Here is a 57,671-nt window from a genome sequence, read left to right on the forward strand (position 1 = left end):
TTTTATTTTCTGCCGGCGGACATTGTCAGCCAAACGATCAACTTCGGCTTGCCCGCGCCGTTCGACATTCAGGTGGTTGGTCGTGACCAGGTTAAGAACCGCGAAGTGGCCGCGCGCTTGATTGACAAAATTCGCCGGATCCCCGGCGCGGTCGATGTGCGCATCCAGCAACCCGGCGACCGGCCCAAGCTCGATTTCGCGATCGATCGCACGAAGGCCTCCGAGATGGGACTGACGGAGAATGACGTGGCCAACTCGGTGTTGCTGAACCTCAGCGGCAGCAGCCAGGTAACGCCTTCCTACTGGGTGAATTTTGGCCTCGGGATCCAGTATGTATTGAACATCCGCGCCCCCGAGTACCGCATGGATTCACTAACCGATATCAACTCGATGCCGGTAAGCGCCAGTCAGCCCGGCGCCGGCAATGGCCAACTACTCTCGAATCTCGCCAGCTTCAAGCGCGGCGCGGGACCGCCAGTCGTCTCTCATTATGATGTGCGGCCTGTGCTCGATATCTTTGGCGGCGTCAGCGGTCGCGACCTGGGCGGGGTGTTGCGGGATATCCAGCCGTTGATCAAACAGGCGGAGAAAGAACTGCCGCGTGGCAGCCTCATCTTGCTGCGCGGTCAGGCGGAAACGATGCATTCCAGTTTCATCGGGCTGAGCATCGGCTTGGTGGGGGCCATTGCGCTCATTTATTTGCTGTTGGTCGTCAACTTCCAGAGTTGGCTCGACCCGTTCATCATCATCACAGCGCTGCCGGGCGCGCTTGCCGGTGTGGTCTGGGCCTTGCATATCACAATCACCACGGTCAGCGTTCCGGCTCTGATGGGCGCCATCATGAGCCTCGGCGTTGCCACGGCAAATTCCGTTCTCGTGGTTACTTTCGCGCGAAATCACCTGCGCGAAGGACATGACTCGCTGCAATCGGCCCTGGAGGCCGGGGTCGGCCGTCTGCGTCCGGTAATTATGACCGCTCTGGCCATGATCATCGGCATGCTTCCCATGGCCCTGGGCTTTGGGGAGGGCGGCGAACAGAATGCGCCCCTGGGTCGCGCGGTCATTGGCGGCCTGGTCGTCGCCACCTTTGCCACACTCTTTTTTGTGCCGGTTGTGTTCAGTCTGTTGCGCCGTCGTGCGACGACTTCGAACCAGGAGAAAGTCGATGCGGTGATCGCGTCACACGGCATTCTGCCAACTACAGTGCATACATGAGGAAACGTTGTTATGAACTCACTTGAGAACAGTCCAACACAATCCCCGGAAACCAGGGGACTTGCGTCGCCCATCGCGGCGCTTGGCCAGGAAGACGGGAAGCCGCCAGTCAAACTGCGCCGCATTGGCGTTGTCGTCGTGGCCTTGATCCTGGTCGGTTTCAGCATCGGGTTTATCCCACGCTGGTATCAACGTGCGGTTGTACGCGCCGAGACACTTGATCTGGCCACATCCACGGTTCGCGTCGTGTCGCCGACGCCCAGTGAATCTCCCGGCGGTCTTTTACTGCCAGCGGAAGTCAGACCGCTGGTGGAAGCACCGATCTTCGCGCGGGCCAATGGTTATCTCAAGCGCTGGCTGGTGGATATCGGCGCCCATGTCGATACCGGCCAGTTGATTGCCGAAATCGAGATACCGGAATTGGACCAACAACTCGAACAGGCCCGCGCCGAACTTGCGCAGACGGAGGCGGCTCTGGCGCTGGCCAAGACCACCGCTGAGCGTTGGGCCGATCTGCTCAAGACTGCCAGCGTTAGTGAACAGGAAAATGCGGAGAAGCAGGCGGACTTCAAGCTCAAGACCGCAACCGTCGAGGCCGCGCGCGCCAACGTTCATCGTCTGGAGCAACTCGTGTCCTTTGCGCGGGTCACGGCCCCGTTTGCGGGAACGATCACCGCGCGCAACACAGATGTGGGCGATCTCATCGTGGCGGGCAGCAGTAAGGAGCTTTTCCGACTGGCACAAACCGAGACGCTTCGCGTTTACGTGCGCGTGCCGCAGACAGCCGCTCATGGGATTGCTCCGGGGCAACCGGCGGATGTGCTGATTCCAGAAATGCCCGGTCGGGTCTTTCCGGCAAAGGTTGTCACCACCTCGGGAGCGATGGCGACGGATTCCCGCACGTTGCTGACCGAACTGGCAGTGGACAACTCCAAGAATGAAATCCTGCCGGGCAGCTACGCCCAGGTGCGTTTCCTCGATACGGCGCCCAGCGCAACGCTGACGTTGCCCTCAAATGCGTTGTTATTCCGCGCCCAAGGGTTGCAGGTCGGCGTTGTGGGAACGAACGGCAAGGTCGATCTGCGCAGCGTGCAAATCGGTCGCGACTTTGGCCAGAACGTTGAAGTGCTTTCCGGGGTCAACGCCAGCGACAAGGTCATCGTCAACCCTTCGGACTCGCTGGTTAGCGGCACGACCGTTCGCCTCGCGGAAGCGCCCAAGACGGTAGCAACCAAATGAAATTGGCCCGGCACAAAATCCTTGTGGTGATCGCGAGCGTGTTGGTGGCAGGCTGCGCGGCCGGCCCGGACTACAAACGCCCGGAAGCCATGGCCACCATGCCCGGCGCATACTCCGGCGCGACCAACGAATGGAAAATTGCCGAGCCGCAAGCCAGCCGGCCCAAAGGTAATTGGTGGGAGATGTTTGGGGACGCGGACCTGAACCGGTTGGAAATCAACGCCGCGGTTGCCAATCAGCAACTCAAGGCGGCGGTCGCGGCTTTCGACCAGGCGCGCGCGCTCACGGATGTGAGCCGGGCCGGATTGTTTCCGCACTTTGACTTCTCGCCATCCGCCACGCGGGAGGGCGATTCGTTGAACCGGCCCATCAATGGAAAGGCCGCGGGCAAGAGCCAGACATTCTCTTTCAATACGTTTACGGCGCCGATCGACCTCACGTACGAAGTGGACCTTTGGGGACGCGTGCGGCGCAGTGTTGAATCAGCAAGGTCCCAGGAACAGGCCAGCCTCGATGATTTGGAGACAATCAAGCTGGCGATCCAGGCCGAAGTGGCCACGGACTATTTTACGCTGCGCGCCCTCGACGCCCAGACCGCGTTGCTCCGATCGGATATTGAGGTTTTCCAACGATCGCTCGAATTGACGCAGAACCGTCGCGGTGGCGGCATCGCGAGCGACCTGGACGTCGCCCAGGCTGAAACGGTGCTCAAGACAACGCAGGCCGAACTCCCGGGGACCATGTTGCAGCGCGCGCAATTCCAACATGCTCTTGCGGTGTTGACCGGCCAACCAGCGTCCACGTTCGCCGTGGCAGAACGGCCGCTTGATACCGCGCCTCCCGACATTCCACCCGGGCTCCCGTCTGAGTTGCTCGAACGCCGGCCGGACATCTCCGCCGCCGAGCGGAGGATGGCCGCCGCAAACGCGAGCGTTGGCGTGGCCAGGGCCGCGTTCTTCCCCACGATCCTGTTCAACGGCTTGGGGGGTTTTGAAAGCCTGAATGCCGGGACCGTGTTTAATTGGCAGAGCCGTTTTTGGTCCGTCGGACCGTCACTGACGTTGCCGCTTTTCGAGGGTGGACGAAACGTGGCCAACCTTCGGGCGGCACGGGCGGCTTATGAACAGACCGTGGCCAATTACCGTCAAACTGTACTGGCAGCATTTGCCGACGTGGAAGATAATTTGGCCGCCCAGAATTTCTTGACCGTTCAAGGCAACGCGGAAATTGAGGCCCTGCGGGCAGCCCGTAAGCAACTCGAAATTGCCGACAACCGTTATCGCGCCGGTCTCGTCACCTATCTTGAGGTAGCGACAGCGCAAAACACCGCGTTGGGCATCGAGATCACCACCGTGCAATTGCGCGGCCAGCAACTCGTGGCGGCGGTGGCGCTGGTGAAATCGCTCGGCGGTGGCTGGCAGAATCCTTTCGCGGCGGCGCAAACTTCCCAACCGGCAGCTCCTTCACTCACCAGGAAAAGTGATTGAGGCCGTAGATCAGAGAAGCGCCCAGATAACCGGCGATGCTGACCAGAACAACGCCAATAATCAGAGTCAGGCGGAAGTAGCTGGACAGGCGTCCCGGATTTCTCCGGCGGTTTGACAATTCCAAAAGTACAGCCGTCAATACGGCCCAAACGGCGGTTGCAGTGCCGAACCAGCGATGCCACCACAGCACGGATGCCGAGACGCCGGCGTAGGTTGAAAATGGGGCGTCGCACCAACCCAGGGTTGCCGTGATTACCGCGGTCACCGCGCCAAGCATGACGCAAAATTGAACCGTCGTTCTCCACGAGTCTTTGCGGGTGAGTTTCCAGAGGAACTCGGCTGGTAACGCGATGATGAGCAGGGCGATGGGAAAATGCGTGGACGGCGGATGGAACTGCCCAATGTCGCGAAGGACGCGGCGTCCGATTGTCAACGGCGGGGCCTTCGTCGCATTCTCGTCGGGAAGATTGGCGGGCGCACCGACTTCGATCCAGGATTTAACAATATCTTTTTCCTCGGAGGTCAACGGCGGCCGTTTGGATTTGGGTGGCGGCATTTCGTCATGCAACACCGTCTGGTAAAGCTCCGATTGCCCGGGCATTCCGGGGACGACCATCTTGGGATTCGCGGCGACGCGGGCGAGGTCGAGGACGTAGCCGAATTTGCCCTTGGGCCGCGAGAGATCTGCGCCATGACACTCCGTGCACCTGGCTTTGAAAATTGCGTGAACGTGGTTGGCAAGAATCTGCGGGGTGGACGACGCCTGGATTGATACCGTCGATACGGCCTGGGTTGGTTCTTGTTCTGCCCCGGCGTCCTGTATGCCTAACGTCAACAAAACCAAGGCCAGAGTGAGCACCTTGGCGGCGAGGAAACTCACTTTACTGTCCCGATGGCAGCGGGCCTCCACGCTTGTGGCCTCCACCACCGCCTACGCCAAGTTCCTTGTGGCTTGAGTCCTCCAACTGCTTGATCTTGTCGATCTCCGCCTTGGTGGCATCCACCTTGCCGGCGGTAATGGCCTGCTTCAACAGGCCGATCTCCTTGATCAGGGCGTCCAGGTCCTTGTGAAACGTGTCGAGATACCTGGCTTGATCCGCAGCCGCCATCGTATCGGCCTTCGGCGGCGTGAGCGTCCGGGCCGTCTCCGCGTGTTTTTGCATCGTCCCCACGAGTTCCAAGGTGGATGTCTTCTGCGCCGGGTCGGCATATTGGCGGTTGATCAGGCGAAGGCTGCGATTGATCGCCTCCATTTCGTTGTGAAGTGGAGATTCTTTCCCCCCCTCCGCAAATGTACGGAGCGGCAAAAGAAGGGCAAACAGGAAAACGACAAAGGTACAACACTGGAGCATTTTTTTCATAATAATTACCCGTGACCGTTCAAATTAATGACCTAATCCGGGATTTGAATCAAGAACAGAAAATCCTGTTCGCACCTCGTCGCTTCCGATCACGGGGCTCTCACTTTGCGGAGTCGGCGTCGGCCGGTTTTGGGACGGCCACCGGCTCCTGGATCGTTATTTGCGACGGGTCGGTGACTGTCACTTGCGGCTTTCCGTGGGGGGCGGTGATGAAGCCGGTGACGCAGATGTTCTTTCCCATGAAGGTCGTTTCCGGAGGATCTTTGAATTTGGGCCGGGCGGATCCCGGTATCACGACCGCGCACGTCTGGTTGGGATAAGGGTGATCAAAATTCAAATAGGTGGGCTTGTCCTTCGCCGACTCGACGTACTTTGTGCTCGCGACCGCGCCGCAGATGGTGTTGGTTTCCTGGAGATGCTGCAAGGCATCTTCCCCCGTAAGGGTTTTCGCGACGTTGACGGCGGCGGACGCGGGCCATGGATTTAACACGTGACCGGCAAGGCCCACGAGGAGACCGAGGAGCAACTGGTGGAATCGTTTTCGCCTGTGACCTTCCATAGTGCGCACCATCCTTCCGTACGATTGCTGGAGAGCGTACCAGAATCCCTGACAGGTGCAACTGCTTGCCGACACTACTGTACCGTTGCGAGTTCGCCCTCATTGGCTTGGTGACGGCGAAGCTTGACGCGCCGGCGCAGGTGTTCGAAGAAGAGATAAACCACGGGAGTGGTGTATAGGGTGAGGACCTGCGAGAACAACAGGCCGCCCACGACGGCAATCCCCAGCGGTCGGCGCAATTCCGAGCCCGTCCCGAGCCCGATGGCGAGAGGAACCGCGCCGAGCAGCGCGGCCATCGTGGTCATCATGATCGGGCGGAAGCGGATGACGCAGGCTTTGTAGATCGCCTCTTCCGGGGTCAAACCTTCCACGCGCTCGGCTTCGAGGGCGAAGTCGATCATCATGATGGCATTTTTCTTCACGATGCCCATCAGTAGAATGATGCCGATAAAGGAAACCAGCGAAAGATCGACGCCAAAAATCATGAGAGCCAACACGGCCCCGACTCCTGCCGACGGGAGCGACAGGAGAATCGTGACGGGATGGATCAGGCTTTCGTACAGCATTCCCAACACGATATACACCGCAAGAAGCGCCGCGACGATCAGCAAGGGCATGGACGTCAACGTAGCCTGGAAGACCTGCGCGGTGCCCTGGAAGCTGCCTTGCACACTCGAGGGCATCCGCAGTTCCTGCGCGGCGCTTTGGATCAACTCGGCGGCCTTGCCAAGCGAGACGCCGGTGGCTAGGTTGAAGGAAATGGTGACTGCCGGGAATTGACCCTGGTGATTGACGGACAGGCTGGTATTGCTCGTCGTGAATTTCGCGACACTGGCCAGTGGCACCTGCTGGCCGGTGTCGGACTGCACATAGATCTTGCTCAACGACGCGGGATCCAACTGATACTCGGGAGAAACCTCAAGGATGACGTGGTGCTGATTGTACTGCTCGTAGATCGTCGCGACCTGCCGCTGCCCAAAGGCATCGTACAGAGTGTTGTCGATCACCTGGGGAGAAACGCCGAGGCGGGACGCCGCATCGCGATCAACGACGATGTTGGCTTGCAGCCCGCTCATTTGCTGGTCACTGCTGACATCCTTGAGGTCCTTGATCGTGCGGAGCTTGTCCACCAGTACCGTGGACCAGTGGTTGAGTTCGCCCAGGTCTCCCGACTGCAGGGCGTATTGGTATTGGGCCTTGCCGAGCCGACCGCCGACCCGGATATCCTGAATTGCCTGCAGGAAAAGCGTGATGCCGGGCACATCCGTCAATTTACGCCTGAGCCGGTTGATAACTTCGTCCACATGCACTTTTCTTCGCGAAAGCGGTTTGAGGGTGATGAACATGCGGCCGTTGTTCACGGTCGAATTGCCGGAGGCGGCCCCGATAAACGAACCCACCGTATCGACCGCCGGATCGGCGAGGACGATCTGGGCGACTTGAGCCTGAAGGTTGGCCATGGTGGCGAACGAGATGTCCTGGGCCGCCTCGGTCACGCCGATCATCACGCCAGTATCCTGTTGCGGGAAGAATCCCTTCGGCACAATGACGTAGAGCCAAATGGTGGCGATAATGGTTGCCAGCGCAACCAGCAACATGAAGCTCTGGTGGCGCAGGACCCATTTGAGCCCGTGCTCGTAGCCGGCCAATAGCCAATTGAATGTCCCTTCACACACTCGATACAACCGGCTTGGCGGCCCGTAGGCGGATTCCGGTTTTAGAAAACGGGAACACATCATCGGGGTAAGAGTGAGCGATATCACCCCGGACACCAGGATGGCGAGGCTGAGCGTAACCGCGAATTCATGAAACAAACGGCCGATCAATCCACCCATGAAGAGGAGGGGAATGAACACCGCCACGAGGGATGTGCTGATGGTGATCACCGTGAAGCCGATCTGCCGGGCGCCCTGAAGCGCCGCTTGCAGGGTGGTGTCGCCCTTCTCGATAAACCGAAAAACATTCTCGATGACAACGATGGCGTCATCGACGACAAAGCCAACCGAGATGGTAATGGCCATCAACGAAAGGTTGTCGACGCTGTAGTTCAGTAGATACATGACACCGAAGGTGCCGGCGAGCGCGAGCGGCACCGTCACGCTTGCGATAAATGTGGGCCAGAATCGGCGCAGAAAGAGAAAGATTACCATCACAACCAGGCTGATGCTAAGAACCAAAGAGAGTTCCACGTCGTTGACCGAAGCGCGAATGGTGGTGGTCCGGTCGCTGAGTATGGAGAGCTTCACGGTCGGCGGGATCCATCGCTCCAGTTGGGGGAGTTGCGCCTTGATTCGCTCCACGGTCTCGATGACGTTCGCACCCGCTTGCTTGGAAATGATGACCAACACAGCCCGCTTCGTGCCCGACCAGCCGCCCAACAGGTTGTTCTCGACGCCCTCCACCACTTTGCCCAGCGAACTGAGCTTGATGGGAACATTGTTCTTTTGACGTAGAATCAAGGGACGAAATTCACGGGCATCCACCAGTTGGTCGTTACTGACAATCGTATAAGACAGGCGTTCGCCATCGAAGCTGCCCTTGGGGAGATCGACCGCGACCTGTCCAAGAAAAGTGCGAATGTCTTCGAGACTGAGGCCGGTGGAAGCCAGCGCAGCGGGATTAACCTGAATACGCACGGCGGATTTTTCCGCGCCCGTGATGGTGACCTGGCTGACCCCCTCGACCTGGCTGAGTTTCTGGCCGATGATCGTGTCACCGTATTCGAAGACCTGCGGAGCCGGCAATGTATCGGAAGTCATCGCCAAGACCATGATTGGCGCGTCGGCCGGGTTCACCTTGCGATAGGTCGGTGGGTTGGGAAGGTCGAGGGGTAATTCGCTGGAAGCGGCGTTAATGGCGGCCTGTACGTCGCGGGCCGCGCCGTCGATATTGCGATTCAAATCGAACTGAATGGTCACCGAACAACCGCCAAGTGTGCTGATGGAGGTAATCTCCGAGACGCCGGAAATCTGGGCCAGGCGACGTTCCAGCGGAGCGGCGAGGGCGGAAGCGACCGTGGCCGGTTCCGCACCCGGCAACGATGCCGAGACCGAAATGATGGGATAGTCGACACGCGGGATTGCCGCGACCGGGAGAAAATGATAGGCCACGATTCCCATCAGGAAGAGTCCCGCGGCCAACAGGGATGTTCCCGCCGGACGATGAATGAAAGGTTCGGAAACGTTCATGACGCCGGGGGAGGCAGGACTCCGCTTTCCAGTTCACCCGCGCTCGACAAGCCGGCGGAAGCACGCCAGCGTCGGACCCATTTCTCGCACCGATCCATGTATAGATAGATCACCGGCGTCGTGTAGAGCGTGAGAAATTGTGACAAGAGCAAGCCGCCGACAATCGAGATGCCCATCGGACGGCGCAATTCCGAGCCGGTGCCGGTTTCCAGCGCCAGGGGCAACGCGCCGAGCAGCGCGGCCGCCGTGGTCATCATGATGGGTCGGAACCGCAACAGGCAGGCTTGATAGATCGATTTTTCCGGCGGCAATCCCTCTACGCGTTCGGCTTCGAGCGCAAAGTCGATCATCATGATCGCGTTCTTCTTGACGATACCGATCAGCAGGACGACCCCAATCAGGGCGATCATTGAAAAGTCGGTGCGGCAGATCAACAGCGCCAGCAGCGCTCCCACGCCGGCCGAGGGCAGGGTCGAGAGGATGGTGATCGGATGAATGTAGCTCTCATAGAGCACACCCAGGACGATGTAGATCACGACGACGGCGGCCAGAATCAGAAAGGGCTCGCTTTTCAGTGAGGTCCTGAATTCCGCGGCGCTACCGGAAAACCTCGTCATGACCGTTTCCGGCAGGGCGATTTCCTTTTCCGCGAGTTGAATGGCGTTAATCGCGGAACCCAGCGAGCTGCCTGGTCGCAGGTTGAAGGACAGCGTCACCGCTGGGAATTGACCCTCGTGAACGATCGCGAGCGCCGCGGTAGTCGTACGTACATGGGTAAAGGCGCTCAGCGGCACCATTTGGCCGGTGGAGGATTTGACGTAAATCTTGTCCAACGACGCGGGCGTAAGTTGGAAATGAGGTTCGGCCTCGAGAATGACGCGATACTGGTTGAGCTGGGTGAACATGATCGACACCTGCCGCTGTCCGAAGGCGTCGTAGAGCGTGTCGTCGATGGCCTGGGGCAGGACGTTCAGGCGCGCGGCGGTGCTCCGGTCAACATCGATGCTCAGTTGCAGGCCGCTGGCCTGCTGATCGGTGGCCAGATCGACCAGGTCCGGCAACGCGCGCAGCTTGTTGAGCAACTTCGTCGACCATTCGGAGAGTTCGGCTTCATCGGCATCCTCCAGCGTGTATTGGTACTGCGTGCGGCTGACACGGCTGTCGATCTGAACATCCTGCACGGCTTGCATGAAAAGCGCGACCCCCTCGACGTCTTTGGTTGCATCGCGCAAACGGTCGATGATCGCGCTGGCGCTGGCTTTGCGTTGGTCGCGCGGCTTGAGATTGATATAGAGATGGCCGGTATTGGCCGTGGCGTTGACCGTTCCCGCCCCCACGAACGAGGCCACGCTGACGACATCCGGATCCTTGCGCACGATCTCGGCGATGAGCCGCTGGCGCTCGACCATGGCCTTGAAGGAGATGGATTGCGCGGCGTCGGTCTCGCCAACGATCAAACCGGTGTCCTGTTGCGGCAACAGGCCCTTGGGAATAATCACGTACAGCCAGATCGTGATGACCAGGGTCGCGATGGCAACCATCAGGGTCAGTGGTTGGTGCTTGAACACCCACTTGAGGCCGCGTTCGTACCAATCGAGCATGCCCTGGAACATTCGCTCGGTCAGGCGATAGAAGAGACCCTGCTCTTTGCCTTTTTCCTGCTTCAACAGGCGACTGCACATCATGGGAGTAAGGGTCAGCGAGACAATGGCTGAAACCGCCACGGCCACGCTCAAGGTGATGGCGAATTCCCGGAAGAGACGGCCGACGATACCGGTCATGAACAGCAAGGGGATGAAGACGGCGATCAGCGAGATGCTCAGCGAAATGACCGTGAAACCGATTTGCTTGGCGCCCTTGAGCGCGGCCTCCAGCGGCGGGTCCCCGGCTTCGATAAAGCGGACGATGTTTTCGATCATCACGATCGCGTCGTCCACCACGAACCCGGTGGAGATGGTCAGCGCCATGAGCGAGAGGTTGTCGAGGCTGAAGCCAACCAGCTTCATGACGCCGAATGTGCCGATGATGGCCAATGGCAGCGCGACACTGGGGATGACGGTCGCCCAGAATTTTCGCAAGAAGATGAACATGACCATGACGACCAGGAACACCGTGAGAATCAGCGTGAACTGCACGTCGTGGACGGAGGCGCGGATGGTGGCGGTGCGGTCGGTCAAGATGGAGACTTTGATCGCGGGCGGAATGGACGCGCTGAGTCGGGGTAACAGGGCCTTTACACGATCGGCGGTTTCGATGATGTTGGCGCCCGGCTGGCGCTGGATATCCATGATGACCGACGGCGTGCTGCCCACCCAGCCGGCAAGGCGCACATTCTCCACGTTGTCGATCACTTCGCCAATGTCACCGAGCCGGACCGGGGAGCCATTCGTGTACGCCACGATCACGGGCCGATACTGTTCGGCGGAGAGGATCTGGTCGTTCGCGCCGATGGCATATGATTGACGCGGGCCGTCGAAGCTACCTTTTGGCGCGTTGATATTGTTCTGTGTAAGGGCGGTGCGCACGTCCTCCAGGCTCAGGCCGAGTGAAGCGATCGCCGCTGGATTGATGCGGACGCGAACGGCGGGCTTCTGGTTGCCTTCGATGGTGACCAACCCGACCCCGGTCACCTGGCTGAGTTTTTGGGCCAGCACGGTATCAGCGAGGTCGTTGACTTTTTCCAGGGGCAGCGTGTCGGAGGTGATCTGCAAGGTGAGAATCGGCGTGTCGGCCGGGTTGACCTTGCTGTAGGTGGGCGGGTTCGGCATGTTCTTAGGCAGAACACCGCTGGCGGCATTTATCGCGGCCTGGACATCCTGCGCAGCCGCGTCGATGTCGCGGTCGAGGTTGAATTGCAGGATGATGGTCGAGTTGCCGAAGGAACTCTGCGACGTCATCTGCGCCAGGCCGCTGATCTGGCCGAATTGGCGTTCCAGGGGAGTGGTGACTGACGAGGCCATCACGTCCGGGCTCGCGCCGGGGTACTGGGCCGTTACCTGGATAGTGGGAAAATCAACCGGGGGCAACGCCGAGATGGGCAGGAGGATGTATCCCAGCAATCCCATCAGCACCACGCCCGCCATCAGCAGCGACGTGGCAACCGGCCGATGGATGAAAGGTTCCGAAATGTTCACGGGGTCAGCCGTCAGGATGCGGGAGCAGCCGCTTTGGCCGCTGGAGCAGGCTTCACGTGCGAGCCGATCTGCAGTCGGTACTGGCCGTCGACGACAATGTTCTCGTTGGGTTTGAGCCCTTCGTCGATCAGCGCCTCGCCCTTTTCGATCTGCGCGACCTTCACCGCGCGGACTTCCACCGATTGATCGTCCTTAATCACGAACACGTACGAGCCGTCGGGTCCGCGCTGCACTGCGAAGGCCGGCACGACGAGACCGCCCTTGCGCGTGGTCAGCAGGAGGCGCGCGTTCACAAACTGGCCCGGCCAAAGTCGCAGGTCCTCATTGGCAAATGTGGCCTTGAGCCGGATGGTACCGGTGGTGGTGTCGATTTGATTGTCGATCACCGCCAGCTTGCCCTCGCCCAACTGTGTGGTGTTATCGCGGTCCACTGCCAGAACCGTGACCTCACTCGACGACATTTCCTTTTGAATATCGTTGAGCGATTGCTCCGGGAGCGTGAAGACCACGGAAATCGGGTGCAGTTGCGTAATGACCACGAGGCCATTCGCGTCGGTGGCATGGACGATGTTTCCCTGGTCAACCAGGCGAATGCCGGTGCGGCCATCGAGCGGGGAAGTGATCGTCGTGTAGTCGAGTTGAACCTTCGCGCTGTCGATGGCCGCCTGGTCAGCTTTGACGGTGGCCTCCAGTTGGGCAACAAGCGCCTTTTGAGTGTCGTACGCCTGCTGGGTGGCGATTTTTTGGGCGATCAGTTCGGCATCCCGTTGCAGATCCAACCGGGCGTTGGCCAATTGCGACTCATCCTGCGCCTTTTTGGCTTCGGTTTGCTCGAGCTGGGTCCGGAACGGATCCGGATCGATCTGCGCGAGCAGGTCACCCGCATGCACGTCCTGTCCCTCCACGAAAGCGACCTTCTGCAGTTGACCATCCACGCGGACATGGACGGTCACGGTATTGAAAGCCTGGACGGTGCCGAGTCCGTCCACATAGATCGGCACGTCTTTCTGGACAACCTTGCCCTCGACAACCGGTACCGCTGGCGGGCCGGAATGGGCGGCAGCGGCGGCCGCACTTTTTGCAGAAGCCGCGCGGTAATAACGCACCACCCAAAGGATGCCCAACACCAACAAAGCGCAAAGAATCCAAGTACCAAGATTCCTCCTTGAAGGGGTGTTCCCTTCAGGAGCCTGATACTGTTTGAGCGGTTTGTCAGCCGTAGGTGGGGCGGGCTGGTCTAAACGCTGTCGATCTTGAACCGGGTCGTGTTTCAGCATGGTTTTAGACAGGCGCAATCCGACGGACGTTCAGTTTAACACCAAATCCAGGCGACAGTTGTCAAAATATGTCATGGCCGGAGGATGTCAAATACTGCTCTTGACGATAGCAGCTTCAAGGAAAGCCCGCAACCAGACAGACGGGTGAGGGCGTCTTGATTTGATCGATCTTTCCGGTCCGGTGTTGGGCCGACGCTGCCTCAGTCCACGGTGGCGCTGCGGCCCGAGACGGGGCCGGTACCATTGATAACATGGGCGATACTGCCGTTGGAGCGTCCACCGAGCCGGAGGGCGATCATGTGGTGCATCTTGATAGCGGGGGCGGTCGGCGTTTCGATGGCATCGTCGGCAACCACCGGCCCTCCATGAAACACGCAATAGACGCCGAGTCCCCAAGCGTCGTGTGTCTTTACGTTGTCGGCGACTTTATACGACGCGTATCCGTTGGAATCTCCGTGTCGCCAGGCGTCCTGACTTGGCGGGTCGTAAGGCATCTCCGATTGGTAGAAATAGACGCACCCGCCATTGCCGTTCCAGAGCGTTTGGTACTGCTGGCAGTGCTCGACGAAGAGGCCGTAGAAGGTAACATTATCCCCGTTCACGACCAGCCCATTGGCGTTCTTGTTTGAATTCCAACCCACGCCCTGACCGTGGTCCGCGCGCCACAACCAGAAATTATCGCCGACGACGTCACGGGAATTGATCGTGACCATGCACGTGGCGGTCCCCAGCGCAGCGCCTCCCACCCGGCAAAAAATATCGTAGACAAATATCGGATCCGTCGCATGGGATTTGGAAGAGCCGGGCTCGCCAACTTGGAACAGAGTTGGCGAATTGGAGGCGCCAGCCTCAAACAGGATCCCCCCAACCTTCACGCCATCGACATCGGCAGTCGTCATCGCTGCGGTTCCCCGGTCCGGTACCAGAGTTGGGAAGCCCAGTCCGAGCACCACGGTGCCGGGTCGAGAGATCTGGAGGCTGCTTTCCAGGTGATAAATTCCGGGAGTGAGCAGCAGGTTCTGGCCCTTTTTCAGCGCGGCGTTGATCGTGGCGGCGGTGTCTGTTCCGGGGTGGGCCAGGTAAAAGCGATCTAACGGTAAGGGTTTTCCTGACGAGGGGTTACCCGACCAGGTGATGCCCCGCGCACCTTTGGCGGCGAGGTCTGGAACCATGACGAACCAGTGTCCGTTGTCGTCGATGAAGAGATACGGCTTCTCGCGGATGAGCGGCGTATTATCAATGACCGTATAGGGCGGGCTGGGCCACGCCCCGGCCGGTGGGTTGACCGTACCGACGAAAACCATGTTCCATGCGCCGCCGGTCCAACTGCCGAATGCGGTGTTTCTCGAAAGCCATTGCTGCTGGGTCCCGGAATTGGTGTGGCCGTCAATCTTCGAATCCGCGATGAACCCGCCGCTGGACCAACCGCCGTCCGACAAATTCAAATCGCCCTTGATATGGACGCGGCGGAGCGCGGTGCCCTGTGAGACAGCCCAGATATTGATCTTGTCGTCCTGGGTCGGGGTCACCGAGAGATTTTCCGCGCTGCGCCAGAAATTGCAGGTGGCATTGCCCCGCATCCAGTTCGCCTTCGAGCGTACTGCACCGGTAATGGCGACGTCGTCGGGAGATTTTCCCAAGCCGATGACCTGCGTGTAAAAACCGACCTGCACATCCAGGTCGTACTTGCCGGGCTTGAAGAGAAGCGCGTAGCGATCCGGCCCAAACTGGTTCCGTTCCTGAGTGCTGAACACCGCATCGAGCCGCCTCTGTATGGTTGCCGCGGTCATGGACGAATCGAAAACCAGGACATTCGGGCCGAAATCCGGAGCGGCCGGTTGTCCTGATTTGGAGGCATCGGACAGCGGAGCGGAAATGGACAAACCCTGGCCGGCGACAAGCAGGAGAGCGATTAGTGACACGAGTGACGTCGATCCCATGTGCCGTCACCATAGACGCGCGTTTTTTTCGACACAAGATTAAATCTTCGATTCGCTTATCCGCCTTCGCAACGACTTCGGCGCTTTGATAGGCGCGCAAATAGCAGCGTCAAGGAAAGCCCGCAACCAGACAGTCGGCGGGGGCGGTGTGCACGAATTGCGCGAAGCAGACACGAAGAACACGAAGCAAGATGGAAGGCAGAGACGGATACTGCATTGACGGGAGAGGTCTTTCAGCCTGGTTCAAGCGTCACTGCCTCCGCACGACGTGATTTCTTGGCCTCAGCTCTGACGCGTTGCGCCGCGATTGCACAGTATTTCCTGGAGAGATCAAGGTGAACGAAGTGGCGTCCGTATCGCTGGGCAACCGCGGCCACAGTGCCAGTGCCGCCGAAGGGATCGAGAATGACATTACCCCGGTAACTGTAGAATTTAATCAGCCGTTTGATTAGCTCCTCAGGAAATGGAGCGGGGTGGCCGTTTTTCGTTTCCTCGGGCGCCTTATGTCCCCGACGCGGTGGATAGAGACTCTTCAGGAAGGGTTGACGGTCACGGGTTTCGGGCTGGATTTGCCAGAATGCGTCGGAATATTTTATGAATTCCTCGCCCGTAATGTCCGCATCGGCTTTGTCGCCCTCCAACGTCCAGGAGCCTTTCGAGAACACGAGCACATATTCCCAACTTGGCACCACATGCGGGTTGCGCGGGCTTTTCCACGAACCCCACGCGGTGCGACGCCGCATCGTCTGCTTGTACCAGAGAATCTCCGTGCGCATGATGAAGCCGACATTCACCAGGTCACGGGTCATGTGGTAGTGGATCGGGCGAAAGTCCTTGATGCTGGTGGGCGCGATGTTGAGGGCAAAGCGGCCGCCCGGCACGAGGACGCGGTACAGTTCCCCCCAGTACGACGTGAGCCATTGCAAATACTGCTCGTAGGGCATCTTGTCGTTGTGTGAGTCATATTCGAGGCCAACATTGTAGGGCGGCGAGGTAATCGCTAGGTGGACGCTTTCATCCGGCACGGCGCGCAGGATTGGCAGGGAGTCGCCGCAGATGATCTGGTCCTTCCACCATTCGCCTTTGGTCGATGACGGCGGAAAGTTGAGAACGTGTGGCAATCGCTTCATGAGGTCGCGCTCAAGACCAACTGCGCGATGTTGTACCAGAACGAAGACGACCTGACAGTAAGAAAGTTTACGGCGAGAGAGTTGAGCGAGTGCAACGTGCGCCTGATGAACGTATATCGTAAATTGATAATTTTGCTGGACTCGGCACGTTGAAACGGGTATGGTCGGGGCATGCAGAAAAGTAGAAGGAAAAAGGCAGACGGAACAAGGTGGGTACCGATTTTCGACGGAGATCCGCCTTCGCGAGGACTTCCACCGTCGCGCTTCGTGCCATGGCGGACAAGTCGGCACGACACGCGGGGACCAATAATATATGTGTTTCTGCGAAACGAACCCACCGTTTTTGGAAGGCATATTTTTGTGTATCGCGTTAATTTACAAATACTTATATCGTTTGCAGGCCCGGTTTGCAGGTGGGTTCGTTTTGGAAAACGAACCCACCAGGGAGGGGTTTTAGGGGTGGTTTCGTTGAAAAGTGGGGTCGTTTTTGGGGAAACGATAGCGAGTATTACTGGAAACACGGCGGTCATGGACCACCGCTACAGAGAGACGCGAGAGCCGGAGTTTCGTCAGGGGTGTCGCTCTCACGTTCAGTCCGGGGTGGATTCGAGAGGGTGGGTGGGCGCAAGAATTCGTTTCACAAGCGGGTGGGTTCGGTTAAGATGTCGGCCTTCGCATGTTTACCGCACGCACATTACTTGCCGGCAGGTGGCCGATCCTGATTTTTGCGGCGTTGAGCGCTGCGCTGCCATTTCTGAACTGCAGCGTTTGGCTGCGTGTGGTGCTGACAGGCATTTCGGCGTTGCTCCTGGTGTTCACCATTTCATTTTTCCGCGATCCCCAGCGCGCGGCGCCGGCGGACCCGAAGGCCATTGTTTCGCCCGCGGACGGCACGATTGTGGAGATCCGGACAGTCCACGAACCGTATTTCCTGAACGGCGAGGCAACGATGGTGGCGATTTTCCTGTCGGTCTTCGACGTTCACGTGCAACGCGCGCCAATCGAGGGTGAAATCAAGTTTGTGAAATACAATAAGGGCAAGTTTCTGGATGCCCGCAACATCAATGCGTCGCTGGAGAACGAAAACCGCGTGATCGGCATCGTCGCGGCGGACGGGTTTCGTGTGACGGTGCGGCAAATCGCGGGGTTGATCGCGCGACGTATCGTGGGCTGGGCTGATCCCGGCACGAAACTGACGCGTGGGGAGCGGTTGGGGATGATCCGGTTTGGCTCGCGCGTGGAGTTGTTCCTGCCGCCGGGCGTGAAAGTCACGGCGCGGGTGGATGACTATGCGAAAGGCGGTGAGACGGTCCTTGCCAGAAGAAAATGACAAGTCCACGCGTCCGGAAGGGCGCCCGACGAAGCCCGTGCTTTCGCCGGAAAACGACGAGCGGGTGCAGATCTATTTCCTGCCCAACCTGCTGACCGCGGGCAACCTCGCCTGCGGGTTCTTCGCGCTGACGTGGATTTTCAAATACGAGCGTGCTCTCGGTTTCGAGCCGATCCTGATCGCCATTCGGTTGATCCTGGCGGCCTTCGCCTGCGACTTCCTCGACGGTCGACTGGCGCGGCTGGCGAAGAAGGAGTCGCACTTCGGACGCGAGTTCGATTCGTTGGCGGACATCGTGAGTTTCGGCGTCGCGCCGGCATTTTTGGTGTACCGCATTGTTCTCTATCAATTTGAAAGATCCGGCTGGCTGATTGCCGCGATCTACCTGGTGTGCGGCGGGATCCGGTTGGCGCGGTTCAATGTGCTGAGCATGCGGCCGGCGAGTCACAAAGGTCTCGAGTTTGTCGGGTTCCCCATTCCTTCCGCGGCCGCGGTGGTGGTGAGCGTGGCGATGTTCATGATGTGGCTGGTGGGCCATGAACATGAACTGGGGCCGTCGCGCTACGCCCTGGCCGGGTTGATGGTCCTGCTGTCAATCCTGATGGTCAGCAACGTGCGCTATCCGACCTTCAAATATATTGACTGGACGCCCGCGCGGTCGGTCGCGGCGTTTGCGGGCGCGGCGGTGGTGGGGTTGTTGCTGGTATCGGAGTTCGAGGTGACGTTGGCGGCGTTGTTCGTCAGCTACTTGTTGTACGGTCTCGTGCGACCCTGGGTGAGCAAACGCTGGCGACGCGAGATCGAATCGGACGAGTCGGAAGAAGGTGAGGACACCCTGGAGGGGTAAGCAACAGCACGTGGAAGACTTGTTTCAGTCCATCCTTGCCGGATTCGTCGCCGGATTTGTTGTTGCCGTGCCGGTGGGACCGGTGAATCTCACCGTCATCAACCAGGCACTGCGGCGCGGATTTGGTACCGCCTTCCTAGTTGGCGTCGGCGCGATGTGCGCCGAGACGGTGTATGCGTCGTTAATGCTCTGGGGACACTCTTCGATTCTCGACGCGCCGCGCGTCGTGCGCGTAATGCGCATCATTGCGGTCGTGGTCATCGCCGCCATGGGCATCCGCTACCTGCTTTTCAAATCCGAGCGAATGGGCGACAGCGCTGATCAAGCCCGGAAACTTGACGAACGCTGGCATCATCCACAGTCGTTTTTCCTCGGGTTCGCGCTGACGATTTCGAACCTGATGTTGGTTGTCGTCTGGGCGACAGTGATCACATTGCTCTTCGCGCATGAATGGGTCGTCCCGACACGGGCGAGCCGGATGCTCTGCGCGATGGGTGTACTCACTGGCGGATCGACGTGGTTCCTGCTGCTGGCTTTCTTCGTATCGCGCGCGCATCGTCGCGTAAAGGACCAAACCCTGACCGTGCTGGTGCGCTGCTGCGGGGTGTTGTTTCTCGGTTTTGCCGCGTGGCTGGCCTGGAAGCTTTTCCAGCACTGAAGGCTGCGACATTACTTCGCGAGTTTCCGCAACAAGTCCGGCAGTTTCCGCAACGCGATGATCTGGCGTTTGGTTTGCATGATCGGCTGCGCAGGCGAGCCGAATACAACCGAGCCCGGCGGCAAATCCTCGGAGACACCGCTTTGCGCGGCCACCACGGAGTTCGCGCCAATTTTGAGATGGTCGGCAATGCCGGCCTGGCCGGCCAGCGTGACGTTGTCGCCAATCTCCACGCTGCCCGCGACGCCCGCCTGCGAGATCACGAGGCAGTTCTGGCCGAGCGTGACGTTGTGCGCGATTTGCACAAGATTGTCGATCTTCGTCCAGCGCTTGATGATCGTGGAATCCATCGTCGCGCGGTCGATCGCCGCGTTTGCGCCAATCTCGACGTCGTCTTCGATGATCACGTTGCCGACCTGCGGTATCTTTAGCCGCTCGTTGCCGTCCTGCACATAGCCGAAACCGTCGCTGCCGATCACCGCGCCGGCGTGAATGGCGACGCGGTTGCCGATGCGGATGTCGTGGTAGATGGTGACATTGGGATGGAGCAGACAATCGTCGCCCAGTGAACTGCCTTCACCGATGACGCACTGCGCTTCAATGACCGTGCGGTTGCCCACCGTCACGTTGTCGCGCAGCACCGCGTACTCACCGATGAAAACGCCCCCACCGAGACGTACGTTGCGGCCGAGTTGCGCGGTTGGATGGATCTGTGCGGGGTACGGGCGCGGCGGACAAAAGATCGCCAGGGCCCGCGCAAACGCGGCGCGGGGATTCTTCACACGGATCAACGTCTTCCGCGAGGCGGGCGCGTCGAGCGGGGCGATGACGGCGGCGGCGGCACACCTTTCCGCGGCGGCACAATGCCTGGCACTTTCCGCGAATGTGACCTCGGTGACTTGCGCGCGCGGGATCGGGGCGATGCCGGTAAGTTGGATATTCGCGTCGCCTTCAACCTGACCGCCAATCTGCGCCGCGAGATCTTGAACGGTGATGGGCATTATGCTCAGGATAACAGAAGCCCCGGAGGATGGCAACGAATTGGCTTGGCGGCGGACAAAAAAGAATTCGAACTGACGGCTCCTACGGGTTCCAAATTACGTCCGTCCCTCGCCTACTCCACCAAACTTCTGACAGGCCCCAACCCAAACCGTTTGAGGTCGTCAAAGCCCAGTCCCAGAATCTGGACGTTGATGCTCCAGCCGCTGCCCGAACCTGAGCCGGCGTTCAAGAGTTGGACGATAACGAAATTCTGTACCGTGACATCGCCACCGCCACTGCTCCCTTGCTGGAAGTCACTGGTGACCGGCAATACGATAACCGTCTGGCCGCTGTTGTACATGTCCTGAAATGCGTTGGCTGTCTTATTCGGGATGCCTTGTACCGCCGGGACCGTCGAGCCTATGGAGCCGAAACAGCCGTTGGTGATGACAGGTTCTGGATCGTTTTTTGGTACCGGCCCGCACAGTTCCACAAGTCCCCAGTTTCCCGGATTCCACTGTTGCAGTGTGTTCGTGCCGCCGATGGGCTGGAGCGCGCTCGACGGGATTCCATAGGGTACGGAGTGCACCCCAATTTCGGCGATGGAATCAACAACCGGAGTCATCAATGGGAACCCGACGACCCTGCCGAAGTGGTTGGTTACGGTGCGCTGTGCCGGGACGTGTACTGCATTGAAGGGAGCAGTGTTTGCCGTAAAGTTCGTGCCATCCCACGAGCCGACCTCGATCGTACCGGTGTTGCTCGCTGTAATCTCGGCATGCGTGACACCATTGGTATTGGCGATTACTTCGGCTTCCGTGATCGCGTCCGAAGCGCTACCGCTGGGGGCAAGCTTCGCCACGCCGGCCAATGCTGCTGCGTCTGTGGCATCATGCGCTTTGTGTTTCTGGCTATAAACATTGGCAACATCAATGGAGAGGGCCGTAAACCCGAACAGAACGAAAATAAATAGTGTGACCAGCACCAGTGTGCTGCCGCGCTCGCTTCTTTCAAACCTCCCCTTAGAATATCGTTGTCTCCCAGTCATAAGCTCTCCTGTTGCGTATGTGATTATCTCATGATGGTCGTTGCGGTCAAGCTGATGGAACTAACCGGAGCATTAGTGCCTCTAGCGACACGGAGGACCCAGGGAATGACCAGTGGCAGATCGTACTGAATTTGTACGCTCGTCGCCCCGCCGACGCCACCGACTGTGACATTGGTATTCACGGTCGCCGTTGCCAAAGTGGGGTCGAGCATCGGCGCAACCGCGTGCTCCGCGAAGTCCTGGACTTGACCGATGGTCGGAATATTGGTTACAGACAGGATCGCATACCGAGCGGCGGTCATTGTTGCATTTCGAACCGTCATGCTCGCGGCGTAAATGAAACCGTATTGGCAAATACCGCACAGGAGCAATGCCAATACCGGTACCACCAGGGCAAACTCGACAAGGTGGTGACCCGATTCCCCCCTTCCGGGGGCCCGCCGACTAATGTGTTTCAGTTTGCGTTTCATGGTGCGTAATTTTACCTCATGATGCTGGTCGCCTTCACGAGGTAAGTATTCGGAGCATTACTGCCATGGACGACCCACGGAATAATCAGACGGAGGTTATATTGGATCTCCACACTCGTATTGGTAACGCCGGACGTAACGTTCGTTTGACTAACGTTGACCGCGGTCACGTTATTGGGATTCAACATCGGCTGAACCTGTAGTTTCGCGAAGGCCTTGATATCATCGACGGTACGCGGCGGAGTTACCTGTAAGTTTGCCCATCGAGCAGTTATGACCGTTGCATTTCGAACCGTCATGTACGCGGCGAAAATGAATCCGAATTGGATAATGCCAAACAACAGCAACATCAGTGGCACCACGACCAGGGAAAACTCGACAAGCGACGAACCCGATTGCCGTCTGCGCGACTTTCTGCAACTACCGTATTTTTGTCCATCCATAACGAGCTATCCGCAAAATGTACCATACCATATTCCCAATACGAGTCCATCCCAAACTACGAGAAATACGGGCGCTGGGAGGCGTTCACCTGCTTCGCCCCCGCTTGGACACGACTTTGACCATTGCCAGATTGCGGCAAGTTCGCCGAGTAACCGGGCGCGACTCCGCCGTTGTTGCGGGATGGAGAGCCAGGCAGACGCACGGCCCCTCGGAAGGTCGGGCGCGTCTGTTTTCCAAAGCGGTTACCGACTGTTCAGCAAACTGAACAGTCGGTATGTCCAATTGCACTGGACACCGGTGTCCAGAGTGTAAAGCTTCGTGAACACTCCGTCGGCCCGTTGTGATGCGGATTCACCCTCCGGCAAAATACTTCGACCACTTCGCCGTCGCGCAACCCCCACACCAACCGTTGGTTACGCAGTCATGATCCTGTAACCTCCAGAGCCTTATTTTTGTTGGCACAGCGGGCGCTAATATAGTTGAGGTTACCTGGAGAGGTGTGTCGTTGAGGTACGGGTTGCAGACAGGTTTCGTTTCGCCTGTTGTCGTGCATGACCGAAAATTGCGAACAGAGGTAGGGTGCTCTTTATGACTGAAAACCAGATTGTCCGCCAATTACATGGAATCGCGGGGAAGCTGACTCCCGATCCAGTTGTTCACATGGACCTGATGCAGGAGATGTTCGTGCACCTTGTCCAAATCCAAACGGCTGAAGCCGGCCAGACGTTGAGCTGGTATCTGAAGAGCTGCGAATTCCACGCGCGTAATTACCTTGAGCGCATCCGCAACGGTGCGCCTAACGAGAAGGCCCCTGCCGCCGGCAATAGTGAACCGCGCGGCGACAGCGCTTCTCACTCCTCAACGACCGTTGCGATCGAAATCCAGGGCGAACTGATTACCAATGAGACCGCCAACCGCATCATCCCGCGGCTCTCGGACAAGCAACAGCAGATCCTCTTCCTGCTAATGAAGGGCTGCGGCGTCCGCGAAACGGGCCGCGAAGTCGGCATCACCCACCCCGCAGTCATCAAGCACCGCAAAAAAATCGCCCGCATCGCCCACGAACTTCTCCAGGAATCCGCAGGCGCAGCTGTCTCCCGGCACAACGGCACCAACGGAAACGGCAACGGGGAAGGGCACGCCGCCTAGGTCAGATGAGGGTTCGGGGTTACATAGGGAGATTTGTCGTTTGGGCAAGCGCGGCCGTTGTGTTCGCCAACACACTGCTTGCTGCTACGGTCAAATGGAACCAGGGCACGTTCAGTAGCAACGGCACCTTCGATCTGAACGACTCAGCCAATTGGACCGGCGGAGCCCCGGCCAATGGCAACAGTGTGTTCATGGTCTGGACCAGCAACCAAAACGGCAAAACCCAGACCATCACCAATGCTCCTTCGAGCACCTTTTTTGCGGACAGCCTGAGTCTAACAAACGCCAGCACCGCCAACAACGACAATGTCTCTGTGATTGTCAGCGGCATGGCGTTCTTCACCAACGGGGTCGGACAGATCAATTTCGGAGGGACCGCCGGATCCGGCGCCCTGAGCCTGCAATTCTCCAGCAATGTCACCTTCAAGACCCTCACGATGGGAGGTTCCGGCGGCTCCGGCGTCGGTACACTCACGCTGGCGGGGACCGCGTCAGGGAACACGATCGTCTTCACCAACGGTGTCGGCAACAGCTTCCTGAATATCAACGGCCCGCTTGGCCTGACCGGTGCCCTGATCGCCACCAATATCAACGCAACAAGCGCCGGTACGCTTGCGGGCAACGCGACGGTTGCTCAACTCATCCTTAACAATACCACCACCAACCGCTTCACCATCTCCGGCTCCACGACAGTCACGGGCGCGGTCGCCAGCGTGGTTGGGGGCTTCACGCTCGCCAGTTCCGGTACCCTCAGTCTCGGCGGCAGTGGCGGCCTCATCATCAGCAACGTCGCCCCGCTCATCAACGGAACGCTCAACGTCTCCAACCAGACGCTCAATGCCAAGACCAACTGGGCCAATAGCGGCACGGTTCTGATCGCGGGCGGATTTGTCGTCGGCAACAATCTCACCAACAACGCAGGGGCGACCGTCCTCGGCTTCGGCACGCTCTCCAATCTTCTGGTCAACTCCGGCACCCTGACGGTTACGAACGGCACCCTCAATGTCACGACGGCACCCGTGCAAAATGGGATCGTCAACCTCGAATCGCTCGCCACGCTCAACGTTGTTCCCGCCTGGAGCAACACCGGTACTGTCAATCTGCGTGGCGGCACGCTTGCCGGCGGCAACGTCACCAACGCCGCCAGCGGCACAATGGCCGGCTTCGGCACCCTCTCGAATCTTGCTCAGAATCTCGGCGTACTCACCGCGAGCAATGGGACACTGACCGTGAGTGGTCTGCCCGTGCAAAACGGCACTGTTGGCGCAGCGAACAATGGCATTCTCAATTACCTCCAGGACTGGACCAACAGCGGCACGCTCACCAATGCGGCGACGGGCACTGTCATCGGTGGCAGCATCACCAACGCTGCCGCGGGCACCATCAAGGGCGGCGGCTTCATCAACCCATTGCTCGTCAACCAGGGCCGCATGGACTTTGGCGGCACAGTTAGCAACAACTTCATTCAAACCGCCGGCAGCTTCACAGTCAGCGGCTCGGCGACGATCACCGGCAACGCCACCATCAGCGGCGGCGCGGTCAACCTCGTCGGCAACAAGCTCACCGCCGGCCAGTTCGTGGTCACGGGCAGCGGCCTGCTCACCAACAGCGTCACCGGCGCGACCCTCAACGGCGGCATCACCAATGCTGGCACCGTCTCGTTCTTTAGCGATGTGTTCGTCAACGGTCCGGTCACCAACACCGGCACGTGGTTCCAGAAGGGCGTCATCAGCAACGACGTCGTCAACTCCGGCACTTTCAGCCTGTTTAAGAACAGTGTCAACCCGCTGATCACCGGCGGCATCCTCAACAGCGGCTCGCTCATTTTCGACAACAACAATTCCCCGACCGTCAACGGCTCGATCACCAACACCGGCTCCGTTGCCTTCAACGCCGTGGTCGGTGGCAACTACGTGCAGACCGCCGGCAGCCTGACCATCAATCAGTCAGCGGGCAATGCCGTGGTCAAGGGCACGGCCAGCATCAGCGGCGGCACGTTCGACTTGAACGGCAAGACGTACTCCAACGGCCTGATGGTCGTCAGCGGCTTGGGCGTACTCACCAACTCCGTGGCCGGCGCGACGTTTAGCGGCGGCCTCAGCAATGCCAACGTCGTGGCCGTCACCGCCGATACATTCTTCAACGGCCCGATCACCAATACCGGGTCTTTCTTCCTCCAGGGCGCCATCAGCAACAGCTTCGTCAATTCGGGCACCGTCAAACTCAACAACGATGCGACGATCACCGGCGTCGCCAGCATCACGGCCGGCCTGTTCAATCTGAACGGGATGGATTTGTTCAACAGCGCGATGAGCCTTACCGGTGGCAGCGTGTTGACGAACACCGTTGCCGGCGCCAGTGTGAATGGCGGTATTTCCAACGCGGCCACAATTTCTGTCTCCACCGACACGTTCTTCAAAGGCACGGTGACCAACACCGGCGCGTTCTTCTTTCAGGGCGCGATCAGCAATAACCTGGTCAGTTCGGGCACGGTCTTTCTCAACAACAATGCGACCATCACCGGCACCGCCAGCATTACTGCCGGCACGTTCGATCTAAACGGCCGAATCCTGACCAACGCCCTGATGGTCGTTAGCGGCTCGGGCGTGCTCACCAACTCGGTCGCTGGCGCAACGCTCCGCGGCAGCGCCAACCTCCAGAACGCTTTCCTCTCAGGCTCCACGGTGACCAACGCCGGGATTCTCTCAGGCTCGGGCACGATCTCGGCATCGCTCGTCAACGCCGCTGGCGGCTCGCTCACCGCGACCAACGGCAAATTGACCGTGACCGCCGCGCCGGTGCAAAACGGCGCTGTCAACGTCGCCACCTCGGGCAAGCTCGACGTGGCCCAAGCCTGGCAAAATAACGGTACCGTGAACATGCTCGGCGGCACGCTCGTTGACGGCGATACAACCAACACGGCATCGGGCACGGTGATCGGCTTCGGCACCATTTCAAATCTCATGGTCAATCTGGGCACACTGACCGCGACCAACGGCACGCTGCTGTTGGCTGGTGCCCCCGTGCAAAATGGCGCCGTCAACATCGCCACCTCAGGCAAGCTCGATGTGACCCAGGATTGGCAAAACAACGGCTCCATCAATATGCAGGGCGGATTCCTCGTGGACGGCACGCTGACCAACCTGGCCGGCCACACCGTCACCGGCTTCGGCACAATCTCCAATCTCCTCGTCAATTCCGGCATATTGATCGCCACCAACGGAACGTTGAACCTGGTCGCCAAGCCGTCGGGTAACGGCACAATCAACATCATGTCCTCCGGCACGTTGAACGTCACTCCCGACTGGCAGAACGGCGGCATGCTGAATCTGCGGGGCGGGACGTTGGCTGGCGGAAACTTCACCAACGCCGCCGGCTCGGTGCTGACAGGCGTCGGCACCATCTCAAGTCTCCTTGTCAACTCCGGCACGTTGACGGCGACCAACGGCACGCTGACGCTCGCACTGGCCCCCGTCCAAAACGGCACTGTCAACATCGCCAACGCAGCCACTCTAAATGTCGTTCCCGCTTGGGCGAACTCCGCTGCGGGTACCGTCGTGCTCGGCGGCGGGGTGCTCACGGGCGGCACGTTCACCGTGGACGGCACTGTAAGCGGCAACGGTACCATTGCCGCCAATCTCAGCCTCGGGGCCAAAACTCTCACGGTCAGTGGTGGTCAACTGAACTTGAGTGGTAACACTACGATCAGTAGTGGCACGGTTGCGGGCGGCCCGACACGAAATCTTGGTACAATCACCGGATTCGGGAGCTTCACGGGGGCGCTAGTCAACGACCGCCGCGTCAACGTCACGAACGGCATGCTCAGCGTCGCGAGTGCCTTCACGCAGAATGGCACCGTCACCATCGCTGCCGCCAGCACGCTAAACGTAGCCCCCAATTGGGCCAACGCCGGCACGATTCTCATGAGCGGCGGAATACTCGCCGGGGGCACCACCACCAACAACGCCGGTGCCAGCCTCACGGGCTTTGGAACCATTTCCAACCAGTTCATCAACCTCGGCACGATGACGGCCACCAACGGCACGTTGCTGGTGTTCGACGTGCCGACTCAGTCAGGGACCATAAACATCGTCACTACGGGCGTGTTCCAGGTCAGCGGGGCGTTGACGAACTCCGGCACGATTACCATCAATTCGGGCGGTTCTCTGACCGGCGCCAACATCGTGTTGAATACCGGCACGATCAACGCCAACGCCTCCAGCAGCATCAGCGGCGCGGTCATTATCATCAACGGCGGGATCGTCTCGGGCGGTGCGAGCAACGCGATCAACAGCGGCACGATCGTCGTTAACAGCACGGGCGTACTCCAAAGCCAGTTTCAGACGGCGCTGGACTCCGCCGTGATCACGGTCAACACCAACGGCACATTGCGGTTCAACGTCAGCGCGCAAAACCCAGGCAACGCCATCACTTTAAACAGCGGCGCCATCGTCGAAGCCAACGCGGCCCTGACATTGAACAGCGCCAACGTCGCACTGCCGACGGCAGGGCTGATCGTATTCAATGGCACTTCCGGCATCACGATCAGCAACGCGTATCCCGCACTCACAGGCGACATTACGTTCGATGGAAGCAACACCAACGTCACCATCGGTTCCATAGCCGAAACCGGCGGCTCGCACAGCCTGACGAAGAACGGTACCGGCGCTCTCAACCTGATCGGGGCCGACAGCTATTCGGGCGGCACGGTCGTCAACGCCGGGACACTCAACGCCAATGCGACCGGAGCCCTGGACTCGGCCCCTCTCACGGTCAACGGCGGTGCCGCCAATCTCAACGCCAGCAACACCATGACCGGCGGCGCCACGTCGGTCAATGGCGGCGTGTTGAACGCCAACGCGGTGGGTGCGCTCGGTAGCGGCACGCTCACGATGAACGGCGGGACGGTCGGTATGAACGCGACCAATGCCTACACTGGCTCTGCGGACATGACCGTCGGCTCATTGGCCACGCTGGTCACGACGGTCAAGGGCGGCACACCGTTTGGCGCGGCGACGATCTACAACTACGGCACGCTGGCCATTAGCGGTGTGAACGGTTCGATGGTCGGCAACACCAACAACGTGGTCTTCCAGCCCGGCAGCACGTTGTTTATCGATCAGACCGGCCAGACCAATGGCAGCAGTTACGATCGTTGGGGCGATTCACAAGCGATTGCGCTGAATGGCTCGACATTGATGCTCCGCGGCATTGCCAGCAGTAACGCTGCGGCCGAAACCGTGGGCAATGTCAGTTTTGCTGGCGGAAGCCAGATAGCCCTCACCGATCAGGGAGGCGGCGTCAGCCTCGTCATCAACAGTAACCTGACCCGCGTCGGCCGGGCCACGCTGGACATTGATCCGAGCGCAACACTGACGGGCATCGTACTCAGTGGCAGCGTCAACGCCGCGCGGTTGGTCGTCAACAGCCCGCTGGCCACCAGCAATGGCATGGTTGCCGCGTATTTTGTGGATGTGGCAAACAACACGTTCCTGAATTACGTGCGGTCGGGAAGCTCGACCGGCTTGGTGGACGCTGTCGCCACCGTAGCCGATATCGATACGGCTGTCGCCACCAACAACGTGCTGGTGCAAGGCTCCAGCGGAAACCAAGTGAGCCACGATTTGAGCCTGTGGTCGTTGCGCGCTCTGAAGGACATCGCCAGCACCGGCGGGCAACATACCATCACCGACGGCAGTGGGGGGTTGATCATCGGCGGCAACTTCACGGTCAGTCCGAATCTCGCGTTCAATTCGGCTGAAGCGCTGGTCTTTGTCAGTAGCGGCAATACCGGTACGCTGGCCGGCAATATCAGCGGCAGCAACGGCTTCACGAAATTTGGTATGGGCAATCTTGTCCTCAGCGCCAGCGCCAATACGTTTAGCGGTCCCACGACGATCAACGAGGGATTGCTCCGCGTCGTCACTGGCGGCAACGGCCTGGCCAATACCAATGAATTAACCGTCGGCAACGCGGGCACATTCGATATGAACGTGAACCAGGTGATTGGCGGGTTGGCTGACTTGGGGACCGTGACCAACAGCACGGCCATCGCGCGCTCGCTGACCATCCTCAACACCAACACGTTTGTCTTCTCCGGCACGATCGCTGGTCCGCTTAGCCTGACCAAACAGGGCCTCGCGACGCAGACGCTGGCGGGGGCGAACAGTTACACGGGCCAGACAACGGTCGCGGCGGGCACACTGCTGGTGCATGGGTCGCTCAACAACGCCGGAGGAACAGTCACCGTGAACTCCGGCGCGACGCTCGGCGGCACCGGCACCGTCAGCCGCGCCGTTGTGGTCAACGCGGGCGGCGCCATCCTGGTCAACAACGGTGCAGCGCCGTTCACGCTGAATGGCGGGTCAGTGTTTAACAGCGGCGTGATTACTGCCAACCTCGGGCAACTGATTATCGGTGGCGTGTTCACCAACGCCGGTACGTTCAGCGCGCTCAACGGCAGCGTGGGCACGATCTCCTCGGCGATGTTCAATTCCGGAAGTATGCTCCTGGATGCCAGCACCCTGAATGCGGCGCTGTCGTGGCGCAACACAGGCACACTGAACCTGGTGAACGGCACGCTCCTCGGCGGTGCTCTGACCAACGCGGGCAGGGTCAGCGGGTCGGGCACAATCGGTTCGTCTGTCATCAACAACAGCGGCGCGACCATCACTGCTTCCGGCGGAGGCACATTGACATTGACGGCCATCCCCCTCCAGAACGGCCTCGTCAATATCCTTGGCACCCTCAACGTAGCCTCCGCTTGGAGCAACGGGAACGCGGGCACGGTCACCATCAATGGCGGCGTCCTCACGGGCGGCACATTCACGGTGGATGGCGCGGTCACGGGCAACGGTACCATCTCTGCGAACATGGTGATCGGCAACGCCAAGACGGTCACCGTCAACGGTGGGCAGATGAACCTCACCGCGTTGACCACGATGGGCGGCGGAATCATCAACGGCGGTCCCGGGGTAAATAATTTTGGAACAATGTCGGGGGCCGGTACCATTAGCGCTACATTGGCTAATACCGGTTATATTCGCGCCACGAACGGGTTGCTGTTCGTGCAAACATTGGCTGGCAATCAGGCGGCAGGCATCCTGGAAGCCAGCGCGGGTGCAACATTGGCTATCAATGGGACCACAGCATGGCTGAACAACGGCCAGCTCACTGTCTCGGGTGGCACGGTCATCGGCGGCGCCATCAGCAATAACGCGTCCAAAGTCATCAGCGGCTTCGGCACCATTAGTCCCAATGTCTATAACAGTGGCCAGGTCCTGGTGAACAATCCCGGCCAGGTGCTCACCTTGAACAATTCCCTGGTCAACCTCGCCGGCGGCGTTGTCGCTGCCAACACAGGCAGCCTCGCCATCAACGGCACTTTCACCAATGCTGGCACCTTGAACATGGTCCATAGCGTTGGGACGTTCTCGGGCGCTGTCGTCAACAGTGGTGCGTGGATCACGGATCCGACGATCAATGTTTTCCAGAACACGTACACGGTCACCAGCAGCGGGTTCATACAGTCCAGCGCTGGCGACGTGTACATCTTCACCAACAACGCGACGACGGCGGCCAATTTCATCAACGTGAGCACCAACAAGTCCCAATACGACACCCGGGCCAGTGATTTCGTGTTCGCCAATACGTTGGGTCTCACACAGGTATTTGCCGCCGCGGGCCACGACTTCGGACCGGCGGCGTCGATGGCCACGAACCGGATCGAAGGCCTCAACGCCGATCCCTTCTCACTCCCTCAGTACAGCAACAACTTTGCGCTCGGCACGCTGGAAATCTCGGACTTCACCACCGTACGGGTGACCGACGCGTTCAGTACGCTGGGCCCCGGTACGAATGACGGGTTCGAAGCCGCCCTCTATTTGGACAATCTCTTCCTCGGGTCGAATTCATTGCTGCTGATCGGAAGTAATGTGCAGCTCTATTTCATCAATTCCAACAGCTGGAGCATGGCCAACGTCCAACTCGAGGGGAATCCGAACTTCGATAACTCCCTCAACGGGATACACCAGCTTGCGGTCATACCCGAGCCGAGTGTCGTTCTGCTGTGGTTGAGCGGCATCACCACTCTCTGCGCCGCCCGCCGGCGGCAAGCGCGTGCCCGGCAATAGCATCGGGTCCATCGAGTGCCGGCGGTGGCGCCCAGTCGGTCGTGATTTCCAGTCGTGACAACCCCGGCTCGACAGGTAAACTGCGGGCATGCTTTACGGCCAAACGCCGAAGTGGATTGACTGGCTGGACCGCCGGATGCCGGGTTTCGGAATCCCCAACCTCGCCCTGTACCTTGTCGCGGCACAAGTCTGCGGTTTTTTTCTGACGTTGGCCAATCCGAACGCGATCGGGCTTCTCATTCTTGATCCCTCGCTGGTGCTAAAGGGCGAGGTCTGGCGATTGATCACTTTTCTGGCGGTACCGCAGACACTGAGCGCGCTGTGGATGGTATTGGCGCTCTACTTTCTGTATTTCATCGTCAATATCATTGAAGAAGAGTGGGGCGAGTTCCGCACCACATTATATGTGTTGGTGGCGGTGCTACTAACCATTGCTTTTTCTTGCACCTTTCAAGTGCGGATCTACAGCACCGTGGAGCTTGGATCGACGCTTTTTCTGGCCGCCGCGACGATTGCGCCAGAGATGCAAATCCTTTTGTTTTTCGTCCTTCCCGTAAAAATGAAATGGCTGGCGTGGTTGTCGGTTGCTGGCATTGTCTTTTTTCTGATTTTCGGAACGATGTTGAGCCGTTTGTATTTGGTGGCCATGTACGCCAATTATCTACTGTTCTTCGGACCGTATTTTGCGGGACGGCTCAAGGCCTTTTACCGGAGAAAGAAATTCCGGCAGGAAGTCGCGGCTGGTCGCATCCATAGAGACGAACCAACGGAATAACATGCAGACCCCGATGAAATACCGGCGCTTTGGCCGCACCAACCTCTCCATGCCCGTCATTTCGTGCGGGGGAATGCGCTACCAGCATTCATGGAAAGACGAGGATGCCAGCGGCATCACCGCCGAGGGCCAGGCCAACCTCGAAGCGACCATCCATCGCGCGCTCGAGTTGGGCATCAACCACATTGAAACCGCGCGCGGTTACGGCACGTCCGAGTTGCAATTGGGCAAAATCCTGCCGCACTTGCCGCGCGAGCGGATGATCATCCAAACGAAAGTCAGCCCGTGCGCCGATCCGAAGGAATTCCTGGCCACGTTCAACCAATCTATGGAAAACTTGCAACTCGACCATGTTGACCTGCTGGGCCTCCACGGTATTAATAACGAAGAGGTGCTTGATTTTGCCATGCGTCGCGGCGGTTGTCTTGAGGTCGCCCGACAGCTCCAGAAGGAAGGCCGCGTCCGTTTCATCGGATTCTCGACGCACGCCGTACCGCGCGTGATTGCCAGGGCCATCGAATCGGGCCAATTCGATTACGTCAACCTGCACTGGTACTTCGTTAATCCACTGAATTGGTCGTCGGTGCAGGCGGCGACGAAACACGACATGGGCGTGTTCATCATCAGCCCGAACGACAAAGGCGGCATGTTGCAGAATCGCCCGGCGAAAATGGCGGAGTTGTGTGCGCCACTGACGCCGATACAGTTTAACGACCTCTATTGCCTCGCGCGACCCGAAGTGCACACGCTCAGTTGCGGCGCGGCGCGTCCCGCCGATTTCGATGAGCATATTGCCGCGCTGGAGTTCTACGGTCGCGAAGCTGAAACGATTGCGCCCGTGGAACGCCGTTTGCGCACGGAAATGGAACGGGTGCTCGGAGCCGATTGGTGCTCGCATTGGACCGAGGGTTTACCGGAGTACTCGGAAGCTCCCGACCAGGTGAATGTTATCGAAATCCTGCGGCTCTGGATGTATGTGAAATCCCTCGATCTCGTGGAGTGGGGGAAGATGCGATATAATTTACTGGGCAATGCGGGCCATTGGTTCCCGGGTGAAATGGTCAGCAAGATTACCGACGAACAAAAACTCCGATCGGCCATCTCTGAAAGCCCGTTCGCTTCAAGGATCCCGGAAATTCTCCGAGAAGCCCATGAGCTATTGTTTACCGAGCCAAAGAAGCGACTGAGCCAGAGTTGAGTTGGCAACTAGGATGCCAACGGAATGGCGTTCTCGCGTGCGAGTTTGCGCAACGCATTGACCGCCACCCCAAAAAGTTCGGGCCCGCTGAAGCCGGAAGATTGTCCTGCGATCGCCAGGTGTGGTTCGAAGCTCAAAAATCCCTTATAGTCATTTGCGCAGGCATCCTTCAGAATCTCGGCAATGTGTCCATTACCCTCGCCCGCCGGTACAACCTTGCCGCTGTCGAGGAGGGCGTCCTTAATATGGATATGCACCGTGTACGGTTTCAGGAGCGGCCAGTTGTCGAGGGGGTCTTCACCGGCCTGGACGAAGTTGGCGAAGTCGAAGGCCGCACGGAACTTGGGCGAGTCGAGGTTCTGGTGCAGGTCGAGGCATGACGCGCCAAGTTCACCGTAGATGTGCCGCTCGTTTTCGTGAAGGAGGACCGGACGGCAGGACCGGACATAGTCGATCTTTTCTTGAAGGCGATGCAGGACTTTCGCTCGTCCGTTCGGGAAAGCTCCGTAGTAGCTAAAGATGCGAACGAACGGCGCGTCGAAGAATTCCGCGAGCTCGACGGCGAGTTTGAAACGCTCGAAATGCGGCCCGAATGGCTCGCTCAGCTTGACCTTTCCAATAGGCGAACCGATGCCAATCACGCCCAGGCCGTTGTCCGTGAGCTTTTGCTTGATTTCTGCGCGCATCGATTTGTCGAAATCAAGGACGTTCCTGCCATCCACGCCGCGCAACTCAACGTGAGTGACACCTTGTCGTTTACACTCGGCTATCTGGACATCCAAGTCCGGCGAGATCTCGTCGGCGAACGCGGCTAGGCCGAGCATAGATTCTCTTTGGTGAAGACAAAACTTTGCTGGAGTGAGTCGAAGGGATCGCCGGGACAGGTGTCCTGCTCAATGCAAAACCATTCGCAGCCAGCCGCTTCTGCGGCCGCGATGATTCGCTTCCAATTCAGATTGCCGTTGCCGATCTCCGCGAAGGTCGGCTTGTTCTCGGCGTTCACGGCGTAATCTTTCATGTGCAGAATCGGCAGCCGATTTTTGAGCCGGTCGCACCATTCGACGGGATCACCGCCGCCATTCTGCACCCAATACGTGTCCGGCTCGCCCTGCAAGTAGCGGGGGTCGGTTTCGTCGAAGAGGATTTCCAGAATGGGCTTGCCGCCCAACCGGCGGAACTCGATTTGGTGGTTGTGATAACACAACACCTGCCCTGCCTCATGGAGCACTTCGCCCGCGGCATTGAGCCGCGCCGCAAACGTTTTCACATCGGCGAGTGTGTCGAACTTGATCCCGGCAGGCCAGGCGTAGGCAGTGATTTGGCAAGCCAGTTTCTGAAGCCGCTCGACGACACGTTGCGGCTCATTCAGGATCATGTTCCCATCTTCATGTGTCGCGCAGCAGGTCAGGCCCTCGTTCTTGAGCAGGGCGACCAATTTGGTTTCCTCCATCGGGCCGAGGCCGCTGATTTGCACAGCTTCGTAACCGATCGCGCGAATTTTTTTCAGCGTCTTGGCGATTTCGGCCGGCGTCTTCGCGAAATCACGGACGGTGTACAGTTGAGCGGCAATTTGTTGAATTCTCATCGTTTGTAGGAGGCGGCCAGATCGTCGGTGATCACGCCGGGAGGGCGTTTGGCTCCCCGCTTGAATCGTGAGGTGTCGATCTTGCCTTGCAAAAATTCTTCGTAGGCGGCGGCGTCCAGTGGCAGTTCAATGGTCTGGTTTTGGGCCGAAGAAAGCACGATGGCGTTGGCCAGTTCGACCGAATGAATTCCCTCGGGTGCCGGCGCGATGAGTGGTTGGCCATCGAGAATGGCATCGACGAAATTCTGCAGCACCTCGACGTGTTGGCCGCCACGGTCGGGGAAAGTAAACTTGAACTCCCTGGTCGCTGGAGCCGCAAAAGGTTTGGTTGCGGCGCGGCTGAACTCGCCCATCGGCGTTTCATTCCGGGTGAAGCTGAGCACATCGTTCTCAAACACCAGTCGCCCGTTTTCGGCGGCGACCTCGAGCCGGTTTGTGCCGGGGGCCTCGCCTGTGGACGTGATAAATACGGCGGTCGCGCCGTCGGCGTATTCGAAGCACGCGGTCACATCGTCTTCCACCTCGATGTCGTGATAGCGACCGAGTCCGCAGAATCCGCGCACGCGCTTCGGCATCCCGAAGAACCACTGGAAAAGATCGAGATTGTGGGGGCACTGGTTGAGCAGCACACCGCCCCCCTCGCCGGCCCAGGTCGCACGCCAACTACCGAGCTTGTAATACGCCTCGGGGCGAAACCAGTTAGTGATGATCCAGTTGATCCGGCGAATCTGACCGAGTTCGCCAGCCTGGATAAGTTCACGAATTTTCTTGTAGCAAGGGTCGGTGCGCTGTTGAAACATGATGGCGAAGATAAGTTTCGGGTCTTTCCGCGCGGCGATAAGCCGTTCGCAGTCGGCCTTCTGGACGGAGATCGGTTTCTCCACCAATACATGTAGGCCGGCCTGCAAGGCGTCGATGCCGCTGACGGTATGGTCGAAGTGCGGTGTGGCAATGAGCACGGCATCGACGGCACCGGAACGAATCAGTTCGTTACTGCGAGTGAAGCCTTTGGCCTGCGGGAAGCGCGCGACTTTTTCCGGGGCTGGATCGCATACGGCGGCGACTTCACAACGGTTGATCTTGCCGGACATGATGTTATCGGCATGTCCCACGCCCATATTGCCGAGGCCAATGATTCCCAAGCGAACGGATTTCATAAAACTCGCTATTGCGAGCCTCTTTCATCCTATGCCACCAGCGGCACGTCAAGCGCGTTTTCCCAGCAAAGGCCTGGCGAATATGGTTGACAGTATCCCGCCATTCTGCAATCATTTGCATTGAAGCGAGTGTTTTCAGCTAAACCAGCAGTGGGATGAGGCACATGGGAGCTATTTGTCTTAACAACGAAGCGATTTGGCCTGTCTCCTGCCGGTCAATTATCATCCTGAAAGGAGGCCAAAGAGCTTGAGTGGTCGAAGGCGTATCCTACTACGGATGCGGTGGTTATAACAGAAACTTGTTCAGCGGTTGCGAGCCGCTGACGGGATAGTGAAAAACAAAAAGAGGCGAAAGGTGAGGGTAGCAAAATGAATGGGATCAGTAAATTCATCGGAAGTTCAGTATGCGCGGTGGCGTTTCTGTTTGCCGTGGGCGAAGTGTCGGCGGCAAACCTTATCGCGAACCCCGGCTTTGAAACCGGAACTACGGCGAGTTGGTTGACATTGGGTACGGGCGTAGGGGCCACCATTACGGTCCAGACTCCGGATAACGGTCCTTCGGCAGCCGGATCGTTTAATGCGTACATGACCAATTCGATTGCAGCCAACAACCTGGCGCTGCAGCAGAGCACGCCGAACGGCAGCGCGGTCCCCGGATTGGTGAACTATTCGTTCGATCTGAAGTTTGGTAGTTCGCTTAACGGCGGAGTCTTCTTCGTTCATATATGGGACGTAAACTCGGTTGGCGGAGTTATCGATCAAGGCCCCGGACTGCTTCAGCCTAACGTTGCCAACGACGGCAATTGGCACACGTTCGCTGGTTCGTTCACGGCTCCGGCGACTGTGAATCATCTGGAAATCGAGTTCGATTGCACGACGGGAGCAGCGGCTGGCAGTGCGGAATCAATGCACGTCGACAATGTGTCGCTCACCCAGGCGGTACCCGAACCGACGACCGTGACGCTGGTCGGTCTTGGATTGTTTGGCGCCGTTGCGTTCGGACGCAAGCGCAAGTCGTAATTCAAGCTTTTGTGTGGGAGGGCCCAGCCGCGCGGCGGGCTCTCCCAACATTGGCCCACTGTTGAATGGCATACGTCCACCTAAATCGTGGACGTTTTTCATGCTCACATTGCAACAGCACAATTCTTATCTGAATCCAGTGCATGATTAGTTCACTGGCGACCCGTCGCTTGGGAAAATCCGGGATTGAGATCTCCGTCATCGGAACCGGCTTGTGGGCAGTCGGCGGAGGTTGGGGACCGGTAGATGACCAGCAGGCACTCGGCGCCATTGACGCCTCACTGGAAGCCGGTATCAACTTTTTCGACACCGCCGACGTCTATGGCAATGGCCACAGTGAGGAATTGCTTGGCAAAGCCATGCGGGGGCGGCGGGAGCGATTTGTGGTGGCAACCAAGATCGGTTGGGCCGGCTATGACGGCAAGAACAACCGCTCTCAGTACGATAGCGTGGACAAACTGATCGCGGGTGTCGAGGGGAGCCTGCGCCGGTTACAGACGGACCGCATCGATCTGATCCAGAACCATATTTTCTATCGCGAGCCGAACACGGACATCTTTATCGAGGGCTTCCAGCGGCTGCAGCGCGACGGAAAGGTGCGCGCCTACGGCCTAAGCTCGAGCGATTTCGCTTTCATCAAGGAGTTCAACCGCAATAGCCAGTGCGCGACGTTGCAGATTGACTACAGCCTCCTTAATCGAACGCCGGAGAGCGAGATTTTCCCGTATTGCCAGACGAGCAACATCGCCGTGATTGTTCGCGGAGCCCTGGCGATGGGCATTCTCGCGGGTAAATTCACTTCCGAGACGCGATTCTCCGAGGGTGACTTTCGTCGCAACTGGCACGAAAACCCTGATGAGCGACGCGTATTCCTGGAAGACCTCGACAAGGTCGAACGCCTGCGCTCGCTCGCGAACGGTCGCACGTTGTCCCAACTCGCGCTGCGTTTTGTCGTTGATCACCCCGCCGTAGCGACGGTCATCCCCGGCGCGCGTTCGCCCAAGCAGGCGCGCGAGAATGTGAAGGCGGGTCTCCTGCCCGCACTCACGCCGGCGGAACGTCAGCAAATCGATTCCGTTACTCCACCGGGAGGCGGCCGCAAGATCTGGCCAGCGTAAACCTCCCGATCATGAATCCGAAACGTATTGCGTTGATTTTTTCCACAATTTTGGTCGCGATCCCCATGCATGCGGCTTCCTATTACCCAACCCGACTGGACGACCCCAAAGCGGCTTATTTCACGCGGGAGAACTTCCCGGTGCATGCCGATGGCATCGCGGACGACGCCGACGCCTTGCAGCAGGCCATCGACCGTGTCCAGGAAACGGCCCACCAGGGCATCGTCTTCATTCCCGAGGGGCAATATCGCCTCGGCAAGACCGTTCATGTCTGGAATGGCATCCGCCTCATCGGGTATGGCAGTCGCCGGCCCGTCATTATTCTTGGCGAGAATACCCCCGGCTTTCAGGAGGGCGATGGCAAGTATCTGGTGCATTTCGTGAGCGACCGGCCGAAAGAGGACCTGCCCATCCGCGATGCCAACCCGGGCACGTTCTACACCGGGATGAGCAATATCGACATTGAGATTCGGGACGGCAACCCGGCCGCCGTGGGTATCCGCTTTCACGTGGCGCAGCACTCCTACCTTGCGCATATCGACTTTCGCATCGGCTCGGGCCGGGCGGGCATCGAGGAAGTGGGCAACGAAGCAGAAGACTTGCATTTCTTTGGAGGTGAGTTCGGCATCACAATGCACAAACCCTCACCCAGCTGGCCGTTCCTGCTGATCGACTCCTCGTTTGAAGGCCAGCGCAAAGCAGCCATTGAGACCGAGGAAGGCGGGCTCACCATCATTCGCAACCAGTTCAAAAGCGTGCCCACCGCTATCGCCGTCCGCGAAGACCGCGCCGAGGAACTCTGGATGAAGGATTCGCGCCTGGAAGACGTTACGGGTCCAGCGCTGATCATTAGCGACGAGCACAACGCACGGACCGAGATCAACCTCGAGAATGTCATCTGCGCGCGCGTCCCGGTTCTCGCTAGCTTCCGTGAAAGCGGGAAGACAATTGTGGGCACCGGCTCGGTGTATCAGGTCAAGGTATTCACGCACGGCCTGCACATCGCCGATCTTGGCGCCACGCCGGAAATCAAAACCACTTGTGAGACTGTCCCATTGCCGTCGCTACCGCCACCGGTCAAGTCAGACATCCCCGCACTGCCTCCCGCCGACACGTGGGCCAATATCCGGGCGCTCGGCGCCAAGGGCGACGGACAGACAGATGACACAACGGCATTCAAGGAAGCCATCGCCAAACATCGCGCGATTTACCTGCCGTCGGGCCGTTATCGCGTGACCGATACGCTCACGCTCAATCCGGATACTGTCCTCGTCGGCCTGCATCCGTTCGCGACACAACTTGTGCTCACGGATTCCACACCCGCGTTCGTGGGCCTTGGCGGGCCCAAACCGTTGCTCGAAACTCCCAAAGGTGGATCCAATATTGTCACCGGCATCGGCTTGGACACGGGGATCAACAGTCGCGCGGTGGCCGCCAAGTGGATGGCCGGGAAGGATTCGTTGATGAATGATGTCCGTTTCCTCGGTGGCCATGGTATGTACAATCCCGACGGCACACGCCTGGTAGTTTACAACAATAACCGTACCGGCGATCCCGACGCGGCGCGACGATGGGATTCCCAGTACTGGAGCCTTTGGATTACCGACGGCGGCGGCGGAACTTTTAAGGACATCTGGACGCCGAACTCATTCGCCCAGGCTGGCGTCTACATTTCTGATACCGTGACCGAAGGCCGTATCTATGCGATGTCCAGCGAGCACCACGTCCGCAACGAGGTGAAGTTGCGCAATGTCTCCAACTGGCAGATCTACGCCCTGCAAATGGAAGAGGAGCGCGGGGAAGGCCCCAACTGCCTGCCTGTGGACATCGACAACTCGAAGAATATCACGTTCGCCAATCTCTACCTCTACCGCGTTGCCAGCAACGCTCCATTCCCGTATGCGGTGAAACTCACCTCCTCCCGCGACATTCGCTTTCGCAACGTTCACGTTTACAGCCCCGGCAAGTTCACATTCGACAACACCATTTTCGACCAAACTCACAACGTGGAAACTCGTTCGCGAGAGATCGCATCCCTGAACATTTCCGGCAATCCGCCTCAAACTCCACCGACACATGAGTCACTAGTTCTGGCACCCGGGGCGAAGGTCGAGAAACTTGCCGGTGGGTTTAATAATATCGACGGAGCCACAGTCGATGCCGCGGGAAATGTTTATTTCATTGATGCGCGTTTTCAGCGCATCTACCGGTGGGCGCCGGAAAGTCATGCCGTGACGCTTCTCCGCGACAGCCCGCTGGAACCGGTTGGGTTGGTGTTCGACAAGTCTGGCAATCTTCTGGTCGTGACACGCCTAGGCCAGGTGTATGCGTTTCAGCCGGGTGGCCATGAGGACGAGATCACCGTTCTCCAGCCCGTGGCTGCGGCTCCGCGTCCTGGGCTTGTGCCGGTTCTGCCGATTAGCCGCTGGCGCGATGCGCACGACTTCATAAAGGTCAACACCCAGCCGGCGCCACTGCACTATCTCTCGCCCGACGGCACCACCTTCATCCCGTCCGTGGAAGATCCACGGAACTCCCGCCCGACGAGAGTCTTCTTTTCAACGACCGATTTGACCCGGGCGTACGGATTGGCCGCGGCCCCGACGAATCAGCCCTTTTACGTAGCTGACGAGTTTGGACAGAAGACGTGGGCTTTCAGCGTGCTGCCCGATGGCACGCTTGCCAACGCCAGGCTTTTTGCCGAGGAGGGCGAGGCTGGCATCACAACCGACACCGATGGAAATGTTTATGTCGCAGCCGGCAACGTCTTCGTCTTCGACCGGTCAGGCAAGCAGGTCGACTTGATTGAAGTGCCGGAACGTCCGACCAGTCTCGTGTTCGGCGGCAAAGATCGACGAACTCTTTTTATCACAGCGCGCAGCTCGCTTTATGAGGTACGGACCAGATTCAAAGGTCCGTAAAAAACTTCGGAAAGCTTTCGTGTCCAGTGATATAGTATTCCGTTGACGGGACGGGATTGATGTGTTGAATCGATTAGACTTGCCTTATGAATCGCTTGTTTATTACAATCGTTTGCATAGTGGGAATTTCGAGGGTTTATGTAATGTCGTTCGGGATTAAGAAATCGCTGTCATCACTCGCCGTCTGCGCTCTATTGGTCTTCGGGCTCTTTAGCAGTTGGACTTCCTCCATTTACGCGGTTACCAACCTCGTCTTCAGCGACGAATTCAACGGTGCCGGCACTAATGTGGATACCACAAAGTGGGGGTTTGATCTGGGCAATACCAGCAGCATTGCGGGTGGGGGCTGGGGCAACAATGAAAAGGAGACCTACTCCGCCGCCGCCAAGAATGCTTTCGTCTCGAATGGTGTGCTCCACATAGTCGCCCTCAATGACGTGGGAGGGGGTGCCCCCTATAGTTCTGCCCGGCTAAGAACATTGGGTCTATTCTCGCTTACATATGGGCGGATTGAGGTCCGCGCCCGGCTCCCCCGGGGATCTCCGTATTGGTGGCCGGCGATTTGGATGCTGGCAACCAATTATTCAGGTACTACCGGGCCTACCAACTCATGGCCTGAGTGCGGAGAGATCGACATGGTGGAGAGTAAGGGAGCTACTCCGCTGACAAACTTTTTTACCCTGCACAAGGATGGCGCCGGTAATCAGGGCGTCGACATATCAGCTCAAGTGAGATATACTTTCCCGTCAGGAGACGCCAACACCAATTTTCATACTTACGTTACCGAATGGAACACCAATTCCTTCCATGTTTCCATCGATAGTAACACGGTCCTCTACAGCAATGGCGGGACTATAAACAATTGGTCGAGTTCCATTGGCCCGTTCCCGGCGCCTTTTAATCATCCGTTCTACATCATCATGAACCTGGCTGTTGGTGGCAATTTCGTGGGCAATCCCGGCACTGCGACGATTAACGCCGCGACTACATTCCCCGGTGACATGCAGATTGATTACATTCGCGTTTACCAGGATGGTCCAGCGCCACCACTGGGCCCCCCATTACTCCTGTCTGTCGCGCCCAGCAATGGCTGCGCGAGCGGCGGGACGGCGATTACTCTTACCGGGACCAATTTCCAAAACACCGCGACGGTCACCATCAATGGTGTGAACGCCACCGCTGTCACGGTTGTGAATACCAATACGATAACAGCCATCACGGGTGCCAATGCAGCTGGAACGTACAACATAGTACTCAAGTGTACGAACCAACCTCCGACAACACTTACCAACGGATTTACCTACCTTGGCCCACCTCTTTTTGCAGGACCGGGCACTGTTACCCCGGCCGTCGAAGGCGCAACGTTGACCTGGTCCGCTGCATCGGGTTCCCCACCCTTTACCTACGGCGTATACGAAGCGACCAATAGCGGAGGCGAGATCAACCCGCTGTTGACCACCAACGCCCTGTCGGCATTCATTTCCCTGTATCCGGGGAGCAACAGCCCGATTACCTACTTCTTCAAAGTTAAGGCGACCGATACCTGCAGCGCCACTGACACCAACCAGGTTGAACTGTCCGTGCAGCCGCTTCTCAACCCGAACAGCAGCCAGGTCGGTGACGGGATTCCCAACGGCTGGAAGCAACAGTATGGCTTTAGTCCATTCGACAACACCGTTGCTGCTGCGGATCCTGACGGCGATGATCTTTCGAACTTGCAGGAATTCCAGTTGGGAACGAATCCATTGGACAATAACTCCCCGTTCCACGTTACGGCAGTTACCCTGCAGGGTTCAGACGTGCTTGTCTCGTGGCAGTCGGTCGGTGGCATGACGTCCGCCGTGGAATCCACACCTGCCCTCGGTGGCAGCTATTCGAATATCAGCGGCAATATTATCATCACGGGCTCTGGCCTGACGACGACGAACTACCTCGACCCGGGCGCCGTCACCAACGCGCCGCTTCAGTTCTATCGTATTCGCTTGATCCCCTGATGGCCGAAGAAGCCGTTTTTTGTTAGATCGTCCCTAGCGCGCGTCCCTCAGCGATTCACGGACACGTCTTTCAAACTCCTCGCAGCAGGCGAAAACGTCCATGTAGAAAGTGTTGAGTCTTTCGTCTTCGACCTCAACCCGAGCATTCTTGTAGTGGTGGGGACACCTCATCTGGGAGACCGTCGTCGCGTAATGACGTCTGATTCGTTCAGCAGTCGTCTCGGTTCTTGCTATCAATCCAAACCTCGCATTTGGACCCTGCCGACGGGAACAGAGTGTAAGACAAGAAGCACTCGCCTGCTTCTTCGGCCGCTTTGAGTAACAAACAACTGAGTGCCTGTCCAGAGAATTCTTGTTGGAGCTGCCACGCAAAATTCGTTTCTCGATTGAATTCCGCCTCCGGTGCCGGATCGCTGGTCGTAGACACTGCAGCGACCTCGTCTTATGATGAACTTTTTGATTGCTCGCAGATAGGGCTGTAAATCCGATTCGCAAACCTGTATGCATTCTGGTTGCCATGCCGCATGCATTCATCCGGTGTCTCAAATTCCGTTTCGGCAGTCTCGCGATTTTGGTTTCGCTTGCCGTGTCCGTCAACGGGGCTGCCGGAACGGTCGAGCAGTGGGGAGTTTTTGACATCCCGCTCTCTGGCTCGACCAATGGCAATCCCTTTGTGGATGTCCAGTTTTCTGCACGCTTTTCGTTCTCTACCTCGACGGTCGAAGTGGTTGGCTTTTACGACGGCGATGGGATTTATCGAGTACGGTTTATGCCTGACAAGCCCGGTCACTGGCGCTACACGACACACAGTAACCGGCCCGAACTCGACGTGAAAACGGGTGAGTTTGTTGTCACCTCACCCACGGGAAGCAACCACGGGCCGGTCCAGGTAGCTAACACGTACCACTTTGCTTATGGCGACGGCTCGCCGTTCCGTCCGATTGGCACAACTTCTTACAACTGGGCGCACATGGCGGACGCGTTGGAAGAGCAAACACTCGCCAGTCTCGCGGCCGCGCCCTTCAACAAGATCCGCATGTGCATTTTTCCAAAACATAACCCGGAAAGCACGAACGAACTGGCGCTTTTCCCGTTTGCCGGGACACCGCCGAAGTCCTGGGATTTTTCCCGCTTCGATCCGCGATTCTTCCAACACCTCGAAAAACGTGTCGGCGATCTCTGCGACCGGGGCATCGAGGCGGAACTGATTCTATTCGATCCTTACGACAAGGGCCGTTGGGGTTTCGACCGTATGCCGGTGGAAGTGGATGACCGGTATGTTCGCTACCTCGTCAGCCGCCTGGCCGCCTATCGCAACGTCTGGTGGTCACTGTCCAACGAATACGATTTCAACAAGCAGAAGAAGGAGTCGGATTGGGACCGTTTGTTCCACGTCTTACAAGCCGCGGATCCCTACGGCCACCCGCGCTCCATCCACAATGGCTTCCTCATTTACAACAACACACAACCGTGGGTCACGCACGCTAGCATCCAAAACGGGTCGGCAGTGGAAGATGCGGGTCGCGCCGAGTTGTATCGCGACGTATATCGTAAACCGGTCGTTTACGACGAGGTGAAATACGAGGGGAACATATGGAAGCGCTGGGGCAACCTTTCCGCAGAGGAAATGGTGTTTCGCTTCTGGCAGGGTACCGTCGCAGGCACCTATGTGACCCACGGCGAAGTCGTGACGAACGAACAACATATACTGTGGACCTCCGAAGGGGGTAAACTCCATGGGCAGAGTCCTCCACGGCTTGCGTTCCTCCGCCAGGTGCTCGCGGAAAGTCCGGCGACCGGCATCGACCCGATTGACAAATGGCAGGACTCAAACATGGGCGGCAAACTCGGTGAGTACTATCTGCTCTATTTTGGCAAGCAGACACCGACGTCGTGGCCCTTTGAACTCTACAAGGACCGCATTGCCAACGGCATGAAATTCACGGTTGAGGTGCTGGACACATGGGCCATGACCACCATGCCGGTCGAAGGTGAGTTCGTGGCGAAGAAGAAGGATAACTATCATTTCGTCGACGAGAAAGGCCGCGCCGTCCCCCTGCCGGGAAAACCCTACATGGCAGTGTGTATTCGCCGCGTGCGGGAACCTGTAGGTTCAAGTTTGAAGGGCACACCACCACCGGCGGATGTGACACCGGAATAACAAATGCTCGTCCTTTCTTAGCCAGGGAGACTTGCAATGCGCATTGTGGAAATCCGCGAAAAGACAGTTTCCATCGCCTCGGCCATCACCAATGCGTACATCGATTTTTCAAAGATGACCTGCTCGGTAGTCGCGTTGATTACGGATGTGGTGCGCGACGGAAAGCCGGTGGTTGGCTATGGTTTCAATTCCAACGGTCGCTATGGCCAGGGAGCATTGATGCGCGAACGCTTTTTTCCGCGACTGATGGCCGCCAATCCCAGGGCGTTGGTGGATGAGACCGGGGAGAACCTGGATCCTTTCCGCATCTGGACCACATTGATGACCAACGAAAAGCCCGGGGGGCACGGGGAACGTTCCGTCGCAGTGGGCACCATCGACATGGCGGTGTGGGATGCTGTCGCCAAGATCGACGGGAAGCCGCTGTACCGACTGCTGGCGGACCGCTATCGCGGGGGACAGGCAGATGACAAGGTCTGGGTCTATGCTGCTGGCGGTTATTATTATCCCGGTAAAGATATGACCGCTCTGAAGAACGAGATGAAACGCTATCGCGATCTCGGCTATCAGGTAGTGAAAATGAAAATCGGCGCGGTTCCACTCGACGACGACCTCCGCCGCATCGAGGCTGTGCTGACGGTGGTAGGCGACGGTCAATCACTTGCGGTCGATGCGAACGGTCGTTTCGATCTGGAGACTGCCATCGCTTACGGTAAGGCGCTGAAGCCGTACGGACTGTTTTGGTATGAAGAAGCGGGGGACCCTCTGGACTATGCCCTGCAAGCGGAGCTTTCCAAGCATTACGATCTGCCGATGGCGACGGGTGAGAATCTCTTTTCTCACCAGGATGCGCGCAACTTGATCCGTTACGGCGGCATGCGTCCGGATCGCGATTGGCTGCAATTTGATTGCGCGCTGTCCTACGGCCTCGTCGAATATCTGCGCACGTTGGAAATGCTGCAACAGAATGGCTGGTCAACGCGCCGGGTCGTGCCGCACGGCGGCCATCAAATGTCACTCAACATCGCTGCCGGGTTGCATCTCGGTGGCAACGAATCCTATCCGGGCGTCTTCCAGCCGTTCGGTGGTTTCGCGGACGGCATTGCGATTCAGAATGGATTTGTCGGTTTGCCAAATGTCCCCGGTGTGGGTTTTGAAACCAAGGCCGAACTGTTTACGTTGATGAAATCGTTGAGTGACTAAACCATGGACAAACCACGCAGCAAGGCAGCAACCTTATTCGGTCATCTGTATTTTCAGGTAATTCTCGGGGTTTTGCTCGGCGTCATCATTGGCAGAGTAAACCCTGTCCTGGGAGAGTCGCTCAAACCGCTCGCAGACGGGTTCATCAACCTTGTCAAAATGGTGCTGGCTCCGATCATTTTCGGAACAATTGTCGTCGGCATTGCGAAGATGGGGAACCTGAAGGAAGTGGGGCGGGTTGGCGTCAAAGCGCTCATCTACTTCGAAATTGTTTCCACGCTGGCACTCGTCATCGGGTTGGTCGTGGTAAACGTCCTGAAACCGGGAGCCGGAATGAACGTCGATCCCGGTACCTTGGATACAAAAACGCTCGCTCCGTACACTTCCACAGCCAAATCGACAGATGCCGTCAGCTTCTTCCTGGACATCATTCCCACCAGCATCGTGGATGCGTTCGTTAAGGGAAATATGCTCCAGGTCCTGTTGTTTTCGGTGCTGTTCGGCCTGGCGTTGGCGCAACTTCCTGACCGTGGGAAATTGATAGTCGACGTGATCGATTCGGTCCTGCATGGCTTGTTCGGCATCGTGCGTTTTATCATGCGGCTGGCGCCGCTGGCCGCGCTTGGCGCCATGGCTTTCACCATCGGAAAATACGGACTCAACACCCTGATCTCATTCGGCAAGCTGATTGGTTGCGTCTATCTTGCCAGTCTCGCCTTTGTCGTAATTGTCCTCGGCGCCATTGCCCGGATGAACCGCATCTCCCTCTGGAAGTTCCTCAAATTCATCAAAGACGAAATCCTTATTGTTTTCGCCACTGTTTCGACCGAAGCCGTGCTGCCGCAAATGATGTTCAAGCTGGAGCAACTGGGTTGCGCCAAGCCCGTTGTCGGTATGGTGCTGCCAGCCGGCTACACCTTCAACGCGGACGGTACCGCGATCTACTTGACGATGGGGGCGATTTTCGTCGCCCAGGCCACCAACACGCCGTTGACGCTTTGGGAGCAGCTAGTTGTCCTGGGGGTTTTGCTATTCATGTCCAAGGGATCTGCGGGAGTCGCCGGCGCCGGGTTCGTGACCCTCACCGCGACGCTGGCCTCCATGGACAAGATCCCCGTTGCCGGTATGGTATTGTTGCTTGGAGTCGATCGCTTCATCAACGAGGCGCGGGCGGTGACCAACCTTATCGGCAACGGCGTCGCCACCATCACGATCGCCAAATGGGAAAAAGCCTTTGACGCACAACAAGCCACGGCAGTACTGAACGGCGCCGGAGAAAAGTCATGAGTACCCAGAATAAAGTTGTCTTCCTGTTCGACGTCGATAACACGTTGCTCGACAACGATCGCGTTACCGCCGATCTGCGGCGCTATCTGGAAACAAAGGTCGGTGACGAAGGGGCGCATAGTTATTGGGGCATCTTTGAACGGTTGCGAGCCGATCTGGGTTACGCGGATTATCTCGGCGCCCTGCAGCGTTACCGGAGCGAGAACCCGCATGATCCGGGCCTCCTTATGGTTTCCCATTTCCTGATCGACTATCCGTTCGCCAATCGGGTGTTCCCCCACGCCCTCGACGTCATCGAGCACGCCAAGCGATGGGGCCCGGCCGTGATCCTGTCCGACGGTGATGTGGTTTTCCAGCCGCGCAAGGTGGAGCGATCCGGGCTGTTCGAGGCGGTGGACGGCAACGTATTAATCTACGTGCACAAAGAGCAAGAACTCGACGACGTGGCGCGTCGGTTTCCCGCCGATCATTACGTGATGGTTGATGACAAGTTGCGTATTCTGGCAGCCATCAAGAAACTGTGGGGCGAGCGTGTCACCACTGTTTTCGTGCGCCAGGGACATTACGCGGTCGATCCAAAGATTCTGGCAGCTCATCCACCTGCCGACGTCACCTGCAACCAGATCGCCGACCTCCTCGACGACGTGAAATTTTGGGCGCGATTCGTTCACCCCACTGAGAAGGATAACCCATGAAACCAAAAGGGCCTTTACCGGATCCGGAAAAGCAAGAGCAAATCCTTGCCGGGCTTCGACGGGACGCGGAAATCCGGGCGAAGAGCTATCGGGAGCGGGCGTTGCGGATGTTCCCGCATGTCTGCGGGAGTTGCGGGCGCGAATTCTCGGGTAAAAAACTTCGCGAACTCACCGTTCATCACAAGGACCACAACCACAACAACAATCCACCCGACGGTAGTAATTGGGAACTGCTGTGCATCTACTGCCATGATCACGAGCACGAGAAGTACAAACTGAAGGGCTACGTGGACGGGTCGGCATCCGAAATCGCGCTCGAAAAACCACCCATCGCCAACCCGTTTGATAAGCTGGACAATTTACTGCGGGCCAAGACCAAGGGGCCGGACCTCAAGCCTGAATAACAATGGCCCGCAACGTCGTCAGGGTCTGAGTCCCACGAGCACGGCACCAATGGCGATCAGAATGATGCCGGCCCAATTGCGAAGCAGCAGCTTTTCACCCAGGAACATCACGCCAAGCACCGCCACCAAAACCACGCTGAGTTTGTCGATGGGCGCCACGAGGGACGCATTGCCCAGCTTCAACGCGCGGAAGTAGCACACCCAGGACGCGCCGGTCGCCAGCCCTGAGAGGGCCAGAAACAGGTAACTTCGCAGGGGAACAGAATCCAACCGTTGATATTTACCCGTCACACCAAGAATGGCTGCCAACGCCAGCAGGACAACAATTGTTCTCACAAAAGTCGCGAAGTCGGAGTTGATGTCGTGAACCCCCACTTTCGCGAGGATTGCGGTCAACGCGGCAAATACCGCCGATAAAAGCGCCCAAGCCTGCCATGACATGTGAGTTCCTTTCATCTAAATTGCTTCGCGAACAAGGATACCTCACGTTCCGCCCTTGGAAAAGCAAACAGAAGTTCCTCACTCGCTCTAAATGACAACACCGTACCGGTGTGTGATTAGGATTGGCCGACCAGATTGGCACTCTCGCGCGCTTCCACGCGGCGGCGTAGTTTGCGCAGGGCAATTTCCTGGATCTGGCGGACACGTTCGCGGGTTACTTTGAATCTTTTGCCGACTTGCTCCAGCGTGCGTGGTGGTTGCCCATCCAGCCCGAAACGCAACATCAGGATTTCGGCTTCGCGTGCGTCGAGATACTTGATGTGCTCGCGGATCTCCTGCCGCATCGTTTTTACACGAAGCAGCTCGTACGGGGTCAAGGCGCCCTCGTCCTGAACGATGTCACCGAAGCGGCTGTCGTCCTCGTCCCCAATCGGGGCGTCGAGGCTAATGGGGCTTACGCCGAGCTTGCGAAGCGCCGCCACTTTGGCGGCAGGAACTTCCAGGGCCTTCGCCAGTTCGGCATCGCTCGGTTCGCGGCCAAACTTCTCCGTGAGTTTCTGGCTGGCCCGGTTTAATTTGTGCACCTTGTCCACGATGTGAACGGGCAGACGGATTGTCTTCGACTGGTTCGAGAGGGCCCGACGAATCGACTGTTTGATCCACAAAGCCGCGTACGTGGAAAGCTTTGCGCCCTTTCGGGGGTTGAATCGTTCGACGGCTTTCATCAGGCCGATGTTGCCTTCGTTGATCAAATCCAGCAGCGGCATTCCGAAATTCGCGTAGTCGTGGGAGATCTTTACAACCAGACGCAGGTTGGCCTTTATCATCTGCTCGCGGGCGCGCTTGCTGCCGCGCTGGACCTGGGCCGCCAGCTCGTTCTCCTCCTTGCGCGTCAATAGCGGGGTCTTACCTATCTCCCGCAAGTAGAGTTGCAGAGCGTCTCCGTTATCGTTGTATCGGTCAATGACCATAATCTCTTCCTTGAACCCATCACATGCCCGAGTCGACTGGAACAGGTGACAACTACGACACTATCTCCCCTGTTAGATGCAACGTGGCCCAATTTGGTTCAAAACACATGCAGCCATTGGTTACGAATGTCTCCACTCGCCGTTCGACCGAAGCAGAGATAGCGTGGCACGGAGTTGTTGCCCAACGAGTTGGGAGCTTCGACACGAGGACAATTGGCGGGAACCAAAAACGGAAAAAATCACTGCCGAGTGATTCTGAGATGCATGAATCTCTTCCCGCTGGTCGCAATCGGATTGCCTGCGTCGCTGGCCTTGTTGGTCTGGGTTACGCCATCGCTACCAAGTACGGTTTGTATAATGCCGTTGGTGCTCCATGCCCCGCTCGGGTCAGCCGCCGCTTCGACGGTGTAACTCAGGTCGATCGCCGACAGGACTTTGGTGTAGGTCAGTGTCAAGCAACCGCAAGCTGGATCGATGTACGCAATGGGTAGCCCGGTCGTGCCGGCGACATTCGGATTCAAATTCAGCGCGTACTCCAGCAGGTTGACGATTCCGTCACCATCCGGATCCGCAAGGTCGCCACTGATGTTGGGATTGCTGGCATTCGGGCCGAACTCGGCAAGTTGCCAGGCATTAAACGGGGTCGCCACAACTACCGAGACCTGGAATGACTGCGTCGCCAGGTTGCTCGATGACAAGATATTCGTCCCGCCCACGATGGTGACAGTCCCGGAATAGTTGCCCACGGCGGCCGTGGGATTGACGGTCACCGCAAAGACGATGTCGCTGTAGGTTTGACCGGCCGAGAGGATCCCGGGGACGTTCGCAAAAAAAGCATTGGCGACTGCCGCAAGATTGCTACTGGCGGTGAACTGAATGTCATTCAAATACACGTTGTTCGTTGGATTCGTGTTACTCAGAACACCGCTAAAAAAGACCTCGTTGCTTTGCGCGCACGTTTCCGCCGCCGGCGTTAGGACAAACGACAAATCCGCCCGCGCCGCCATGCCGGAGAGCGCCATCATCAAACTGAATAGGAGTAATGATTTCAGGCGCATGATTGACTTTCTCTACCGGCCGATGGCGAACAAAATGGCGTTGTTGATCGCGTACACGGTCCCGTCGACTCCAATTAAAGTGGGCGTGTACGCCTCACCGATACCGGGCGTCAGCGTGAACGTTTCGGAAAGCGTGTTGGAGGTCAAATCCCAGCGGTAGAGTTTGCCATCCTCGCTGCCGGCCAGCACCGACCTCGTGAAGGGATCGACCACCGCCGTGTTGATGCACCACTCCCGGACGCCGGCTTGGCCGGTATTCGGGGTGGGACCGAGTACGGTTAATATCTCCTTCATCACGGTCGCACCGGTGACCGGATCTGTTTCCGTGTCGTTCGGATCCAGGACAGCGACCTTGTTGGATCCGTTTCCTCCGACTCCGGGGTCGGAATAATTATTGTATTTGGTGACCAACAAATACGGCGAACTGCCGTGGTACGAGGAAACAAACGGGGCAGAGACGATGGAGGCTGTGTCGTCCCAGCCGAAGGCCCCAGGAGTTTTCGCCTGGCTCAACAAGCTGTTGAAATGCAGGAGCCACCCGCGATCGTGATTCACACAGCATGAATATTCGAACACGCCGAAGTACACATCGCCGTCCGGCCCGACAGTCGGCGAGGCTGTGCCGTCGTCTGGCAACGCGGCGTCATGAGTTGGGAACCCTGCGTCCTTCAATCGGACTTTGGCGATCGGCGCGAGGGTGCGGCTGTCCACCGATACGAGGTAGCCGTAACCGAAACTGACACCATTCACCGCAAAATACAATGTCTTGTGGTCATTGGCCAGGGCCGGGGCGCAGTTCTGCACCACCTTGTTCATCGTGCCATCATTGCTGACCGCGCTGGCGGCCGCCCACGTCCCCGTCCCATTAACGTCAATACGAGCAATACCACCCTTTAGGTTTAGCGGAGTGGAGCCAGTTACTTGAAAGCCAAAGTAGATGTTCCCATATCGGTCCGACGTGATCGGCGTGTCGATGAACACATTTGACAGGTACGCGTTGGTGTTGGCGTTGTAATTGGTCATCCCGTAAAAAGCGATCTGCCCAATGGCGGGAAGATTCGTTGAATCAGCGTTATCGCAATAATAGATAGTGCCACCACCGCCGGGAAAATAGATGCGGTTTTTCGGGGTCAGCGTTGGCGAAAAACTCGGGTACCAACCGTGTGGCGGAGGAGTCCAGTCGCTGGATCGCATCCAATTCGTCGCACCCGTGGCCCCAACGCGTGATTCGATGCGAAATCCTCCGGCAGCCGTGGTCTTAACCGGCACGATGACCGTGTTGGAACGCGTGATCAGCGGCGAGCCGTAGTGGATGAATAGTTCGCCTGTGTTATTGGTGGGCACGCTCAGGTCCACCGACGTCTGCCAATGGAGATGGAGGAGGGGCTGCGACGCTACGGGCGAGATGGCGGTGTGTTGCGAATCGTGGGCGTAATCACTCCAGGGCACCCGGATGCTTTGCGCCAACGCGCTCCCGGGCAACAGCAAACCGGCCACCGCAGCCGCGCCAAACGCGACCTTCAGCCTGCCGGCAACCCTCTCGAGTATCCCCTGTCCCATGTGCTCACCCGCGAACCGCTTCAAAGGATACAAGCATCGGATGCAGTGAACAAGCCGAATCCCGGTCATCTGTGGCAGTGTCCTAATCACCAATATTTCCCTCTCTTTTTGACCTCAAAAGTTGGTTTGCCCGTAGAATTCGGTCCAAAATACCCCTCAAAATGGGTTCGTTTTGGAAAACGAACCCAAATATTCTGAGCGTATTTTTAATCTCCAAAACCTTGCACCCCAAAATAATAGCCCATGTTTTCCAAGCCGAGGAAATTGGGTTCGTTTCGCAAAAACATATAGAGCCCCCCCTTCTTCCGAAATAAGCCGAGCATAGCAGCAGCGGAGCGAGACGCCGCGATGTCGTTTTCGCGGCAATTGGGTTCGTTTCGCAGAAACGTATATATGGACCCCGCGTGTCGCGCCATCTTGTCGCACTGCAGTTGGGGTCCCTGCGGTCTCCGCAGTGCCCGCGGCAAGCCGCCCGAAGATCGGACAGCTTGCCCGAATTCGTTTCGGGTTGGAGTTTGAGCCTTCAATGTTGGTCCATTTCCCACGATTCTACCCATCGCCTCACGCTATGTCTAGTAAATTATCGATTGCCGATATGCCTTCAGTAGGTCGCCGGACCGGGTCGTTGGCCAGGCAAGTATGTAATCACGCAATCACGACATTACCTCACATCCACAGTAGTGTATCCTTTTGAAGGAGAAAACCCCGGCCAGCTGCGCGTCAGGTAAGTTCTTCGATGGCGGCGGGCAGTTGTCGGAGAGATTGGACTGACCGTATCGAAAACGACCCCGAATAGCTCTCTTGTTTCCAATTGAACCAGATCGCGCGAATCCCGACACGTATCGACCCTAGGACGTCCTGCTCCAAGGAGTCGCCGATCACGATCAGCTCGTTCTTCTGCGCGTCGAGGCGAGTGAGCACCGCACCCCAGAACTCCGGCTCGCCCTTCTTGTGGCCTAACTCGGTGAAGCAGAAGATCTCGTCGATGAGCGCGTTCAGCCCAACCCGCTCCAGCGCGCGCACGATATCGGGCTTTTTCGACACGGTCGCATTTGTTGCGACTGCAATGCGGTAGCTTTTCGATAACAGCGAAAGAACCTCGGAGGCGCCGTCGATAACGCGAACCTCCGTCCAATCAGCCATGGGAATGTCCGGTGGACCCGCTTCGGACATCAATGTGTCACCCCAGTCGAACAGTACGAATCGCAGCTTCGCGTTCACAGTGATTACCCAACATTTCCTATATGACTTTCTGCCGCATTCATACCACGCCTCGATGCACACCAGCAATGGAATCGGGCGTTACAGACCATGTTTGGGAGTTGACCGAAGTGGTTGCCTTGATTGATGCGAATTCAAAATGATACACTGCCTCATCCACACATCACTTGCGCAATTCCCCGTTTTGTGTAAACTATCGGAAGTGGCATCGCAGTCAGGGGATGATGGCGGATGAAAACGTTGGTGGCGAGTATCGCGATTGTTTTTTTTCTGGCGGGCGCTTCTCTTCGCGCCGCAGAGAATCTCCACGGTGATCTTCTCGAACTGCATTCGTGTCAGGTATACATCGGCGGCTGCATAGCCTCGTCGGAGTCTCCGCAAGACGGCAAGTATTTGTTGCGGGTCTGGAATATCTGCGACGGATCGCATGGCGGGATCCCTTTGCGCGGCCTGCAGGTAGCGCTGCTGGAGACCGCCGACGAGAATCTCGCTCTTGGCCAAACGAAGCCAACCGCCGCAATGGCCTACCTGCCGCAATCCGCCACCCCCGCGCAAGCTGCGGCGCTGCTGGATTGGTTGAAGTCCTCCAATCCAGAACTCGCGCGCATGAAATTGCCGACGCGCACCGTCCCGATTCAATTTACCAGCACGCATGGAATGGCCTCGTTTTCCGCCGGCGATTTCCTGCAAATGGCCGTCCAGCCGTTCCAATCTTGCGGCCTTGTCAGTTGCGGCGAATCTCTCTGGTACACCCCCCGCTCCGCCACCACCTCGTACACCGTCGGCGTCACCAGCAAGTCCGTCGTCCACGAGCCGGCGCTCGCCCTGCGGTGGATTGACCACGGCAAGAACAACGTCTTCCAGGGTCGTTTCGGTGAAGGCACAACCGCCTCGGCCACATTTCAACCGCCTGCGTTCGTGTGCGCCGCTGCCGACCATCCCGCGCATGAGTGACGAGTCCCTCAACGAGCCGGGCCGCACCGAGATCAGCCGCCGCTCGTTCCTAAAGGGCCTCGGTACTGTTGTCGTCGCTTCCGCAGCCGTACCAGTGGGCGCGGTGGCCGCGGGGGTTGAGGAAATGGGAAATCTCGGAGTCGAGAAGACCCTCGGCCCAGGCGCGGTCCCGGTCACCCTCAATGTCAACGGCAAGAAGCTTAAACTGAATCTCGAACCACGCGTCACGCTCCTGGACGCGCTCCGCAATCATTCCAACCTGACTGGCACGAAGGAAGTCTGCGACCGCGCCACCTGCGGTGCCTGCACCGTGTTGTTGGACGGAACGCCGGTGTATTCGTGCATGAAACTCGCCGTCGAAGCGCAAGGCCACGCGATTACGACCGTCGAGGGTCTGGCAAGCGACGGCAAACTCACGACCGTGCAAAAGGCGTTCGTCGATGGTGACGCGCTGATGTGCGGCTACTGCACGCCCGGGTTCGTGATGAGCGTAACGGCGCTCCTGAAGAAGAATCCGCATCCCACAGCGGACGAAGTGCGCACCGCCTGTTCGGGTAATCTCTGCCGGTGCGGCACGCAAGCGCGTATGCTCACCGCCACGCTCAAGGCCGCCGGCGTGAAGGTCGCGGACAGAACCGAGGTCATCCGCCATGCTTAGCTGGCCGGCAAAACGGGATGTGATCGGGCAGGGGACACAGCGTGTCGATGCCCCGGCAAAAGTGACCGGCGCAGCCAAGTATAGTTCCGACGTCCAGCCCGAGGGCTGGCTCTATGGCATGATTTATCGGTCGCGCTGGCCCGCCGCGAAGGTGACGGGCATCAACATCGAAAAGGCCAAACAAATTCCGGGCATCAAGGCCGTCGTCGTCGAGCGCGATGGCGAGCGGACCGTCCGCTTCTACGGCGAGGAACTGGCCGCGGTCGCGGGTACCTCAAGGCAGGCGTGTCTCGATGCGTTGCTCGCGATCGAAGTCGAGGCCACGCCGTTGCCGTTCGTAGTGAAGGAAGAGAAAGCACGGAATACGGACTCGCCACGGGTTTGGCCCGATGCGGCCAATCTTTCCGAACCGAATGTCCGGGAGAAGGGGGACGTCGACAAGGCGTTTGCCGGGGCGGCGGCCGTTGTCGAAGGTTTCTTTACCACACCGACCCAGCTTCATCAGCCACTCGAAACCCACGGCAACACGGTTTCTGTGACCTACGACGGCGTGACCTGCTGGGCTTCGACCCAGGGCATCTTTAGCGTCCGCGACGGATTGGCCGACTATCTGGAAGTGCCCCATGAGAGGGTGCGCGTCATCACGGACTACATGGGCGGCGGATTCGGCGCGAAATTTGGCCCGGGCGCGGAGGGTGGTTTGGCGGGACGGCTCTCCAAGGCGGCGGGTGCGCCGGTGAAGATAATGTTAACACGCTTCGATCAGTCCCTCGCTGTCGGCAATCGTCCTTCGTCTTTCCAACAAATCAAACTGGGCGCGGACGCGGACGGCAAGATGGTGGCTTTCGAAATGGATTCTTACGGTACCGCCGGCATCGGGGCTGGCGCGTCCTCGGCGGGCGGCGGCGGTGGGGCAGGTTTCCCCGCGCCTTACATTTATGTCGTCCCCAACATCCGCGTGAAGCAATCTTCCGTCGCAATCAACGCCGGCCAGGCCCGGGCGTTCCGCGCGCCCGGCCATCCCATCGCTTCGTTCGGCATGGAATCGATCGTCGACGAACTCGCGGTCAAGTTGAAGATGGATCCAGTGGAACTGCGCTTGAAGAATGACCCGAGCAAGACCCGCCAACGCGAATATGCCGTCGGCACGGAGCGCTTCGGTTGGAAGGAAAAATACAAGCTGCCGGGCTCCTCGCCGGGTCCGATCAAGGTGGGCGTCGGCTGCGCGGGCGGCACCTGGGGCGGGGGCGGACGGGGCACGCAAGCGGACGTGCAGATCAACTCCGACGGCAGCGTGGAGGTTCGTTGCGGTACCCAGGACCTTGGGACAGGTACGCGCACGCTCGTGGCCGTCGTGGCGGCAGAAGTTTTTGGACTCAAACCCGAACAGGTCACTGCCAAAATCGGCGACACGCAATTCCCGCCATCGGGCGGCAGCGGCGGCAGCAGTAGCGCCGCGTCCGTCTGTCCCGCCATCTTCGACGCCTGCACCAATGCGCTCCAGGATTTGCAGAAGAAGACGGGCGTGGCCGACGCGCGCGGGTCAAATTGGTTGGCTGCCTGCCGGAAACTCGGCGTCAATCCCCTCACGTCGCATGGCCAGTGGCAGGAAGGGCTGTCGTCGAGCGGCGCGGGCGGCGTTCAATTCGCCGAGGTCGAGGTGGACACCGAAACCGGTTTCGTGAAGGTCCGCAAGATCTT

42 protein-coding genes (2 of these 42 cut by a window edge) are annotated in these 57,671 nt (G+C 58.4%); 22 read left to right on the forward strand and 20 right to left on the reverse strand.

Going from position 1 to position 57,671, the window contains the following annotated elements:
• The 3 genes in view from VNL17_09795 to VNL17_09805 are tightly spaced (at most 12 nt apart) and all read left to right on the forward strand, a layout consistent with a single transcriptional unit that may run on beyond the window.
• On the forward strand, positions 1 to 1,215 hold the 3' portion of the coding sequence (locus VNL17_09795) for an efflux RND transporter permease subunit (protein ID HXI84366.1). Its footprint begins 2,013 nt before the window's first position; 1,215 of the gene's 3,228 nt are visible here — the last part of the coding sequence; the start codon falls outside the window, past its left edge; its stop codon occupies positions 1,213 to 1,215.
• Between the two features lie 12 nt (positions 1,216 to 1,227).
• Positions 1,228 to 2,454, forward strand: a complete 1,227-nt coding sequence (locus VNL17_09800; GenBank protein HXI84367.1) for an efflux RND transporter periplasmic adaptor subunit — start codon at positions 1,228 to 1,230, stop codon at positions 2,452 to 2,454.
• Positions 2,451 to 3,941 (forward strand): efflux transporter outer membrane subunit, encoded by a 1,491-nt coding sequence (locus VNL17_09805; GenBank protein ID HXI84368.1) that lies wholly within the window; start codon positions 2,451 to 2,453, stop codon positions 3,939 to 3,941. The genes VNL17_09800 and VNL17_09805 overlap by 4 nt, the downstream gene beginning before the upstream one ends.
• Here VNL17_09805 and VNL17_09810 read toward each other — a convergent pair.
• From VNL17_09810 to VNL17_09845, 8 genes are all read right to left on the reverse strand, one after another.
• Positions 3,922 to 4,821 carry a DUF2231 domain-containing protein gene (locus VNL17_09810; GenBank protein ID HXI84369.1) on the reverse strand — a complete coding sequence of 300 codons (900 nt, stop codon included), beginning with the start codon at positions 4,819 to 4,821 and terminating at the stop codon, positions 3,922 to 3,924. The genes VNL17_09805 and VNL17_09810 overlap by 20 nt on opposite strands.
• Before the next feature lies 1 nt (position 4,822).
• Positions 4,823 to 5,194, reverse strand: coding sequence for a cytochrome b562 (locus VNL17_09815; GenBank protein HXI84370.1), 372 nt, complete (start codon positions 5,192 to 5,194; stop codon positions 4,823 to 4,825).
• Positions 5,195 to 5,402: 208 nt separating this feature from the next.
• Positions 5,403 to 5,861: a hypothetical protein gene (locus VNL17_09820; GenBank protein ID HXI84371.1), complete on the reverse strand. Its 459-nt coding sequence runs from the start codon at positions 5,859 to 5,861 to the stop codon at positions 5,403 to 5,405.
• Between the two features lie 74 nt (positions 5,862 to 5,935).
• Positions 5,936 to 9,049, reverse strand: a complete 3,114-nt coding sequence (locus VNL17_09825) for an efflux RND transporter permease subunit (GenBank protein ID HXI84372.1) — start codon at positions 9,047 to 9,049, stop codon at positions 5,936 to 5,938.
• Complete coding sequence (locus VNL17_09830; GenBank protein ID HXI84373.1) at positions 9,046 to 12,183, reverse strand: multidrug efflux RND transporter permease subunit; 3,138 nt, start codon at positions 12,181 to 12,183, stop codon at positions 9,046 to 9,048. Before VNL17_09830 ends, VNL17_09825 begins: the two co-directional genes overlap by 4 nt.
• 11 nt (positions 12,184 to 12,194) lie before the next feature.
• Entirely contained in the window at positions 12,195 to 13,310 is a 1,116-nt protein-coding gene (locus VNL17_09835) for an efflux RND transporter periplasmic adaptor subunit (GenBank protein HXI84374.1), read from the reverse strand.
• Positions 13,311 to 13,660: 350 nt separating this feature from the next.
• Positions 13,661 to 15,400: a coagulation factor 5/8 type domain-containing protein gene (locus VNL17_09840; protein HXI84375.1), complete on the reverse strand. Its 1,740-nt coding sequence runs from the start codon at positions 15,398 to 15,400 to the stop codon at positions 13,661 to 13,663.
• Positions 15,401 to 15,633: 233 nt separating this feature from the next.
• Positions 15,634 to 16,530 carry a site-specific DNA-methyltransferase gene (locus VNL17_09845; GenBank protein ID HXI84376.1) on the reverse strand — a complete coding sequence of 299 codons (897 nt, stop codon included), beginning with the start codon at positions 16,528 to 16,530 and terminating at the stop codon, positions 15,634 to 15,636.
• A 676-nt stretch (positions 16,531 to 17,206) separates the two neighbouring features.
• Between VNL17_09845 and VNL17_09850 the strand changes: the two genes are divergently transcribed.
• From VNL17_09850 to VNL17_09860, 3 genes are read left to right on the forward strand one after another with little or no spacing between them, the layout of a single operon-like run.
• Positions 17,207 to 17,860, forward strand: a complete 654-nt coding sequence (locus VNL17_09850; protein ID HXI84377.1) for a phosphatidylserine decarboxylase family protein — start codon at positions 17,207 to 17,209, stop codon at positions 17,858 to 17,860.
• Complete coding sequence (pssA, locus tag VNL17_09855; GenBank protein ID HXI84378.1) at positions 17,844 to 18,707, forward strand: CDP-diacylglycerol--serine O-phosphatidyltransferase; 864 nt, start codon at positions 17,844 to 17,846, stop codon at positions 18,705 to 18,707. Before VNL17_09850 ends, pssA begins: the two co-directional genes overlap by 17 nt.
• Positions 18,708 to 18,717: 10 nt before the next feature.
• A complete protein-coding gene (locus VNL17_09860) occupies positions 18,718 to 19,365 on the forward strand; it encodes a LysE family transporter (protein HXI84379.1) in 648 nt (215 codons plus the stop codon).
• 11 nt (positions 19,366 to 19,376) lie between these two features.
• Here the strand turns inward: VNL17_09860 and lpxD are convergent, their stop codons facing one another.
• From lpxD to VNL17_09880, 4 genes are all read right to left on the reverse strand, one after another.
• Positions 19,377 to 20,366: a UDP-3-O-(3-hydroxymyristoyl)glucosamine N-acyltransferase gene (lpxD, locus tag VNL17_09865; GenBank protein ID HXI84380.1), complete on the reverse strand. Its 990-nt coding sequence runs from the start codon at positions 20,364 to 20,366 to the stop codon at positions 19,377 to 19,379.
• A gap of 113 nt (positions 20,367 to 20,479) precedes the next feature.
• Positions 20,480 to 21,331, reverse strand: a complete 852-nt coding sequence (locus tag VNL17_09870; protein HXI84381.1) for a pilus assembly protein TadG-related protein — start codon at positions 21,329 to 21,331, stop codon at positions 20,480 to 20,482.
• A gap of 86 nt (positions 21,332 to 21,417) precedes the next feature.
• Positions 21,418 to 21,864, reverse strand: coding sequence for a TadE/TadG family type IV pilus assembly protein (locus VNL17_09875; protein HXI84382.1), 447 nt, complete (start codon positions 21,862 to 21,864; stop codon positions 21,418 to 21,420).
• Between the two features lie 11 nt (positions 21,865 to 21,875).
• Positions 21,876 to 22,307, reverse strand: a complete 432-nt coding sequence (locus VNL17_09880) for a TadE family protein (protein HXI84383.1) — start codon at positions 22,305 to 22,307, stop codon at positions 21,876 to 21,878.
• A 589-nt stretch (positions 22,308 to 22,896) separates the two neighbouring features.
• On the opposite strand from VNL17_09880, the gene VNL17_09885 reads away from it, so the two are divergent.
• From VNL17_09885 to VNL17_09900, 4 genes are all read left to right on the forward strand, one after another.
• Positions 22,897 to 23,457, forward strand: coding sequence for a hypothetical protein (locus VNL17_09885; protein HXI84384.1), 561 nt, complete (start codon positions 22,897 to 22,899; stop codon positions 23,455 to 23,457).
• A 59-nt stretch (positions 23,458 to 23,516) separates the two neighbouring features.
• On the forward strand, positions 23,517 to 31,589 hold the full coding sequence (locus VNL17_09890) for an autotransporter-associated beta strand repeat-containing protein (protein ID HXI84385.1): 8,073 nt from the start codon (positions 23,517 to 23,519) through the stop codon (positions 31,587 to 31,589).
• 88 nt (positions 31,590 to 31,677) lie between these two features.
• A complete protein-coding gene (locus VNL17_09895) occupies positions 31,678 to 32,364 on the forward strand; it encodes a hypothetical protein (protein HXI84386.1) in 687 nt (228 codons plus the stop codon).
• Between the two features lie 13 nt (positions 32,365 to 32,377).
• Positions 32,378 to 33,562 (forward strand): aldo/keto reductase, encoded by a 1,185-nt coding sequence (locus tag VNL17_09900; protein HXI84387.1) that lies wholly within the window; start codon positions 32,378 to 32,380, stop codon positions 33,560 to 33,562.
• A gap of 8 nt (positions 33,563 to 33,570) precedes the next feature.
• Here the strand turns inward: VNL17_09900 and VNL17_09905 are convergent, their stop codons facing one another.
• The 3 genes from VNL17_09905 to VNL17_09915 are packed head-to-tail and all read right to left on the reverse strand — an operon-like array spanning position 33,571 to position 36,304.
• A complete protein-coding gene (locus VNL17_09905) occupies positions 33,571 to 34,386 on the reverse strand; it encodes a sugar phosphate isomerase/epimerase (GenBank protein HXI84388.1) in 816 nt (271 codons plus the stop codon).
• Entirely contained in the window at positions 34,374 to 35,147 is a 774-nt protein-coding gene (locus tag VNL17_09910) for a sugar phosphate isomerase/epimerase (protein ID HXI84389.1), read from the reverse strand. The genes VNL17_09905 and VNL17_09910 overlap by 13 nt, the downstream gene beginning before the upstream one ends.
• On the reverse strand, positions 35,144 to 36,304 hold the full coding sequence (locus tag VNL17_09915) for a Gfo/Idh/MocA family oxidoreductase (protein ID HXI84390.1): 1,161 nt from the start codon (positions 36,302 to 36,304) through the stop codon (positions 35,144 to 35,146). Before VNL17_09915 ends, VNL17_09910 begins: the two co-directional genes overlap by 4 nt.
• 369 nt (positions 36,305 to 36,673) lie before the next feature.
• On the opposite strand from VNL17_09915, the gene VNL17_09920 reads away from it, so the two are divergent.
• The 9 genes from VNL17_09920 (at position 36,674) to VNL17_09960 (ending at position 49,107) form a co-directional block, all read left to right on the forward strand.
• A complete protein-coding gene (locus tag VNL17_09920) occupies positions 36,674 to 37,324 on the forward strand; it encodes a PEP-CTERM sorting domain-containing protein (GenBank protein HXI84391.1) in 651 nt (216 codons plus the stop codon).
• 155 nt (positions 37,325 to 37,479) lie between these two features.
• Complete coding sequence (locus tag VNL17_09925; protein HXI84392.1) at positions 37,480 to 38,442, forward strand: aldo/keto reductase; 963 nt, start codon at positions 37,480 to 37,482, stop codon at positions 38,440 to 38,442.
• A gap of 11 nt (positions 38,443 to 38,453) precedes the next feature.
• A complete protein-coding gene (locus tag VNL17_09930) occupies positions 38,454 to 41,363 on the forward strand; it encodes a glycosyl hydrolase family 28-related protein (GenBank protein HXI84393.1) in 2,910 nt (969 codons plus the stop codon).
• A 143-nt stretch (positions 41,364 to 41,506) separates the two neighbouring features.
• Positions 41,507 to 43,357 (forward strand): family 16 glycosylhydrolase, encoded by a 1,851-nt coding sequence (locus VNL17_09935; GenBank protein HXI84394.1) that lies wholly within the window; start codon positions 41,507 to 41,509, stop codon positions 43,355 to 43,357.
• 517 nt (positions 43,358 to 43,874) lie between these two features.
• On the forward strand, positions 43,875 to 45,518 hold the full coding sequence (locus tag VNL17_09940) for a DUF5060 domain-containing protein (GenBank protein ID HXI84395.1): 1,644 nt from the start codon (positions 43,875 to 43,877) through the stop codon (positions 45,516 to 45,518).
• 36 nt (positions 45,519 to 45,554) lie between these two features.
• On the forward strand, positions 45,555 to 46,721 hold the full coding sequence (locus VNL17_09945; GenBank protein HXI84396.1) for a mandelate racemase/muconate lactonizing enzyme family protein: 1,167 nt from the start codon (positions 45,555 to 45,557) through the stop codon (positions 46,719 to 46,721).
• A 3-nt stretch (positions 46,722 to 46,724) separates the two neighbouring features.
• A complete protein-coding gene (gene dctA / locus VNL17_09950; protein HXI84397.1) occupies positions 46,725 to 48,008 on the forward strand; it encodes a C4-dicarboxylate transporter DctA in 1,284 nt (427 codons plus the stop codon).
• Complete coding sequence (locus VNL17_09955) at positions 48,005 to 48,703, forward strand: HAD family hydrolase (protein ID HXI84398.1); 699 nt, start codon at positions 48,005 to 48,007, stop codon at positions 48,701 to 48,703. Before dctA ends, VNL17_09955 begins: the two co-directional genes overlap by 4 nt.
• Entirely contained in the window at positions 48,700 to 49,107 is a 408-nt protein-coding gene (locus VNL17_09960) for a YajD family HNH nuclease (GenBank protein ID HXI84399.1), read from the forward strand. The genes VNL17_09955 and VNL17_09960 overlap by 4 nt, the downstream gene beginning before the upstream one ends.
• Before the next feature lie 18 nt (positions 49,108 to 49,125).
• Here the strand turns inward: VNL17_09960 and VNL17_09965 are convergent, their stop codons facing one another.
• The 5 genes from VNL17_09965 to VNL17_09985 form a co-directional block, all read right to left on the reverse strand.
• On the reverse strand, positions 49,126 to 49,563 hold the full coding sequence (locus VNL17_09965) for an EamA family transporter (GenBank protein HXI84400.1): 438 nt from the start codon (positions 49,561 to 49,563) through the stop codon (positions 49,126 to 49,128).
• 101 nt (positions 49,564 to 49,664) lie between these two features.
• Complete coding sequence (locus VNL17_09970; GenBank protein ID HXI84401.1) at positions 49,665 to 50,519, reverse strand: RNA polymerase sigma factor RpoD/SigA; 855 nt, start codon at positions 50,517 to 50,519, stop codon at positions 49,665 to 49,667.
• A 239-nt stretch (positions 50,520 to 50,758) separates the two neighbouring features.
• On the reverse strand, positions 50,759 to 51,577 hold the full coding sequence (locus VNL17_09975; GenBank protein ID HXI84402.1) for a hypothetical protein: 819 nt from the start codon (positions 51,575 to 51,577) through the stop codon (positions 50,759 to 50,761).
• A 12-nt stretch (positions 51,578 to 51,589) separates the two neighbouring features.
• Positions 51,590 to 53,227 carry a hypothetical protein gene (locus VNL17_09980; GenBank protein ID HXI84403.1) on the reverse strand — a complete coding sequence of 546 codons (1,638 nt, stop codon included), beginning with the start codon at positions 53,225 to 53,227 and terminating at the stop codon, positions 51,590 to 51,592.
• Between the two features lie 630 nt (positions 53,228 to 53,857).
• Positions 53,858 to 54,358: an HAD hydrolase-like protein gene (locus tag VNL17_09985; protein HXI84404.1), complete on the reverse strand. Its 501-nt coding sequence runs from the start codon at positions 54,356 to 54,358 to the stop codon at positions 53,858 to 53,860.
• A 231-nt stretch (positions 54,359 to 54,589) separates the two neighbouring features.
• On the opposite strand from VNL17_09985, the gene VNL17_09990 reads away from it, so the two are divergent.
• The 3 genes in view from VNL17_09990 to VNL17_10000 are tightly spaced (each overlapping or abutting the next) and all read left to right on the forward strand, a layout consistent with a single transcriptional unit that may run on beyond the window.
• Positions 54,590 to 55,312: a DUF1326 domain-containing protein gene (locus VNL17_09990; protein HXI84405.1), complete on the forward strand. Its 723-nt coding sequence runs from the start codon at positions 54,590 to 54,592 to the stop codon at positions 55,310 to 55,312.
• Entirely contained in the window at positions 55,305 to 55,970 is a 666-nt protein-coding gene (locus tag VNL17_09995) for a (2Fe-2S)-binding protein (protein HXI84406.1), read from the forward strand. Before VNL17_09990 ends, VNL17_09995 begins: the two co-directional genes overlap by 8 nt.
• Positions 55,963 to 57,671, forward strand: the 5' portion of a protein-coding gene (locus tag VNL17_10000; GenBank protein ID HXI84407.1) for a xanthine dehydrogenase family protein molybdopterin-binding subunit. The gene runs 379 nt beyond the window's last position; 1,709 of the gene's 2,088 nt are visible here — the first part of the coding sequence; the start codon lies at positions 55,963 to 55,965; its stop codon lies off the right edge, out of view. The genes VNL17_09995 and VNL17_10000 overlap by 8 nt, the downstream gene beginning before the upstream one ends.

It is taken from the genome of Verrucomicrobiia bacterium, from assembly GCA_035577545.1.
Taxonomy (GTDB): Bacteria; Verrucomicrobiota; Verrucomicrobiia; order Palsa-1439; family Palsa-1439; genus Palsa-1439.

Coding starts and splice junctions, on each gene's coding strand:
- VNL17_09800 (HXI84367.1), top strand. CDS start 1,228: ATGAACTCACTTGAGAACAGTCCAACACAATCCCCGGAAACCAGGGGA.
- VNL17_09805 (HXI84368.1), top strand. CDS start 2,451: ATGAAATTGGCCCGGCACAAAATCCTTGTGGTGATCGCGAGCGTGTTG.
- VNL17_09815 (HXI84370.1), bottom strand. CDS start 5,194: ATGGAGGCGATCAATCGCAGCCTTCGCCTGATCAACCGCCAATATGCC.
- VNL17_09820 (HXI84371.1), bottom strand. CDS start 5,861: ATGGAAGGTCACAGGCGAAAACGATTCCACCAGTTGCTCCTCGGTCTC.
- VNL17_09825 (HXI84372.1), bottom strand. CDS start 9,049: ATGAACGTTTCCGAACCTTTCATTCATCGTCCGGCGGGAACATCCCTG.
- VNL17_09840 (HXI84375.1), bottom strand. CDS start 15,400: ATGGGATCGACGTCACTCGTGTCACTAATCGCTCTCCTGCTTGTCGCC.
- VNL17_09845 (HXI84376.1), bottom strand. CDS start 16,530: ATGAAGCGATTGCCACACGTTCTCAACTTTCCGCCGTCATCGACCAAA.
- VNL17_09850 (HXI84377.1), top strand. CDS start 17,207: ATGTTTACCGCACGCACATTACTTGCCGGCAGGTGGCCGATCCTGATT.
- lpxD (HXI84380.1), bottom strand. CDS start 20,366: ATGCCCATCACCGTTCAAGATCTCGCGGCGCAGATTGGCGGTCAGGTT.
- VNL17_09875 (HXI84382.1), bottom strand. CDS start 21,864: ATGAAACGCAAACTGAAACACATTAGTCGGCGGGCCCCCGGAAGGGGG.
- VNL17_09880 (HXI84383.1), bottom strand. CDS start 22,307: ATGGATGGACAAAAATACGGTAGTTGCAGAAAGTCGCGCAGACGGCAA.
- VNL17_09885 (HXI84384.1), top strand. CDS start 22,897: ATGACTGAAAACCAGATTGTCCGCCAATTACATGGAATCGCGGGGAAG.
- VNL17_09895 (HXI84386.1), top strand. CDS start 31,678: ATGCTTTACGGCCAAACGCCGAAGTGGATTGACTGGCTGGACCGCCGG.
- VNL17_09900 (HXI84387.1), top strand. CDS start 32,378: ATGAAATACCGGCGCTTTGGCCGCACCAACCTCTCCATGCCCGTCATT.
- VNL17_09905 (HXI84388.1), bottom strand. CDS start 34,386: ATGCTCGGCCTAGCCGCGTTCGCCGACGAGATCTCGCCGGACTTGGAT.
- VNL17_09910 (HXI84389.1), bottom strand. CDS start 35,147: ATGAGAATTCAACAAATTGCCGCTCAACTGTACACCGTCCGTGATTTC.
- VNL17_09915 (HXI84390.1), bottom strand. CDS start 36,304: ATGAAATCCGTTCGCTTGGGAATCATTGGCCTCGGCAATATGGGCGTG.
- VNL17_09920 (HXI84391.1), top strand. CDS start 36,674: ATGAATGGGATCAGTAAATTCATCGGAAGTTCAGTATGCGCGGTGGCG.
- VNL17_09930 (HXI84393.1), top strand. CDS start 38,454: ATGAATCCGAAACGTATTGCGTTGATTTTTTCCACAATTTTGGTCGCG.
- VNL17_09935 (HXI84394.1), top strand. CDS start 41,507: ATGTCGTTCGGGATTAAGAAATCGCTGTCATCACTCGCCGTCTGCGCT.
- VNL17_09940 (HXI84395.1), top strand. CDS start 43,875: ATGCCGCATGCATTCATCCGGTGTCTCAAATTCCGTTTCGGCAGTCTC.
- VNL17_09945 (HXI84396.1), top strand. CDS start 45,555: ATGCGCATTGTGGAAATCCGCGAAAAGACAGTTTCCATCGCCTCGGCC.
- dctA (HXI84397.1), top strand. CDS start 46,725: ATGGACAAACCACGCAGCAAGGCAGCAACCTTATTCGGTCATCTGTAT.
- VNL17_09955 (HXI84398.1), top strand. CDS start 48,005: ATGAGTACCCAGAATAAAGTTGTCTTCCTGTTCGACGTCGATAACACG.
- VNL17_09960 (HXI84399.1), top strand. CDS start 48,700: ATGAAACCAAAAGGGCCTTTACCGGATCCGGAAAAGCAAGAGCAAATC.
- VNL17_09965 (HXI84400.1), bottom strand. CDS start 49,563: ATGAAAGGAACTCACATGTCATGGCAGGCTTGGGCGCTTTTATCGGCG.
- VNL17_09970 (HXI84401.1), bottom strand. CDS start 50,519: ATGGTCATTGACCGATACAACGATAACGGAGACGCTCTGCAACTCTAC.
- VNL17_09975 (HXI84402.1), bottom strand. CDS start 51,577: ATGCGCCTGAAATCATTACTCCTATTCAGTTTGATGATGGCGCTCTCC.
- VNL17_09990 (HXI84405.1), top strand. CDS start 54,590: ATGAAAACGTTGGTGGCGAGTATCGCGATTGTTTTTTTTCTGGCGGGC.
- VNL17_09995 (HXI84406.1), top strand. CDS start 55,305: ATGAGTGACGAGTCCCTCAACGAGCCGGGCCGCACCGAGATCAGCCGC.